Annotated in this window: 59 protein-coding genes, 2 tRNA genes and 1 pseudogene (1 of these 62 running past the window's edge); 31 read left to right on the forward strand and 31 right to left on the reverse strand. The window is 38.7% G+C overall.

Features of this window, described 5'->3' with window-relative positions; all coding sequences use genetic code 11:
- The 5 genes from rnr to OB69_RS04465 all read left to right on the forward strand — a co-directional run.
- Positions 1–270 carry the 3' end of a ribonuclease R gene (gene rnr, locus OB69_RS04445; RefSeq protein WP_053222498.1) on the forward strand. The gene continues 1,929 nt to the left of window position 1, outside the view, so 270 of the gene's 2,199 nt are visible here — the last part of the coding sequence; its start codon lies beyond the left edge, outside the window; it ends in the stop codon at positions 268–270.
- Positions 230–1,204 (forward strand): polyprenyl synthetase family protein, encoded by a 975-nt coding sequence (locus OB69_RS04450; protein WP_053222499.1) that lies wholly within the window; start codon positions 230–232, stop codon positions 1,202–1,204. The genes rnr and OB69_RS04450 overlap by 41 nt, the downstream gene beginning before the upstream one ends.
- Positions 1,205–1,810 carry a rhomboid family intramembrane serine protease gene (locus OB69_RS04455; protein ID WP_053222500.1) on the forward strand — a complete coding sequence of 202 codons (606 nt, stop codon included), beginning with the start codon at positions 1,205–1,207 and terminating at the stop codon, positions 1,808–1,810. It abuts the gene before it with no gap.
- 262 nt (positions 1,811–2,072) lie between these two features.
- Entirely contained in the window at positions 2,073–2,726 is a 654-nt protein-coding gene (locus OB69_RS04460; protein WP_157608489.1) for an energy transducer TonB, read from the forward strand.
- 40 nt (positions 2,727–2,766) lie between these two features.
- The gene (locus OB69_RS04465; RefSeq protein ID WP_053222502.1) at positions 2,767–3,393 is read left to right on the forward strand and encodes a hypothetical protein; all 627 of its coding nucleotides are present in this window, start codon (positions 2,767–2,769) and stop codon (positions 3,391–3,393) included.
- Positions 3,394–3,472: 79 nt separating this feature from the next.
- Here OB69_RS04465 and OB69_RS04470 read toward each other — a convergent pair whose 3' ends face one another.
- From OB69_RS04470 to rplU, 4 genes are all read right to left on the reverse strand, one after another.
- Positions 3,473–4,897 carry an amidohydrolase family protein gene (locus OB69_RS04470; protein WP_053222503.1) on the reverse strand — a complete coding sequence of 475 codons (1,425 nt, stop codon included), beginning with the start codon at positions 4,895–4,897 and terminating at the stop codon, positions 3,473–3,475.
- Between the two features lie 89 nt (positions 4,898–4,986).
- The gene (locus OB69_RS04475) at positions 4,987–6,060 is read right to left on the reverse strand and encodes a helix-turn-helix domain-containing protein (protein WP_053222504.1); all 1,074 of its coding nucleotides are present in this window, start codon (positions 6,058–6,060) and stop codon (positions 4,987–4,989) included.
- 87 nt (positions 6,061–6,147) lie between these two features.
- Complete coding sequence (gene rpmA, locus OB69_RS04480) at positions 6,148–6,423, reverse strand: 50S ribosomal protein L27 (protein WP_053222505.1); 276 nt, start codon at positions 6,421–6,423, stop codon at positions 6,148–6,150.
- 9 nt (positions 6,424–6,432) lie between these two features.
- Positions 6,433–6,744 (reverse strand): 50S ribosomal protein L21, encoded by a 312-nt coding sequence (rplU, locus tag OB69_RS04485; RefSeq protein WP_053222506.1) that lies wholly within the window; start codon positions 6,742–6,744, stop codon positions 6,433–6,435.
- A 475-nt stretch (positions 6,745–7,219) separates the two neighbouring features.
- On the opposite strand from rplU, the gene OB69_RS04490 reads away from it, so the two are divergent.
- The 3 genes from OB69_RS04490 (at position 7,220) to OB69_RS04500 (ending at position 10,906) form a co-directional block, all read left to right on the forward strand.
- Positions 7,220–8,218 (forward strand): ribonucleotide-diphosphate reductase subunit beta, encoded by a 999-nt coding sequence (locus OB69_RS04490; protein ID WP_053222507.1) that lies wholly within the window; start codon positions 7,220–7,222, stop codon positions 8,216–8,218.
- 33 nt (positions 8,219–8,251) lie between these two features.
- Complete coding sequence (locus tag OB69_RS04495) at positions 8,252–10,621, forward strand: ribonucleoside-diphosphate reductase subunit alpha (RefSeq protein ID WP_053222508.1); 2,370 nt, start codon at positions 8,252–8,254, stop codon at positions 10,619–10,621.
- 81 nt (positions 10,622–10,702) lie between these two features.
- On the forward strand, positions 10,703–10,906 hold the full coding sequence (locus tag OB69_RS04500) for a hypothetical protein (RefSeq protein WP_053222509.1): 204 nt from the start codon (positions 10,703–10,705) through the stop codon (positions 10,904–10,906).
- Here the strand turns inward: OB69_RS04500 and OB69_RS04505 are convergent.
- The 5 genes from OB69_RS04505 to OB69_RS04525 all read right to left on the reverse strand — a co-directional run bounded on the left by OB69_RS04505 (position 10,903) and on the right by OB69_RS04525 (position 13,690).
- Positions 10,903–11,586 (reverse strand): NRDE family protein, encoded by a 684-nt coding sequence (locus tag OB69_RS04505; RefSeq protein WP_053222510.1) that lies wholly within the window; start codon positions 11,584–11,586, stop codon positions 10,903–10,905. The genes OB69_RS04500 and OB69_RS04505 overlap by 4 nt on opposite strands.
- On the reverse strand, positions 11,574–12,089 hold the full coding sequence (locus OB69_RS04510) for a DinB family protein (protein WP_053222511.1): 516 nt from the start codon (positions 12,087–12,089) through the stop codon (positions 11,574–11,576). The genes OB69_RS04505 and OB69_RS04510 overlap by 13 nt, the downstream gene beginning before the upstream one ends.
- A 111-nt stretch (positions 12,090–12,200) precedes the next feature.
- Entirely contained in the window at positions 12,201–12,668 is a 468-nt protein-coding gene (locus OB69_RS04515) for a YHS domain-containing (seleno)protein (protein ID WP_053222512.1), read from the reverse strand.
- 118 nt (positions 12,669–12,786) lie between these two features.
- Complete coding sequence (locus OB69_RS04520; protein WP_053222513.1) at positions 12,787–13,221, reverse strand: SusC/RagA family TonB-linked outer membrane protein; 435 nt, start codon at positions 13,219–13,221, stop codon at positions 12,787–12,789.
- 49 nt (positions 13,222–13,270) lie between these two features.
- Entirely contained in the window at positions 13,271–13,690 is a 420-nt protein-coding gene (locus tag OB69_RS04525; RefSeq protein WP_053222514.1) for a TonB-dependent receptor plug domain-containing protein, read from the reverse strand.
- Between the two features lie 189 nt (positions 13,691–13,879).
- Between OB69_RS04525 and OB69_RS04530 the strand changes: the two genes are divergently transcribed.
- The 4 genes from OB69_RS04530 to OB69_RS04545 all read left to right on the forward strand — a co-directional run bounded on the left by OB69_RS04530 (position 13,880) and on the right by OB69_RS04545 (position 18,503).
- Entirely contained in the window at positions 13,880–15,745 is a 1,866-nt protein-coding gene (locus OB69_RS04530; RefSeq protein ID WP_082338069.1) for a sigma 54-interacting transcriptional regulator, read from the forward strand.
- A gap of 387 nt (positions 15,746–16,132) precedes the next feature.
- Positions 16,133–17,197, forward strand: coding sequence for an ATP-grasp domain-containing protein (locus OB69_RS04535; protein WP_053222516.1), 1,065 nt, complete (start codon positions 16,133–16,135; stop codon positions 17,195–17,197).
- Positions 17,194–17,817 (forward strand): LysE family translocator, encoded by a 624-nt coding sequence (locus OB69_RS04540; protein WP_053222517.1) that lies wholly within the window; start codon positions 17,194–17,196, stop codon positions 17,815–17,817. Before OB69_RS04535 ends, OB69_RS04540 begins: the two co-directional genes overlap by 4 nt.
- Positions 17,818–17,822: 5 nt before the next feature.
- A complete protein-coding gene (locus OB69_RS04545; protein ID WP_053222518.1) occupies positions 17,823–18,503 on the forward strand; it encodes a Crp/Fnr family transcriptional regulator in 681 nt (226 codons plus the stop codon).
- Here the strand turns inward: OB69_RS04545 and OB69_RS18415 are convergent.
- From OB69_RS18415 to acs, 13 genes and pseudogenes are all read right to left on the reverse strand, one after another.
- A pseudogene (locus OB69_RS18415) lies at positions 18,455–18,646 on the reverse strand (DNA alkylation repair protein); the annotation flags it as partial. The gene OB69_RS04545 and the pseudogene OB69_RS18415 overlap by 49 nt on opposite strands.
- A 25-nt stretch (positions 18,647–18,671) precedes the next feature.
- Positions 18,672–19,367: a nucleotidyl transferase AbiEii/AbiGii toxin family protein gene (locus tag OB69_RS04550; RefSeq protein ID WP_053222519.1), complete on the reverse strand. Its 696-nt coding sequence runs from the start codon at positions 19,365–19,367 to the stop codon at positions 18,672–18,674.
- Positions 19,361–19,873, reverse strand: coding sequence for a hypothetical protein (locus OB69_RS04555; RefSeq protein ID WP_053222520.1), 513 nt, complete (start codon positions 19,871–19,873; stop codon positions 19,361–19,363). Before OB69_RS04555 ends, OB69_RS04550 begins: the two co-directional genes overlap by 7 nt.
- 280 nt (positions 19,874–20,153) lie before the next feature.
- On the reverse strand, positions 20,154–20,801 hold the full coding sequence (locus OB69_RS04560) for a class I SAM-dependent methyltransferase (protein WP_053222521.1): 648 nt from the start codon (positions 20,799–20,801) through the stop codon (positions 20,154–20,156).
- A gap of 12 nt (positions 20,802–20,813) precedes the next feature.
- Positions 20,814–21,854, reverse strand: a complete 1,041-nt coding sequence (locus OB69_RS04565; protein WP_185096862.1) for a hypothetical protein — start codon at positions 21,852–21,854, stop codon at positions 20,814–20,816.
- Positions 21,855–21,920: 66 nt separating this feature from the next.
- A complete protein-coding gene (locus OB69_RS04570; protein ID WP_185096863.1) occupies positions 21,921–23,252 on the reverse strand; it encodes a serine hydrolase domain-containing protein in 1,332 nt (443 codons plus the stop codon).
- Positions 23,253–23,256: 4 nt separating this feature from the next.
- A complete protein-coding gene (locus OB69_RS04575; RefSeq protein ID WP_053222524.1) occupies positions 23,257–24,201 on the reverse strand; it encodes a polysaccharide deacetylase family protein in 945 nt (314 codons plus the stop codon).
- Between the two features lie 5 nt (positions 24,202–24,206).
- On the reverse strand, positions 24,207–25,133 hold the full coding sequence (locus OB69_RS04580) for a PD40 domain-containing protein (protein ID WP_053222525.1): 927 nt from the start codon (positions 25,131–25,133) through the stop codon (positions 24,207–24,209).
- A 2-nt stretch (positions 25,134–25,135) separates the two neighbouring features.
- Complete coding sequence (locus tag OB69_RS04585) at positions 25,136–26,590, reverse strand: amidohydrolase family protein (protein WP_082338071.1); 1,455 nt, start codon at positions 26,588–26,590, stop codon at positions 25,136–25,138.
- A 90-nt stretch (positions 26,591–26,680) separates the two neighbouring features.
- Entirely contained in the window at positions 26,681–27,445 is a 765-nt protein-coding gene (locus OB69_RS04590) for a helix-turn-helix domain-containing protein (protein ID WP_053222526.1), read from the reverse strand.
- 151 nt (positions 27,446–27,596) lie between these two features.
- Positions 27,597–28,487 carry a cation diffusion facilitator family transporter gene (locus OB69_RS04595; protein WP_053222527.1) on the reverse strand — a complete coding sequence of 297 codons (891 nt, stop codon included), beginning with the start codon at positions 28,485–28,487 and terminating at the stop codon, positions 27,597–27,599.
- Positions 28,488–28,553: 66 nt separating this feature from the next.
- Entirely contained in the window at positions 28,554–29,774 is a 1,221-nt protein-coding gene (locus OB69_RS04600; protein ID WP_053222528.1) for a DUF4221 family protein, read from the reverse strand.
- A 112-nt stretch (positions 29,775–29,886) separates the two neighbouring features.
- Complete coding sequence (gene acs, locus OB69_RS04605) at positions 29,887–31,785, reverse strand: acetate--CoA ligase (protein ID WP_053222529.1); 1,899 nt, start codon at positions 31,783–31,785, stop codon at positions 29,887–29,889.
- A 104-nt stretch (positions 31,786–31,889) separates the two neighbouring features.
- On the opposite strand from acs, the gene OB69_RS04610 reads away from it, so the two are divergent.
- Entirely contained in the window at positions 31,890–32,366 is a 477-nt protein-coding gene (locus OB69_RS04610; RefSeq protein ID WP_053222530.1) for a YdeI/OmpD-associated family protein, read from the forward strand.
- 1 nt (position 32,367) lies between these two features.
- Here the strand turns inward: OB69_RS04610 and OB69_RS04615 are convergent, their stop codons facing one another.
- Both OB69_RS04615 and OB69_RS04620 read right to left on the reverse strand, forming a co-directional pair.
- Complete coding sequence (locus tag OB69_RS04615) at positions 32,368–33,114, reverse strand: ZIP family metal transporter (RefSeq protein WP_071426713.1); 747 nt, start codon at positions 33,112–33,114, stop codon at positions 32,368–32,370.
- A gap of 86 nt (positions 33,115–33,200) precedes the next feature.
- On the reverse strand, positions 33,201–34,226 hold the full coding sequence (locus tag OB69_RS04620; RefSeq protein WP_053222532.1) for an FAD:protein FMN transferase: 1,026 nt from the start codon (positions 34,224–34,226) through the stop codon (positions 33,201–33,203).
- Positions 34,227–34,339: 113 nt separating this feature from the next.
- Here OB69_RS04620 and ruvB point away from each other — a divergent pair, with 113 nt between their 5' ends.
- Complete coding sequence (gene ruvB, locus OB69_RS04625; protein ID WP_053222533.1) at positions 34,340–35,374, forward strand: Holliday junction branch migration DNA helicase RuvB; 1,035 nt, start codon at positions 34,340–34,342, stop codon at positions 35,372–35,374.
- Between the two features lie 223 nt (positions 35,375–35,597).
- Entirely contained in the window at positions 35,598–36,527 is a 930-nt protein-coding gene (gene queG / locus OB69_RS04630) for a tRNA epoxyqueuosine(34) reductase QueG (RefSeq protein WP_053222534.1), read from the forward strand.
- 41 nt (positions 36,528–36,568) lie between these two features.
- Here queG and OB69_RS04635 read toward each other — a convergent pair whose 3' ends face one another.
- Complete coding sequence (locus OB69_RS04635) at positions 36,569–36,757, reverse strand: hypothetical protein (protein ID WP_053222535.1); 189 nt, start codon at positions 36,755–36,757, stop codon at positions 36,569–36,571.
- Between the two features lie 143 nt (positions 36,758–36,900).
- Between OB69_RS04635 and OB69_RS04640 the strand changes: the two genes are divergently transcribed.
- From OB69_RS04640 to pfkA, 5 genes are all read left to right on the forward strand, one after another.
- Positions 36,901–38,349, forward strand: coding sequence for a BatD family protein (locus tag OB69_RS04640; protein ID WP_053222536.1), 1,449 nt, complete (start codon positions 36,901–36,903; stop codon positions 38,347–38,349).
- Entirely contained in the window at positions 38,350–39,426 is a 1,077-nt protein-coding gene (gene aroC, locus OB69_RS04645; protein ID WP_053222537.1) for a chorismate synthase, read from the forward strand.
- A gap of 17 nt (positions 39,427–39,443) precedes the next feature.
- Entirely contained in the window at positions 39,444–40,841 is a 1,398-nt protein-coding gene (locus OB69_RS04650; RefSeq protein ID WP_053222538.1) for a dicarboxylate/amino acid:cation symporter, read from the forward strand.
- A 48-nt stretch (positions 40,842–40,889) separates the two neighbouring features.
- Positions 40,890–41,459, forward strand: coding sequence for a NifU family protein (locus OB69_RS04655; protein WP_053222539.1), 570 nt, complete (start codon positions 40,890–40,892; stop codon positions 41,457–41,459).
- 99 nt (positions 41,460–41,558) lie between these two features.
- Complete coding sequence (pfkA, locus tag OB69_RS04660; protein WP_053222566.1) at positions 41,559–42,542, forward strand: 6-phosphofructokinase; 984 nt, start codon at positions 41,559–41,561, stop codon at positions 42,540–42,542.
- Positions 42,543–42,675: 133 nt separating this feature from the next.
- On the opposite strand, the gene OB69_RS04665 is transcribed toward pfkA, so the two are convergent.
- The 5 genes from OB69_RS04665 to mltG all read right to left on the reverse strand — a co-directional run bounded on the left by OB69_RS04665 (position 42,676) and on the right by mltG (position 45,296).
- A tRNA-Glu gene (locus OB69_RS04665) sits at positions 42,676–42,747 on the reverse strand.
- Positions 42,748–42,757: 10 nt separating this feature from the next.
- Positions 42,758–42,842 (reverse strand) — tRNA-Ser (locus tag OB69_RS04670).
- 69 nt (positions 42,843–42,911) lie between these two features.
- Complete coding sequence (locus tag OB69_RS04675; protein WP_053222540.1) at positions 42,912–43,859, reverse strand: YihY/virulence factor BrkB family protein; 948 nt, start codon at positions 43,857–43,859, stop codon at positions 42,912–42,914.
- Positions 43,849–44,262 carry an acyl-CoA thioesterase gene (locus OB69_RS04680; RefSeq protein ID WP_053222541.1) on the reverse strand — a complete coding sequence of 138 codons (414 nt, stop codon included), beginning with the start codon at positions 44,260–44,262 and terminating at the stop codon, positions 43,849–43,851. The genes OB69_RS04675 and OB69_RS04680 overlap by 11 nt, the downstream gene beginning before the upstream one ends.
- Positions 44,262–45,296, reverse strand: a complete 1,035-nt coding sequence (gene mltG, locus OB69_RS04685) for an endolytic transglycosylase MltG (protein WP_053222542.1) — start codon at positions 45,294–45,296, stop codon at positions 44,262–44,264. The genes OB69_RS04680 and mltG overlap by 1 nt, the downstream gene beginning before the upstream one ends.
- A 54-nt stretch (positions 45,297–45,350) precedes the next feature.
- Between mltG and OB69_RS04690 the strand changes: the two genes are divergently transcribed.
- The 11 genes from OB69_RS04690 to OB69_RS04740 all read left to right on the forward strand — a co-directional run bounded on the left by OB69_RS04690 (position 45,351) and on the right by OB69_RS04740 (position 56,370).
- Positions 45,351–45,974, forward strand: coding sequence for an L-threonylcarbamoyladenylate synthase (locus OB69_RS04690; RefSeq protein ID WP_053222543.1), 624 nt, complete (start codon positions 45,351–45,353; stop codon positions 45,972–45,974).
- Positions 45,974–46,612 carry a WbqC family protein gene (locus tag OB69_RS04695; protein ID WP_053222544.1) on the forward strand — a complete coding sequence of 213 codons (639 nt, stop codon included), beginning with the start codon at positions 45,974–45,976 and terminating at the stop codon, positions 46,610–46,612. The genes OB69_RS04690 and OB69_RS04695 overlap by 1 nt, the downstream gene beginning before the upstream one ends.
- Before the next feature lie 93 nt (positions 46,613–46,705).
- Positions 46,706–49,264 carry an ATP-dependent Clp protease ATP-binding subunit gene (locus OB69_RS04700; protein WP_053222545.1) on the forward strand — a complete coding sequence of 853 codons (2,559 nt, stop codon included), beginning with the start codon at positions 46,706–46,708 and terminating at the stop codon, positions 49,262–49,264.
- Between the two features lie 538 nt (positions 49,265–49,802).
- On the forward strand, positions 49,803–51,329 hold the full coding sequence (locus OB69_RS04705; protein WP_053222546.1) for a carbon-nitrogen hydrolase family protein: 1,527 nt from the start codon (positions 49,803–49,805) through the stop codon (positions 51,327–51,329).
- A gap of 3 nt (positions 51,330–51,332) precedes the next feature.
- Positions 51,333–52,280 carry a succinylglutamate desuccinylase/aspartoacylase family protein gene (locus OB69_RS04710; protein ID WP_053222547.1) on the forward strand — a complete coding sequence of 316 codons (948 nt, stop codon included), beginning with the start codon at positions 51,333–51,335 and terminating at the stop codon, positions 52,278–52,280.
- Between the two features lie 15 nt (positions 52,281–52,295).
- A complete protein-coding gene (gene mgtE, locus OB69_RS04715) occupies positions 52,296–53,651 on the forward strand; it encodes a magnesium transporter (protein ID WP_053222548.1) in 1,356 nt (451 codons plus the stop codon).
- A gap of 204 nt (positions 53,652–53,855) precedes the next feature.
- Positions 53,856–54,149: a hypothetical protein gene (locus OB69_RS04720; protein WP_053222549.1), complete on the forward strand. Its 294-nt coding sequence runs from the start codon at positions 53,856–53,858 to the stop codon at positions 54,147–54,149.
- Positions 54,109–54,972 carry a glycosyl hydrolase 108 family protein gene (locus OB69_RS18420; protein ID WP_053222550.1) on the forward strand — a complete coding sequence of 288 codons (864 nt, stop codon included), beginning with the start codon at positions 54,109–54,111 and terminating at the stop codon, positions 54,970–54,972. The genes OB69_RS04720 and OB69_RS18420 overlap by 41 nt, the downstream gene beginning before the upstream one ends.
- A 20-nt stretch (positions 54,973–54,992) precedes the next feature.
- Complete coding sequence (locus OB69_RS18425; RefSeq protein ID WP_245620779.1) at positions 54,993–55,211, forward strand: putative peptidoglycan-binding domain-containing protein; 219 nt, start codon at positions 54,993–54,995, stop codon at positions 55,209–55,211.
- 4 nt (positions 55,212–55,215) lie between these two features.
- A complete protein-coding gene (locus OB69_RS04735; RefSeq protein WP_053222552.1) occupies positions 55,216–55,668 on the forward strand; it encodes a hypothetical protein in 453 nt (150 codons plus the stop codon).
- Positions 55,669–55,806: 138 nt separating this feature from the next.
- Positions 55,807–56,370: a thioredoxin family protein gene (locus OB69_RS04740; RefSeq protein WP_053222553.1), complete on the forward strand. Its 564-nt coding sequence runs from the start codon at positions 55,807–55,809 to the stop codon at positions 56,368–56,370.
- Positions 56,371–56,437: 67 nt separating this feature from the next.
- On the opposite strand, the gene OB69_RS04745 is transcribed toward OB69_RS04740, so the two are convergent.
- On the reverse strand, positions 56,438–57,415 hold the full coding sequence (locus tag OB69_RS04745) for a YpdA family putative bacillithiol disulfide reductase (RefSeq protein WP_053222554.1): 978 nt from the start codon (positions 57,413–57,415) through the stop codon (positions 56,438–56,440).
- Positions 57,416–57,671 lie beyond the last annotated feature (256 nt).

The raw sequence follows: 57,671 nt of genomic DNA on the forward strand, positions 1-57,671 counted from the left end.
GTTAGTGGTGTTACAGAATGGGGTATTTTTGTGGAAATCACCGAAACCAAATGTGAGGGCATGGTAAGAATGTCTGACCTCACAGATGATTTTTATGAGTTTGATGAACAAAACTATCGTGTGATTGGTAAACGAAACAAGAGAATCATTACCCTTGGCGATAATGTAGATGTTAGAGTAAAAGCTACCGACATTGACAGAAGAACCATCGATTTAACATTTGCAGAGGATGACCGAAAATCACCTAGAGCTGGTTCAGCTCATAAATAAAAGACTAGAAGAACGGAATTATGGTAGCGAGCCAAAGGAGCTTTATGATCCTATAAGATATATTATGTCTTTAGGTGGAAAGCGAATGCGCCCTTTGCTCGTGCTTTTGGCTTATAAGCTTTTCAAAGACGATCCCGAAACGGTTGTGGACCAAGCCTTGGCTGTGGAGGTGTTTCATAATTTCACTCTAGTGCATGACGATATTATGGACAATGCCCCTTTGCGAAGGGGTAAAGCCACAGTGCATGAAAAGTGGGATGCAAATACCGCCATTCTTTCAGGTGATGTAATGATGGTAAAAGCTTACGACATGCTTTTGGATGCTCCGGCCAACCTTAAACAAATAGTACACGATTTTAACGCTTGTGCTGCTGGAGTTTGTGAAGGACAGCAACTGGATATGAATTTCGAAACGTTAGCTACAGTAGATGAGTCGGCTTATATCAATATGATTAGGCTAAAAACCGCAGTGCTTTTAGGTTTTAGCTTGAAGCTAGGCGCCATGCTTGCTCAAAGCTCAAAGGAAGACGCTGAGTTGTTGTATGACTTTGGAGTGAGTATTGGCATTGGTTTTCAATTGAAGGACGACTTGCTGGATGTATATGGTGATCAGGCCAAGTTTGGGAAGCAGGTAGGAGGAGATATTATTTCTAATAAAAAGACTTTCCTTTTGCTAAAGGCACTTGAATTGGCCAATGAAGATCAAAAAAAGCAACTCGATTATTGGTTGGGGCTAGAAAAGTTTGATGCTGTGGCTAAGGTGGAAGCGGTGCGTACTATTTATGACGCCATTGGCATTGAAGCTTTAACCAAAGCCAAAATGAACGAATACTTCGATCATGGTTTTTCAGATTTGGAACAACTTGATATTGAAGAAGAAAAACGAGCTTCGCTGAAGAGGTTTGCAGAATACTTAATTGATAGAGAACACTAAATGCAGGTTACCTACATATTGATGGCCGTAATTGGCTTGGTCACGTATTTTGCTTGGGAGCGACCGGAATTGCATAGGCGTTTAATGCTTAATCCGTACACTGTTGTTCATGAGAAGAAGTATTATCAGCTCATTACCTCAGGTTTCGTACATAACAATGGCATTCATTTACTTTTAAACCTATTTACGCTTTACTTTTTCGGACTGGCAATAGAACAAATATTCTATACCTACTTTGGAGAGTTAGGCCTTGTGCTGTATATCCTTCTTTTTATTACAGCTGTTATTGTAGCAAATATCCCCACAACGATAAAACATAAAAATAACTACAACTATAATTCACTTGGGGCATCTGGTGGGGTTTCGGCCTTGGTAATGGCCTTTATTCTGTTTGACCCGATTAGAGACCTGTGTCTCTATGCCATCATCTGTTTGCCAGGCTATATTCTAGGCGGACTCTTTATTGTTTACTCCATTATTATGAGTAAGCGAAATACAGACAATATTAACCATGATGCTCATCTTTTTGGTGCCATCTATGGCGTTATCTTCACATTACTCCTTCGCCCTTCTACCTTTTCATATTTTATAGAGGCTATTTTTTAAATCAATTAAGTAGGAATAGAGATATTTTTTTGTGTTTTAGCTATGAATAAATTTATCTTTATAGCTAAGTATGATTTTTAATTCTATTTCCATGAAATTTATTTGGCTGTGCTCCCTCTTTCTGTTGTGTGCTTTTATAAATACAAATGCTAATGCAGACATAATCACATCTGATTTTTATTCTTCATCGGCAAAGAGCTATAGCTCTGATTCCTTAATCTTTAGATATGGAAAGGAAGCCTATTTGAAAAAAATTAGAGTTATGAATTACCCGAGAGAGGCGATTATGTCAGAGAAACAAGGCACCATGATCTTTAAGATTACTATAACCCCTGAAGGGAATATGAAGGCCATGCTCCTCACAGATTTGGGAAAAGAGATTAACGAGGCGGTGACGGTTCTGATTGGAAGTTTAGGTGATCAGTTTCTGGTTCAACCTGAGGAGTATTCTATTTACCAGACAATTTTCTTTAGTCTACATCACGATTATCAAGAGGCCTTCGAAAGTTCTGTAGAGGGTTATAAAACGAGTTATGAAGGTTTGTGGATGCAGCCTACTAAGATTGGTGTTTTCATGAAAATTCGAACGGCTGTGTTTGCTGGCTCTAAGGCAAGGCCTATTGGGACATTAAATAAAACCACTACTACAAGAAGCGTTGGAAATACTAATTTGCCCAAAATTGAAAAGGAGGGCTATCAACTTAAAAACTACAATTCAAAGCTTAAACAGTACGAAAAGTATGTGGCAAAAGGAAAGACAAAGCAGGCATACAACGCAGTTTCAGAATTGATTCTTTATAATCCTTTTGATATAAAGCTAATCCAGGCGAGAAGAAGAATGGAAAAAGAACTGGGAGTGGATACTTACAAGGCTTTTGATATTCCTTTGGCTGTAGCCTTGTCTAGCGAAAACTAGGATATTTTTCTATTAAGGTAATGTAGTTTCAAACTTAGTTATGTCAAAAATTAGGCTCATATTTCTATTACTCGTCACTTCTATATGTTGTTATGCTCAGAAAGAAAGCACTTCTGTAAGACCTATCTTGAGAAATGAAGCTTTTGCATTGAGGTATGGGGAAGATAAGGACAGTTGGCCACTCTGGGCAAGAGATTCGGTAGACTTGAGCAATGGAATGGACTTGAACTCCCTTAGCATGAATGCTTTAACCTGTGATGGGGCTAAGATTGAATTTGATGAGACTTTAGACTTTGAAAGTATGGAGTCTGCGTATGCAGTTAAAAAAGTAATACAAAATGGCTTTTCCTTTGCTTATGTGAATGACCAATGGCTTTTCGACTCAAGTATTATGAAAATTGATAGAACAGCACCAATTCAGTGCCGCATAGAATCAAAGGGAATAGCATTGAATGAGTTATCTACGATTAGAGAAAAATTCCCTAAGTCATACGATTGGAGAGACGGGATTCCCAATATGTTACTGAGTGTTATCTCAGAAGAATACTGGAATGACATTGTTTTGGTCATCTTTAGCATAGCCAAGTCTGATGATACCCTCCAGCTATTCTATTACAAAGAAAAGCTATTCTTTATGTATAAAGGGATTTCTACCTCGGATAAATAAATAGGCTTTGTCTATGGGGGGCTTAGATTTAACAGAAAAAGCCAATCCTTTTGAAATTGAGCTTTGGTATTTTGAGAGCTTATTTGAAGAGTATATACTCCATAAATCGGCCAATCGTAGAAAACCAACTTGATTTGTCTTTGCCTATTTCTTCAAGTTCTTTTAATCTTTCTGAGTCATACCAACTAGAATTGTGAAATACTCCAGAAATTCTGCGCAAGTTTCGGGCATCTTCTAAAGGGTTTTGATCCACTAAAATAAAGTCGGCACGCTTGCCTATTTCAATAGTTCCAACTTTATCGTCAATATCGAGTGCCTTTGCCACGTTGATAGTGCCTGCTTTCATAATTTCGTAATCTTTAATCCCCACCTTTTTCCAAAGTTCAATCTCGGAATGAAGAATATACCCAGCAACCGTTAGGTTAGGCCCTAAATCTGTGCCGAGCAGTAATGGAACGTTGTTTTGATGAAGAATGGATAGAATTTCAGAGAGAGCTGTATTTTTGGAAGCGGAATATTTCTTTCCTTTTTCATCCATATTTAAGTAGCCCTCTAGCTGTTTATTTCCAATAAAACGAGTTAGAGGGTTAATGTACTCTTGCGGAATACTATCTAAGAATTCTCTATCTTCATTCATCGTACGGTATAGGTAATTGTAAATAATTAGTGTAGGCGTAACATAAATTTCCCTTTCAGATAAAATCTTAGCAATGCTATCGGTCTTTTTAGTCGAATATTTGTAGTTCATCATGCCTTGAAATATTTCTTCCGCATGTTCTATTGAAACTATATCCGAATTGGCTAAGGTTTCTAGATTAACTGCCCTAGGTGGGTGACCTGCAACTTTTATAGACTGGAGTTTTGCTTCGTCCATGATAGCTTTAAATACCTCTTCAGTAAGCCCATCATAGATTTTGACAAAATCATAACCTTTAGATTTAGTGAGTTTTACAGCTTTTCTTCCCTCATTAGAATTTTTTAATACTTTGTGAAATGGCCCACTATCGCTGCCCATATTAAGTGTTGGGCCAGCGGTGTAAATTGATGCGCCTGGAAATAAGTTATTATTTACTTCGCTCCTCCATCGCAAGTGCATAGGAAAACCCATCATGTTTCGCACAGTAGTTACACCTTGCGAAAGGTTCAGGGCTAAATCAGATCGATCAAAAATATGGGCATGTGCGTCTATTAAACCTGGTGCAAGGTATTTAAGCTGACCGTCAACCATTTTAATATTTTGTGAGGTTTCAAATTCGTCATAAATGCCTGTAATAATTCCGTTTTCAACCAATACAGTCTTGTCAGTAAGTACATGATTACTGTCCATAGGGATGATATTGACATGGGTAAATGCCACTTTAGATTCGTTTGGAACGATTGGGCCTGGTGAATCTAATTCCAGCCTGCCCACGAGTATGGCTGCTGTTACGTAGACAACAATGGCGAGTACAAGGAAGAGAAAAGCCTTCCCTATGATTTTAAGAATGCGTAAAATGAGTTTCATACTTATGACCTTTAAATATGCTTCAAAGATAGTCTCAGCTAATACTCAAGTAGTCCAGATTCCTGTTTTCGGACTGATTTTATTAAAATTTATTGTTGAAGTGTTTTTTTGAATTCGCTTGGGGTCATTCCAGTTTTTATTTTGAAGGCAGTATAAAAACTGGATTTGGAATTAAAACCCACTGCATAGAGTATTTCCAGCACTGTAGTTTTATCATCATTATTTTTCAAAAGAGAAATCGCCTCTTGAATTCTGTAGGAATTGACGAAGTCAGAAAAATTTTGGTTAAAATAACGGTTAATCACTTCGGAAATCGTTCGATTATTCATGTTCATCGATGTGGCAAGTTTTTGAATGTTGAGGTCAGAGTCTCTATATGGTTGGTTGGAGTTAAAATAACTTTGGATCAATTCGGCCAGAGAGTCGATTTCCTTCTGAGCGAGTTTGGAAGAAGTGTAACTCGATGCCGCATCGTTGACCAATGCTTCATCTTCAACTGAAACACCCTGAAAGAGTTCAGGTTGCCTTAACCCATGAAAGACCAAGCTTGTCACAAAAAAGAGTAATGATGTGATAAGAAAGCCGTAAAATAGATTCTCCATCACCAAATTATTAACAACAATCAGATTATGTATGGTATCAACCAGTGTGATAAAAATAAGGCCATATAGAAAGCGTTGCATCCATAATAGTGCAATGCTATCGAAGCGGGATTGCGTGTTTTTTATGATAAGGTGAAAGTGCTTAATGAGCCTAAACGAAAGAACCAAGTAGGTAGAAAAGCTGATCAAAATAGAGATTCCAGAGAGTTGAATTGGAATGATAGTGAAGTATGTAGCGCTAAGAGTGATTAACCATGGAAGTAAATGAAGAGCATTTCGAAGCGATAATTGAAAATCTTTATAAACTAGGCTTTTGATGTAAAGAAAAATGAGGGGGCCATACAAAAAGCCATAGGAATTGGTCAAATCAGGAATTGGCCACGACAAATTGAGATCAAAAATAAAATTACTGATCATATGAACAGCAAGTACAAATAGAAAAATAGCTAAGAGACTGTTGCTAATGTATTTGCCCCTTCTTTGACTTAGCAAGAAAGTCATAAATACTAGGCTCTGAAAAACCAGTAATAACTGAAGAATATTGATGATAGACAGTTGCATACTTTGAGTACTGAAAAGTAGCGTTTAAACAGAAAAAGCCCAATCCTTTTGAGATTGAGCTTTCTTATATTTTAAGAAATTTATTGATTAAGCTTCAGCAGCTTCTCCTGAAAAAGGAACAACAGAAACGTATGATCTGTCTTTTTTACTTTTTCTGAATTCAACCACACCATCAGACAAAGCGAATAGGGTATGGTCTTTACCAATGCCTACGTTTGTGCCTGGGTGATGTTTAGTTCCTCTTTGTCTTACAATGATGTTACCAGCAATAGCGGCTTGTCCACCGTATATTTTAACACCTAGTCGTTTACTTTCCGATTCACGACCGTTTTTCGAACTACCTGCTCCTTTCTTATGTGCCATGGTAAGTTGTTATTTAGATATTGTTTCGATTAAGACTTTGGTGAAGTTCTGGCGATGGCCATTTTTCTTCTTGTAACCTTTTCTTCTTTTCTTCTTGAAGACGATTACCTTATCACCTTTAACGTGTCCGATAATTTTACCGGAAACTTTTGCACCACTAACGGTAGGTGCGCCTACCTCGACTGTGCCATTATTGTCTAACAATAAGACTTTGTCGAACTCTACGGAAGCGCCTTCTTCGCCTGCCATTAATGGGGCATAAACGAATTGGTCTTGTGTTACTTTGAACTGCTTTCCTGCTATGTCTACAATTGCGTACATTATTTTGAATCTTTTCAAAAACGGACTGCAAAGATAACAGTTTGATTTCTAAAACCAAACCAAATGTTCGGCATAAATGCAAGAGATTTAACAATATTAAATTTTCATTTTTTTTGATCTTCAATTACGTTGAATACAAGTGTAAGTTATTAATGATGATGGTGGTGCTAATTGTTTGATAATTAGAAATATATTCGATCATATTGAAGGTGCTACATATGAAAAATGATCAAAAAAATCACGTTGATTTTTACGCAGTTTTGTGTAATATTTGTTTCAGGTTACGACCCCAAAACAACAACCTATCTTTCTGCTAAAGTCTCATTCCCAAGAATGCCAGACACTTATAGTAGAAGTACCTTATATTGTATAGGAATACTATCCCAAGGTGATGCCTCAAGGATAAAAATTTGCGTCAGGCAAAACTTGATGCAGCGTAATCTTTTTATTTAAAAAATAAAACCGATATCGAGAGATGAGTGAGCGAAGAGCAATAACAGAAGAACCATTATTGAAAGAGAACAAGGACAGGTTTGTGCTTTTTCCAATCAAGCATGATGACATCTGGGGTTACTACAAAAAAGCAGAAGCCAGTATGTGGACTGCTGAGGAAATAGATTTGCATCAAGATTTAACCGATTGGGAAAATAAGTTAAATGATGACGAGCGCTATTTTATTAAGCACGTGCTTGCGTTTTTTGCAGCTTCTGATGGTATCGTAAATGAAAACTTGGCAGAGAACTTTATTAATGAGGTTCAATATACTGAAGCAAAGTTCTTCTACGGTTTTCAGATCATGATGGAGAATATCCATTCTGAAACCTATTCGCTTTTAATAGATACTTATATAAAGAACCCTAAAGAGGCGGATGAGCTTTTTCATGCCATCGAGAACTTCGATGCGATTAAGAAAAAAGCAGAGTGGGCCCTGAAATGGATTGAGTCTCCTTCTTTTGGTGAAAGGCTGATTGCTTTTGCGGCAGTAGAAGGTATTTTCTTCTCTGGTAGCTTCTGTTCATTGTTTTGGTTAAGAAAAAGAGGCCTAATGCCTGGACTTACCTTTTCGAATGAACTGATTTCTCGTGATGAAGGTTTGCATTGTGATTTTGCAGTACACCTTCACAATCAGCACTTGATTAACAAGGTGCCGAAAGAAAGAATTAAAGAAATTATAGTTGATGCTTTAGATATAGAAAGAGAATTTATTACTGAATCTCTTCCCGTGCGTCTGATTGGAATGAACTCCGATTTGATGACGCAATACTTAGAGTTTGTTGCAGATCGACTGTTGATGGAATTGGAATGCGAAAAAGTATACAACTCCACCAATCCTTTTGATTTCATGGAAATGATTTCACTTCAAGGTAAAACCAATTTCTTCGAAAGAAGAGTAGGTGAATACCAAAAAGCTGGCGTGATGAAGGAAGGAGATGACGCGGATGCTCACAAGTTTAGTATGGATGAAGATTTTTAGTTTATATTTATAGACACCCCCAAAACCCCAAATATGTTAGTAGTAAAAAGAGATGGCAGACACGAGTCGGTAAAGTTCGATAAGATCACTGCCAGGATAGACAAACTATCCTACGGATTAGATCCCGCTTTCGTTGAGCCTGTGGAAGTAGCCAAGAAAGTAATTGAAGGATTGTATGATGGAGTAAGCACGCTAGACTTGGATAACCTAGCAGCAGAAATTGCGGCTACCATGACCGTGAAACACCCTGATTACGCAAAACTTGCAGCAAGAATTGCCATTAGCAACTTGCATAAAACTACCAGTAAGTCGTTTTCAAACACTATGAAAAGGCTCTACACTTATGTAGACCCTAAAACAGGTGAAAACGCTCCATTGATATCGAAAGAAACTTACGGAATAGTGAAGGCCAACGCTGCCACACTAGATTCCAACATTATCTACGATAGAGATTTTAGCTACGATTACTTCGGTTATAAAACCTTAGAGCGTTCGTACTTAATGAAAATCGATGGTAAAATCGTTGAACGTCCACAACACATGCTCATGAGAGTAGCTGTGGGTATTCACGGAGAAGACATTGAAAAGGCAATCGAAACCTACAATCTGCTTTCAGAAAAATGGTTTACACATGCCACTCCTACTTTATTTAATGCAGGTACGCCAAAACCACAGCTTTCATCTTGCTTTCTACTAACAATGAAAGATGACAGTATTGATGGTATTTACGATACCCTAAAGCAAACTGCTAAAATTTCGCAGTCGGCTGGTGGTATTGGGCTTAGCATTCATAATGTGAGAGCAAAAGGTTCATATATCAAAGGAACAGGTGGGGTTTCCAATGGTATCGTTCCTATGTTAAGAAATTTTGACATGACGGCTCGTTATGTAGATCAAGGCGGTGGGAAAAGAAAGGGGTCTTTTGCCATTTATATGGAACCTTGGCATGCCGATATCTTCGATTTCCTTGACTTGAAAAAGAACCACGGAAAAGAAGAATTAAGAGCAAGAGATTTGTTTTATGCACTTTGGATTTCTGACCTCTTTATGAAAAGAGTTGAGAATAACGAAGAATGGACACTTTTCTGCCCTAACGAAGCGCCAGGTTTGGCCGATTGTTATGGTGAAGAGTTTGAAAGATTGTATGAAAAATACGAGCGCGAAGGCAAAGGTCGTAAGACAGTAAAAGCGCAAGATCTTTGGTTCGAAATACTAGAATCTCAAATCGAGACGGGTACACCTTATATGTTGTATAAGGATTCGGCCAACAAAAAATCAAACCAGAAAAACTTAGGTACAATTAAGTCATCCAACTTATGTACTGAAATTATAGAATACACTGCTCCTGACGAAGTAGCGGTTTGTAACCTTGCCTCTTTGGCATTGCCAAAGTTTGTGAACGAAGAAACCGGTAAGTACGATTTCCAAGCTTTGTATGATGTTACCTATGTAGCAACTAAAAACTTAAACAAGGTAATTGATGTGAATTATTACCCTGTTGAAGAAGCTAAGAATTCAAACATGCGCCACCGACCAATTGGTTTGGGTGTACAAGGCTTGGCCGATGCATTCATTTTAATGAGAATGCCATTTGATTCTCCTGAAGCGCGTAAGTTAAACAAGGACATTTTCGAAACCATTTATTTTGCAGCCATGACGGCTTCAAAGGATTTGGCGAAAGTAGAAGGTCCTTACCAAACGTTTAAAGGTTCGCCAGTATCTAAAGGTATCTTCCAATACGATATGTGGGGCGTTACGCCAGATTCAGGACTTTGGGATTGGGATAACTTGAAAAAAGAAGTGAAGAAGCATGGTGTAAGAAACTCCTTGCTAGTGGCGCCAATGCCTACTGCTTCAACTTCTCAGATTTTAGGAAACAACGAGTGTTTTGAACCTTATACTTCAAACATTTATACAAGAAGAACTTTGTCAGGTGAATTCATTATTGTGAACAAACACTTAATGAAAGACTTGATCGAGCTAGGCTTGTGGAATGACAACATGAAGAATAAGTTAATTGCAGCCAAAGGTTCAGTTCAGGCCATTCCTGAAATTCCTCAGCACATCAAAGACCTTTATAAAACTGTTTGGGAAATTTCTCAGAAGAGTATTATTGAAATGTCTGCCGATAGAGGTGCCTACATCTGTCAGTCTCAGAGTTTGAACATTCACATTCAGGATCCGAATTTCGGAAAAATGACTTCTATGCACTTCTACGCTTGGAAGAAAGGTTTGAAAACAGGAATGTACTACTTGAGATCGAGAGCAGCAGCCGATGCTATTCAGTTTACAGTAGACAAGGCCGCAGCCAGTACACCAACGGCAGCACAGCTAGAACAAAAAGCAGCCGACATGGCTTGCTCGCTAGATAATCCAGATGCTTGCGAAGCTTGCGGTAGCTAATTAGAATTTAATATTTGATAAAGAGCCCTTACAGCAATGTGAGGGCTTTTTTTGTATCTTTAAAAGACTAATGGATTGTAAATGAAAGTCTTAGGTTACTTTTTGATGTTGCTGGGTATTTTTGCTGGGGTGCTTGTATTTTTTGTTTCTGGAGCTATTGAAATAGAACTGTTCGATGGGCTATGGAATTTACCCATTAAGGTATTTACCCTAATTCTTTCGGTGACCTTGCTTTTCTTTGGAATAAGAATTTTGAGAAGAAAAAGCAGGAGGCTAGAAGTTTAGCCTAGCAAATCTTCATACACCATGTTGTAATCAGAGTTCTTTTCAATAGAAGTAACGCTCACTGTTTGTACTTTGCCCTCACGGTTCATTACGAAGTCATTCCATTCATCGCCTTTGCCGCCAGTTTTATGGAAATCGATAATCTCTTTTTGAACAAATGTATTGTGCGTTTCGAGCCAAAGTTTGAACCAATGTCTTCTTTCATCCCTAACTGCTTCAGGGTAAAGTGTGCTCGAGCTCCAAATGTGAGGTTGAGTTGCATCTAATGGCTTTACATGCAAGTCATTTTCGTCCCAAACCAATTCAGTAGCGCTTAAATTTCCGTTCTCTTCAATTAAGATTAAAGTAAAGGGTTCTATTCCTTTGAAGTTGTATTGATCTACAAAGTGTTGAACATTACTGTATTTGAAAAAATCGAGCAGCATAATGCCGCGGCTAAGTTTGTAAGGCGGTTTGTGATGGTGCTTTTCAAACGCTCCGTTCAATAAACATAAGGTAAATTGCTTCTTGTCCGTAGCTATCCAAGTTCCTCCTGCAAGCGGATCTTTAGGAAAGAATATTTCTTTACCATGGACTTCATAAGCTTGTGGCGCATGGGCAGCCCGCTTAGGGGTTTCGTCCCGGTTAGAAGTTAAAATGTATGATGAAGCTCCTTTAGGAAGGAAGGTTACTGTGCACATTCAGAATCTCTCTGATATTTTATAGTAGAATAAGCTACCCCAAAACTTTCAGGGATTTTGACCTCAGAAAAGGCGTTCAGCAATGCAATTTTAATGATGGCCATATGGTGTACAGCATGTTCAATATTGTATTGCAATTCTCTAAATAAAGTGGTGTTGATTGTTACGGGTTCATTACCATCAAGAGAATAGTTGGCGTACATTGTTACAGGCTGATCTTCTGAAATGGCCATGATTTCTTGCCCTAAGCTATTCATTTTTTCAATGGCTAAAACACGATTTTCTTCTAATACTTTATCATGCGAGCGCTTATCGTAATCTACTTTTCCAGATATGTGCCCCACCATCATTAGGTCATAAAACTCAATGATATGTCTGATGTGTTTCCCAATAGAATTCTTAGATAGAATATTCAAAGGAGACCTAAACTCATTATCCTTAAGTTGATTTGAGATGGTAATGAGCTGGTTGAGTATTTCAACCGAAATTTGCTGTAACTGCATTTAAAGTGTGTTAAAATTTAGGCCACTAATAGGCAAAGTTACCAAAATATTCAATTATGTACATCTGCCTAAGTCTAAAGAAATTAAGCCTGCGTTTAAAAAGCAAGAAGATTAATTTTTAGAAATAATTTTTTCCCATTCGCTTTCTGCTTTTCTAAAAAGGTTTGCTTCGTCTTTATTCCAATCCTTTAATGTGTTATTGAACCTAAAGTTATAGAAAAGGAAAAGTCGGTTATTCTTTATTTTAAATGTTTCTGGGTCAATTTTAACCTTATCGCCAAAAGCCATAGCGTATGCACAATAGCCTCCATAGGCAGGCTCATATTTTGATGGATCGTTATCAAACAACGTTTTGTGTTTGATATTGGCGAAATAGTAAGTTGCCCCGTTGTGGGTTGATGATAGGCTTTTATTGCCTTCTAGTGCTTTATTTTCTGTAAAGTAGGCCACAGGGTCGTAGCCCTGTATGGCCAAGCCCTTTTCTAAATTATAATTTCCTGAATTAGTAGTCTGAGCATTCAGTCTGTTGATGAAACAAAAACTGACCAGTAGTAGCAAGGCGAAGTTTAATTTTTTCATTCATTTTTATTTTGTCTGTCAGGTAACGCTAGCTACTGTTCAGTAGTTGCTACATCCACTTACGTAATTAGCTAAAGTGTTAGATCGCAGACATTTTCAATTCGTAAGAAATTGAGAATTAATTATTCTTGTCTGGCTCTTTTTCTTTAGTGGTGATCAGCACTACACCGCCTGTTCCGCGTTCACCCCATCTCATCACTGCTTCAGGGCCATTAAGTACGCGAATAGATAAAATATCTTTAGGAGTAACTAAGGATGAAACTGCTCCATAGTCTTTGCTATGATCGATACCATTTACCACATACAATACACTCCCTGGGTTAGACATAAAGTTGGTGTTGGCGTACCTTCCTGCTATAAGATTAACGGTATATATACCGCCCTGACCTGTTACTTTTAGTGTGCCTAAACTTTGAAGGGCGTCTCCTAAGGTTTGATAAATGGAGTAGTCTTTTTTGGGAGCTCGGGTGCGCGAGTTTTGCATATTTTGAGCACAAGATGAACTCAATAGAAGGATTGAAAAAATGGCTACTGATTTAATTAAATGCTTCATTGTAAGTGTTTTAGCTGATTGTGACGGGCGGTAATCAATAAAAGCCAAATTATGGTGCGTTATTGGTCGATGTCTTTATTTCAACAACGCCTCCAGTACCTCTTTCTCCCCACCGCATAACGGCTTCTGGGCCATTCAAAACGCGTATGGATATGATGTCTTTTGGAATCACCAACGATGAAGCATTGCCGTAGTCTTTCCCTTGGTCAACTCCATTAATTACATATAATACGCTTCCAGGATCTGCGCCAAAATTGGAGTTGGCAAACTTTCCAGCTACGAGTGTTACAGTAAATGCCCCACCTTGTCCAGATACCCTTAATGTGCCGACACTTCGCAATGCATCGCCAAGGGTTTGGTAGATAGAATAGTCCTTTTGCTTTTTACTGTTTGACCCAGAACTACTCGCGCATGCTCCTAGAGAGAGAGATAAGATAATGATTAAGAAGGGTTTAATAAGAGGCTTCATAGTTAGTAAAGGTTGATTTTGTTCAACTAAATATACAAGAATGGAAAGGAAATCCCTTACTTAATTTTAATTCGTAGTTGAACAAAATTCTCAAGAGATGCTTTTTTGCGTTGTAAATCCAATCATGACTATCTCCTTTAAAATTCAGATTAGCAATAAATTGACGATATTTCGTGAAAAATTGCTTCTATGGCACAACGAAAATATAACCTAGAGGATCTTACTCGACTATCATACTTTACCCTAGAGCGAGCTTTGGCTTCTATTTTTTGGATGGATAGTGAAGGTAGAATTGTGTATGCCAACGATACTGCCTGTAAGAATTATGGCTACACAAAAGAGGAGTTTCTTAAAATGCTCATTTATGAGGTAAACAGAAACTACACAGAAAGTAGCTATAAAGAGATGTGGAAGCGTTTTCCTGCTGAAACTAGATTTACCATGGAATCTACACATTTCACTAAAAGCGGAGAGGAAATTCCGGTAGAGATATTTTTAAACTATGCCGAATTTGAAGGTGAGGCCTATAACATCAGTTTTGTTCTTGACATTAGCGAACGAAAACGAAAGGAAAAGCTATTAAAATCCATTACTCAAAATACAACTGCAGCTATTGGTGAAGACTATTTTAAACTATTGGTAGAGAATATTACCGATGCCTTAGGGGTAACCATGTCAATTGTAACGGAATGTACTAGCGAAGAAAAAACCCGCTTGCGTACTTTGGCTTACTACGAAAATGGGCAGCTACAAGAAAACATTGAATATGATGTGGCAGGAACGCCTTGCGAAATTATTCTTAAGACAATGAAACCTTACCATCAGAGTAATAGTGTAGGTAATGATTTTTATAAAGATGAAGGTGTAGAAGGCTATATCGGTTTTCCTATTGTGTCTAGAATGGGGGAGTGCATAGGCAATTTGGCTTTGTTTAGTGACCATGAACTTCATATTTCTGAAGAAGAAATTCAGATCTTAAATACCTTGGCCGAAAGGGCAAGTTTAGAGATTGAGCGAAATGCGGCAAAAGCTAAACTGATTAAGGCCTTAAATGAAGTTGAAGACTTGAAAGATCGACTCGAGGCAGAAAACTCATACCTACAGCAAGAGATTAAAACTGAGCATAACTTTGAAGAAATTATAAGTCAGAGTTTAAAATTCAAGCAAATTTTGACTCAAGTAGAGCAAGTAGCTAAAACAGACGCTACAGTCTTGGTTTTGGGCGAGTCGGGGACAGGCAAAGAGCTGCTTTCTCGAGCAGTACACAACATTAGTAACCGAAAGAATAGGCCATTGGTAAAGATCAATTGTGCCTCACTTCCTTCCAACCTAATTGAAAGTGAACTTTTTGGACACGAAAAAGGAGCTTTTACTGGAGCATTTACGCGCAAGTCGGGTAGGTTTGAATTGGCCGATGGTGGCACTATTTTTTTAGATGAAATTGGGGAGTTGCCTATTGAGCTTCAGGCCAAGCTGTTGCGCGTATTACAAGAAGGGGAGTTCGAAAGGCTTGGTGGCACCAAAACAATTAAAGTGAATGTTCGAATTATAGCTGCTACCAACCGCGAGCTGGAAAAGGAAGTGGCAGAAGGAAGATTTAGGGCCGATCTCTATTATAGATTGAATGTATTTCCAATTTACAGCATTCCGTTACGAGAACGTAAAGAAGATATTCCTTTATTGGTCAGTCATTTTGTAGATAAGTATGGTGCAATATTGGGTAAGAGAATATTAAATATTCCGAAAGGTGTAATTAAGGCGCTGCAAACGTATCATTGGCCCGGTAATATTCGCGAATTGGAAAATGTAATAGAAAGAGCAGTAATTATTAGTGGTGAGCAAAAGCTAGAGCTGGCAGGTTGGATGCCCAATAAAACTACTGAGCAATCAGAAACAGAATTATTAACCTTGGAAGACTTTGAAAGAAAATACATTCTCAAAGTTTTGAACGAAGTGATGTGGCGTGTGAGCGGAGAGAAAGGAGCCGCAAAAATATTAGGAATGAAGCCAACTACATTAGAGTCGAGAATGAAAAAACTCGGGATAAAAAGGTAGTTTAGGTGAAATTTGTTTTTCACGAAATATCGTAATTATTTTTCTGATTGCTATCTGCTGAAGGGAGTTTAGCTCATAACTTTCTGACTAATTGATGTTTGCCGAATAAGTCACTCAAATTACATTCTTGAAATATGATTCCGCTTATTTCATGATATTCACTTTATATCGGGAATATTTATCAGTGTTTTTAACATGGTATTTTTGAAAAAACGTAGTCAATTAATTGTATATCAATTAATTAAATAGATAAGTTATTGCTTGGCACATTCATTGTCTTAATGCAGACAATTCTGCAGACGGCAGAATGACAAGTATGGCTTAGTAATTAAAGTAGGGCTAAAAGTGTCTAAGGTTTTAATCGGTTGTTTATCTTTCAACCCGCAAATGAAGAAGAAGAAATTACCCCTGTTTATTGTTAAGTGGTTGAGCTATGAGTATTGGCCCTTTTGGTTGTTTTTTATGCCATTAGTGCCATGGTGGATTTACCTTGCTATCAGAGCTCGGTCGTTCACTTACTTTACGGCTGCCAATCCAGGCATTGAACACGGAGGTGTTTTTGGCGAATCTAAAATTGATATTCTTAAGAAAATTGATCCAAAATATTTACCTAAAACCCTTTTCTTCAAGAAGCTAACCCCTTGTGAAATCGTAACTCAGGAGTTGAAAAACATCCAATTGGAGTTTCCTATTATCGTGAAACCCAATGTGGGTGAGCGGGGTAACGAGGTGGAGAAAGTTGAAAATGTAGCGGCATTGGATCGGTACATCAAAAGGTCGAAAGAAGATTTTATTATTCAGGAATTTGTGAGTTATGATATCGAGTTGGGCGTTTTGTACTATCGTTTTCCCGACAGTGATAAAACCGGAATTACCTCGGTTGTAACCAAAGAGTTTTTGACGGTAACGGGTGATGGCAAATCCACTATTCGTGAATTAATGGAATACGATGACCGTGCACGACTTCAGCTAGAAAGCATGACGAAAAGACTAGGTTCAGCGCTGAATGAAGTCCTTCCTGAAGGTGAAAGGAGAAACTTAGAGCCAATAGGAAATCATTGCCGAGGCACCAAGTTCTTAAGCGGAATGCATTTGTTGAACGACCATTTGGTAAAAGTGTTTGACGATGTAGCTTCTGGAATTGACGGTTTCTATTTTGGTCGGTTTGATTTAAAAGTGAAGTCGGTGGAAGACCTATATCAGGGTGAAAACATCAAAATTTTAGAACTCAACGGAGTAACTTCTGAACCAGCGCACATTTACGACCCGTCTTATTCATTGTTAAGGGCTTATAAAGAAACGGCTGAGAATATGATGATGATGTACCGAGTGAGCAAGGCCAATATAAAACAAGGAGTAAAAGTGACTCCAGTTTTTGAAATGGCACGTTTGATCAAAACGCACTTTGGTCGTGAGAAAAATGAAACTATAAACCAAAGCATGACTACATGATTTGGCACATATTTCAAGCTTTAATTTTAGCAACAGCAATTAGTTTCGCAGGGTCGATTCAATTGGGACCGGTTAATTTCGGTACCATCAGAACAGCCCTTCGGTACAATAAAAAATCAGCCATACTTTTCGGTTTTGGGGGAAGTTTACCCGAACTATTCTATAGCGCTTTGGCCTTGGGTAGTTCAAATTTACTCAGTCGTTACGAATATCTTGATGACTACCTCAAATACCTGACAATCGGTGTTTTATTCATTTTTGGAATATATCTGATATTTCAAAAGCCCACTGAGGCAAGTGAAAAGGACAGTCCAGATAAAGGCAACCACGTATGGCGCGGTATGGGTTTCGGAATTCTAAATCCTCAATTATATCCTTTTTGGCTCTTCATTATTACAAACCTCAGAAGCAATAACCTGCTTACGGATGAGCGCTGGCCTGTGCAAGCGGTATTCGTAATAGGTACTGCTGCAGGGGCTTTTCTGCTACAATATTTGGTGGCGGTAGTTACCTCTAAAAAGAGGGAGTTTGTATACATGAAATTAACGAAGAACTACAACAAAGTACTCGGGGCGGTAATCCTCGCAGTGGCAGTTTTTCAACTGGTAGTAAACCTGTAAGAGCAATGCAAAGAGAAATTAAGTACTGGTATTTGAGAAATTACGACCTTTTCTCAAACCTCACAAAAGAACAAATCAATGACCTTTCGGGCATTTCTAAATTCGTGAGAATGAAGAAAGGCCACACCATTTATTTTGCCAGCGATCAAGTAAAACGCGTTTACTTTCTCATTAACGGCAAAATAAAAATCAGCGAAATGGATCAGTCGGGCAATGAAATGATCAAGGACATTTTGCTTACGGGTGACCTGTTTGGAGAAATCTCTTTCAATATGCTTACGCTCAGCCATGAGTATGCTGAAATACTTTCTAGCGAAGTAATTCTCTGCACTTTCACCATGGACGAGTTTGAAGAACTGATGCAAAAACACCCAATGCTTTGCTTAAACTTTACTAAAAAAATAGGGGACAAGCTGCGCAAGCTAGAGCACCGCCATGCCAATTTGGTGTTTAAAGATGTAAAAGAAAGGCTCAAAGACTTCCTTAAAATGTGGGCGATTAACGAAGGAAAGGACACTCCTGAAGGTGTGTTGATCAAGAATTACTTAACTCATAATGAAATCGCCAGTTTGATCAGCTCTTCCCGCCAAACCGTAACCACCATTATCAACGAACTTAAAGAAGAAGGCGCATTGTCTTACTCCCGCAGCCAAATTGTTATTCCGAATATTGCGGTGTTGAGTTGAGTGAGGGTGATAAGATTAACAGCCGTAACGCTTCTTTTTTTACTCAATGGACTGAGTTCTGTTTTGTCCACAAAGTCAATTACCCATTTAGGGTTGGTTCTGCTGTATTCTCTTAATATCCAGCCTATGGCTTTATTGATAAAGAATTTCTTCGAGCAAGTAAGTTAGCTAAAGAGCAGCCACTGTCTTTTGGAGTTTATCTAAAATCAAGGCTAATCTTGTAGTTTGATCTTCATAAAACAGGTTACCGATTATGGCCTCATGCAATTCTCTACTATCGAGAATTTGCTGAAATGATGTTTTTAGATATTCTTGAACCTCTTTTTGACTCTTCTGAATGACGGTTGTTATTTGACTGGTATGATTTAGCAGGTAGGTAATGTCTTCGAAATCATGACTGGTTCTAGGGTCTTTGCCTCCTCGATCATAAAACGCATCAAATTTACTGGCCAAAAAATGGGGGAGCGGCATCAGGTAAACGGATACGTCATCAATAGTTACTTCGAATTTTTGCTCAAAACCAGACTTGAACCATCGATTGGCAGGAGCCCAGCCTATGGCTTGTGTAGACATTACATCGATTAAAATATCCTGATACCTAAACCTACAGACCACTTGGTCTTGGTGCGATTGATGAAAACCTTTGGCAATAAGCTTTTCTCGAAGTTCTTCCAAAGCTACCAAACTTGTGATTTGGAGACTTATGTCAATGTCTTTAGTAGGCCTTACATCATCTGCTGAAGGGTCGTCAATATATAGGCTTACTACTGCTCCACCAACATAGACAACATCGCTATTTAGTTTACCAAGTGCTTTGGCAATAGTATAGGTGGCCTTCCGGTTGATGAGCGTGTTTTTTAGCATATGCGTTTTTTAAATTCCTCCATGGCTATTTTCTTTTCTCTAGCACGGCCAACGCGCATGGCGTCTGACAGAGCCATTAAAGCATAGAATTTATTATCTTTTAAGCAGGCCTGTGGTAATTTGGGGTGGAGCGGTTCTATGGCCTGGCCGCGAACTTCTCCTTCTGCATATGGCCACACATAAGGTTGATCACTCATGATTTTATCGCTCAATGGAGGAGCTGAGTGGGCGGTGGGCAACCCTCTTACCAAAGCTCCTGGTTGTTGAGGATAGACATAGCGGAGGCCGTGCTCTAGAAAATCGAGTATGGCCAGCCGCATTAACGTTTTCTTGTCGGGTGAAATAAGGCCAGCAATAACCGAACGATTTAGGCTCTCGCTTACTTCGCTGGCGCTAATGCCCAATTCGGCAGACAAGTCTTTCATAAGCCAAGACTCTTTTTGTTTAGCTGCAATTTTAAGTAGAATCGCAATATCATGGGGGCGCATGCCGCTGTGCTGCTTCATAAACTTCAGTGCTTTATGAGTCTAAGGTAGTAATAATTTGCAATTCGCGATTCGCGAATTGCAAATTATTACAAAGTGTTGACATTGTTTTTCTATCATTATGATAAAGAGTATATCTCAATAGAGATGTATGCGATCGAAGGAGTCTCAATATAATGAGGGTCAACAACTACCATTATGCTTTTCTTTCCCTTCTATCCAAAACTGACATAGTAGGTATGGACATTTCAAATAGACTCAAACTTGTTATTAATCCAACAAAGCTCGGTGGTTTAATTTGTTATTGCCCGAGTGGTATTTTTTTACAAACAATAAAATATTCATTTGAAGTTTTAGGTAGCAAATGATGATCTATGATTTCAAAGTTCTCTTCTGGGAACAGCATCTTTAGGTCTTGTAGTTTTAAAGGGTTGATTTTTGGTGTTAGTCCTAATTTATTTAGAACAGAAAACAGGCCATTCATAAATGGTTTTTCAGCCATGCATGGTGTAACCGAAACTATAAGACCTTCTGGCTTTAACAATTCATGCATTCTTGAAATTACTTGCTCTACAGACTCGAGTAAGTGAAGTACATGGAAGCATAAGATGACATCGTATGAAGCTGGCTTGAGGTAATTATCAAAAATGGTTACCTGCTTGTATTGAACGTTTGTTATTTGCTGCTTTTGAGCTTTTGTTTTAGCCAAATCGACCATCTTCTGAGAGAAATCAATGGCGTCAATCTGCTTAACTAATGGAGATATTTCATTAGCTATAAGACCAGTTCCACAACCAAAATCTAAGACCAGATACTCAGGTTTTAAATATTGGGCTAATTGATTTATAGTCTCCTGATATTTTTCCTTGTCCTTTTTTTCCTCTCTGTCATATGAGCTGGCCGCTCGGTCCCAGAATTTTACTGCTTTGCTTAAAGTGTTATTTTTCATCAACAAAGTAATTTATTTGAAACAGGTAATGACATCTTGCTCGAAGTATGGGACTTGATTTACCCAAAACATGTAACTCACTTTCAAAAAGTCTTTTGCAAAAGCATGTAAAAGAGGTACAATATTACTTCTTCCGTCATCTCCTTTATCTTGCTCTTCATTATAATCTAAGTCTGCGCCTGTTTTGCCAATGTAGTTTCCATCTTGAATTGCAATACCAAGGGGTACGGTGAATGCACCTTCGTGCATTTGGGCGAGTGCATGATTGAGTTGCCCTTTTCTGGTTACCATTAAGTCTGGTCCACCAAGTCCCACTCCAATTTCTTCTCCGTATTGATAAATATTTTTTAAGTAGCCTTTATCATCAAAAGGAAGCCATTCTCCGGGAATGAAATTAGCGTAAACCATAGTTGTGGAAGTTGGAAAAGCTTTTTTCAAGGCTAACATATTCTCTTTAATTCCTTGAACATAGGCTTCTTCTGAAAAATCAGAGTCGCTTTTAGTAACTCCAATGGCTGTTTCTTGGAGGTTGATCCCTTCAATTTCACCATCGAATTCTTTGCCAAGTGCAGTTAGCAATAGGGCGTATCGCTCCCTTACATTTACATTCCAGCGCTTGGCTACCCATCCTTCCGGTTCTCCATTTTCATCATGTTGTAAAATGGCGCCACCTTTATATTCTTTGGTGGTTAAGTATGAAGGGACAGCTTTATATTTGGGGTCAAATGTCACATCTTGTAATTGTATAAAAAGCTTTTTACCAAATTGTTTTAAGTAGCGGACGTCCTCTTCAATAGCCGTAAAATCGTATTCATTTTTATTTGCTTCTAGATCTTTCCAAGCATACATAATCTGTGCACCTGTAAAAGAAGAATGTTGAAGTAATGGATGACCTTTTAGTGCTCCTCTGTCTCTTGCAAAGTATACAAAGTGTTTAATGCCATCTTCAGGGATAGGACATTTGGCATTCAGGTATTTTTTATAAGCATCAGTGTATCTTTCTGAAGGGTTCTGCCAACCTTGAGCCTGAGAAAAGAACGGCAGAGATAACATTAAGTAAAGAATTGACAGGGATTTAATATTGTATAAAGTCATATTTAACGAATCAGGATTTGTTTATCAATTAGCTTTTGTCAGCGTGCTTACTTTACCTCCTTGCTTCAATATCATTTGTCCCTTTTCAGGAATGAATTTAATCTGAATTCCTGCTGGGTCGTATTTAAACTCTCCTTTCGCGGTAGCTTGTAAGTTCATTTTTGAATCCCCGGCCGCTTCTATTTCTAGCTGCTTGCCACGTTTTGTTACCGTTAGTTCTACTGGAAATGTTTCGCTTGAATACACACCCACATATTGGTTTAGCTCTGAATGTTTTGGATTGTAGGTTCTAAAATCGGGTATGTTAAAGTACTGATTAAAGAGGGCGTTAACTATGGTTACGGAGATCAGGTTGAGGTTATAGTCCATTGCATTGGCAGTGATGGCAAAAGCATATTTGCTGTCTTCAAAATATCTTAAAGCAGTCTGAAAACCATCTATTTCTCCATTATGGCCATAACTGACTTTATTGTAGTAAAGTGTTTTGAATAGCCCCATTCCAAAGCCGTCTTGAATGGTCTTCATTGCCTCCATACTTTGTTTGGATAGTATATTATTATTGAATAATGCATGAGCAAATAAAACCAAGTCAGTAGGGGTGGATACAATACCTCCAGCTCCCAAGCCAATCGAACTATGTGTTTCGGCCGTTTTTGTCCATTTGTTATCTAATGTATAAGCGTGGCTTTCATTATTATTTACATTAATAGGAGTGCCAAAAGATGTATTCACCAAATTGAGTGGTTCAGTGATATGCTCTTTCAGTATATTGGAATAGGAGTTTTGATAAATTTCTTCCAAAATATAAGTTAGAAGAATATAATTTGAATTGCTGTAGGCCGCCTTGGTATTTGGTACAAAATCACTACCTCCTTGCGCGATGAGTGCTACCATTTCTGTCTTCGTTTTTGAATTGGTGTGGTAACTCAAAAATTCATCTTTATCATCTGTGTAATTATGAATACCACTTCTATGGTTCAGTAGGTTTGAAATCGTGATTTGCTCAGAATTTTCAATACTTGGAAAATAGTTGTCTATGGTTTCGTTCAGTGATACTTTGCCCTCCTCTATGGCTTTAAAAATTAAGATGGCAGTGAATAGTTTTGAAACCGAACCAATTCGGTACTTTGTGTTGTTATTTGGTTCTTTTTTAGTCTCTAATTCAGCAAAACCTACCTGTTTAGTGTGAATTATTTGTCCCTCTTTTAACAGAGCTACACTTCCCATAAATTTATTATTGGCAGCTAGCGTATCGAAATACTCACTGAGCCTGGTGGTATCTATTCCTTGGGTCCTTCCTGTTTGGACTAAAATGACAAAGGTCAGAAATGAATAAAAAAATCGTCTTAGCATCATTCTCCTATTTTTTAGTAAGTTCATCGTAAGTACTTTGTATTTCAGACAAATCGGGCTCTTGCTGCATCCACTTTACTCGCTCTTTTTGTGTAGGCATCCACCTGTAAAGCCAGCTAATTCCCCATTTTTTGTAGTACGTGTCTTCTTGTTGATAGATAGGGTCGGTTAGCGATTCTTCTAAGCTTATAATCTCGTAATTTTCGTTATTCAGCCTTTCGATAATTTTAGACAAATAGTCTGCATTAATGGCGTTGTCATGGCATAAATAGATATGCTTTACTGGGTAGTTGTAAATTTGACTTGCCAGAGAGTCGAAGAAAGTGACAAGCTCAATGGTTTTGTTTACATAGGCTTCTCCTACCTCGTGGGCTTTGCTTGTTTGACCATTATTCAAATAATACTGATACACCGTGTCGAACATCCAATCGGAGCTTTCAACGGTAAAGGGTGTAATTATATATCCCTTTTTGCTTAATGCAGCTTTTACTTTTGTATGCTGAAGTGAATCCAAGCCCAAGTCGTTGAAGGGAAACCTGAAATACTTTAGGTTCTTTTTATGTTTTGATGCATAGGCTTTTGTCAGTCTTTCTCCTTTTTCAACATCTCCCATGAAGTTATCTAGCCCAACATCTGAATACCTAGGATGGCTGAAGGTGTGATTTCCAATAAGTGCGTTTTTGTTCTTAATCCAGACTTCTAAAAGTTGTTCGTTTCTTTGGGTAAAATCTGTTTTAGATATTTTGTCTTCGTTAATGAAGACGGTAAAAGGAATATCTAAAGAATCTAACCTATTCATCAATATAGATTTGAATCCGTCTTGTTCAAATTTTGAGGTATTAGGTACATCATCAATTGTAATAGAAATTGACTTCCCTTGACCAAAGGATAACTGATGAGTAATAAGGGTTAAAAGAGCAATGGTTAAGTTTTTAAGTTTACTAAGTTTCATGTTGTTTAATGATTGTTTTGAGCTGGTTTAAAAGTTTGAATTATTTTACTGTCGACCCAGTAAATGTCTTGATTGCTAGTAAAAAAAAGGTACTTGCCATCTTTACTAACGAAAGGGCATAATTCGTGATTTGGTGTATTTATGAGTTCTCCCATATTTTGGGCTTTTGACCATGAGCCCTCCTTATTCTTAAAGCTTATATATAAATCACCTTGGCCGAAACCTTCTTTTCTTACGGCACAAAAAATCAGATATTCTTCATTCGGATCCACAAAAACATCAGCTTCATAAGCATTGGTATTTATAGTGTTGTCAAGTAGTTTGCTAGGCTGAAAAGCGCCATTTTTATTTCTGGAAACATAAATATTAAAATCCTGCTGCCTTTCTTCTGAGGCTGCTCTGTTTGAAGCAAAGTAAATATCTCCAGTAACAGTGAATGAAATATAATACTCATTCTTATTTGAGTTTATAGAAGGACCTGCATTTACCATTTCTAAGCTCCATTCTGATTTGTCTCTTTCTATATACCATATATCATAATCTTCTTTAACATCATGCCTGTCTATTGATCGTTGTGAAATAAAGTATAATCTCTTTTCATCTGGAGATAAAAATGGGTCGTTGACACTATATACTGGGTGTGAAAGTAATGTCCTTGGCCTACTCCAAGTATTGCCTTCTAACTTGGTAAATCGAATTTCAGATTTACCATTTACGTCTACCCCATAGTAAAATTCAGTGGCTTGTTGGTTGAAAACCGACCCAAATTCTGATTCTTCTTGGGTAGAAATAAGGTTAGGAGCAAATATTTCGGGGCTTGTTGTAGGTGGTGCTTGTCCTAGGTATTTTAGCTTGTTATCTACTTCCTGTGAATAAATAAGGTTGGTGAAGAATAAACAGAGAATGAATATGGTACTGATTGGCGTTTTCATGTTTAGTCAATTCCAAATTTACCGTTCATTTCGCTTAGAATTTTCTCTGAGTTATAACCTATACCGTTTTTAAAAACTGTCTCTACTCTTTCAATCACACCATCATTGGTTTTTAAATCTCCGTTGAGAATGACGAAATCAGCCCTTTTACCAGGTTGTATTAAACCAATGTCGCTACGCCCTAATGCCTTAGCCCCATTGCTTGTCATTACCTGAATAGCTTCTTCTGTCGTAAACCCAGCTTCTATCAATAACTGATAATTTCTTTGATCACCCAAACCAGGCAAAACGTGTCTTCCGGCATCTACACCGCTGCACAAAAGGCCGCCCATTTTAAAGTATTGATATTCAAAAGCCATAATTCTTTTGAGTCTATTTTCTCTGGTCAAATTTTTAGTTTCTTGATCAAAACCCTTTCTACGTTCTCTATATTGACTTTGTAGATAGGGGGACATTATTTTTAGTGATCTTTCATCAGCAAAGGCTCTATTGGGTACGCTGGCTTCGTAAATGGCTAAGGTTGAAGTTAAAAATACTTGATTATCAATCATTAACTGGTGTAGTTCTTTAACTTTTGGGCTGTCAATAATGAGTTCATCGAGGTATTCTGTGCTTCCATTACAAATCCCATACGATTTATTGGATCTAAAATCACTAGTGCTGTTTAGCCCATGTTCTATACCATCAATTCCCAACTTTGTAGCTTCTTCAAATGTAATCGAACACAAGTGACCTCTTACTTTGGCCTTGTTTTTATGAGCTTCGTCAATAATGATTCTCAGGTCGTTCGGGTTGGTATTTCTATACACCTTAAACCATTCTACACCTTGGTTTATCCAGTATTGCATGGTATCGCGTAGGTGTTGTTCATTTCTAGGAATTATCATGTTAGGGTTACCGCCAGTGCCAGTGATGAAGGGAGCACTAGGGATAATCTCTGGGCCCATAAGTTCTCCTTGAGTGATTTTCTTTGCAAGAATAATTTCATGCTCTGGAGATGCTGCTCCGCAAGTTTGAATAGTTGTAACTCCAGAAGCCAAATAGAGTTTTGAAGCCTCATGTCCTACATTTGGAAATTGTGGGATATGTAAGTGGTTGTGCATGCCTACAATTCCGGGAATAATCGTTTTATCTGTTACATCTATTACCAAGGCATTTTGTGGTACTTCAACGTTATTTCCAAATTCTTGAAACAGTCCGTTTTTGATGATAAGCGTTTGATTTTTTCTTATTGAGCGTCCTGTGCCATCTATAACAGTGGCATTTGTTAAAGCAATTACCTCAACATTATATTCTATATAGGGTTGGGCTACCTGTAGAGAGTCTGGATTTTTATTGGTGCTGCGTTGAAAAAATGTACTGTAGGGAGTTTGTGGTATTGCATGGGTATAGATTAGACTTGCGATTACTAATTTAAAAACGCGAAGAGACAGATTGACTTTGATTTTGTTAATCATTGATGGTTAAGTAGGCTAGTTATTGTCAATGTTTTTTCAAGATCAAAAGTATTTAATATGAAGAAGCTAGTATTGTAAAAATTGGACATTTTAACTGCCTAGCTTATAAAAATCACTAGGATTAAAACCAGTAAAGGCCTTAAAATCATGAATAAAATGTGCTTGATCGTAATAGCCATTGGTATAAGCCGCCTCCTCTAACACGGATTGACTATTTGATTTTCTTATGATGGATTCAAATCGAATTATTCTTGAATACATTTTGGGATTAAATCCCGAGAACTCCTTGAATCGTCTTTCAAATTGTTTTTGTGAGATACAAAAATCACTGGCTAGCTTCGATATTTTTGTGTTTCCATTACACTTTTTAATTTCTTGTATTGCGTTGGTGATAAGCTTGTCTTTATACCAGTGTTTTTCTATTAGCGATTTAAAGAAGCGTGTTATAACACTTATTCGTTCTTTTGTGGAGGTAGCCAAAGCTACCTTTTCAGTAAGTATTGCTCCTTCTGAACCTAAGAATGTATTTAAGCTGATAAATTGGTTATTTAGTTCTGAGGCTGAAATATTAAATAGATTTGGAATAGCATAAGAGTAGATTGATACACCAATAAGATGGTAAAAACCATTTACTGGAAATTGATTAGGGGTGTTGGTGTGGCCTTGTACAACTGAAAAAAGTAATTTGGAGCGGGGGGCATCACTCTCAAATGCAAAGGTAATTTCAGTTAAACTATTTGCGATAATGTAGTAGCTCGAATTGGGGCTTTGATATTCTGGATTCCATGTACCTACCCAAAAGTGACTTATAATATCTTTTAACTCTCCATCAGGAGATAGAACTTGATATTGCATCTTTGTTTTTTATCTCTGGTATTTAATCACATAAAGCTGGTAATACCACCAACTTAAGGCTAAACGAATTGAAATTGAGAGATATTTCGTATAGCAAAAAAACTATTTGAATCACTGACTAAACGATATAGGTTATAATGATGGATTTATTTCAACACCCCCCACAATGTTCATCTTTCCCTTCAAATTCAAAAGTAGCGTGGTCGATGTGTTCTTCTTTAAGCAAGGATTTGGCCTTTGATTTTATATTGGCCATTTCATCCATAGAAATTTCCTTTTCAATGACAAGGTGTGCAGAAAGCACATTGTATTCTCCGTCCATCGACCAAACATGGCAATCGTGTACACCCGTAATTTCGGAAATCGAGAGTAAGGTCTTGTGAATTTGCTCAATGTCCACTTCATTGGGTTTGGCCTGAAGAATAATGAGTGTGCTCTTTCTAAGGTTTCGAAATGCATTGTAAATAATGTACACCGCAATTAATAGCGATAGAATTGGGTCGATAATGGGCAAATCCCAAAACATCATCACTAAACTGCCGATGAGCACAGCCACCCAACCCAAAACATCTTCTAATAAGTGCAGAGAAATAACTTCCTCATTGATAGAAGAGCCTTTTCTAAGTTTTAGCACGGCTGCTCCATTAACGATGATTCCAAAAATAGCGAGGAACATCATGCCTTTAGCATCTACAGTTTCAGGGGCGAATAATGCAGGAATGGCTTGACTAAGAATAATACCCGACCCCACCAACAGCACTATAGAGTTGATAATGGCGCCCAACAGTGAAAAACGCTTGTAACCGTAAGAGAATTTCTTGTCGCGCCCTTTTAGTGAAAGCTTTTGGAAGTACCATGAAAGTCCAATGCTGAGGCTATCGCCTAAATCGTGAAGGGCATCGGAAAGAATGGCCAAACTGCCAGTATAGATTCCACCAACAATTTCGATTAGGGTGAAAAACAGGTTTAAGAAGAAGGCAACGCGTAAGTTGCCTGTTCCATGATGATGGTGGTGATGTCCGTGATGATGATCGTGCCCCATGCCCAAAAGTACAAGACAAAACCGTGCAACAGGGCTTCAAGAAGACTTTGGTTTGTGAGACCATATTTATTGGGTCACTTTGAAAAACCTAAACTGAACCTGATCTTCGTTTTGTTGGTCTTTCACTCTAAAGAAAATGCCTTCGTTGCTGACAAATAGACTATTCTCGAAATATAAGGGCAAGTCAATTTCACCCACAGGAAGGTCGTAGTAATTCAGTGCTTCTGTTTCTGTGTCCATTACTATTAGAGTCGCACCTAATGGGTTGGGAATGGGTTTTTCTTCCCCTTCAAGAAATTTTGGTTTTGTGCCATGATGCAGCACTCTATAAATAAATCGGCCATCGGGAGATAACAGCATACTTTTATAATGAGGTGGTTGCTTAGGGTTCTCGAAAGCCCTTGAGCCATTATCATAGCGTTCTATAATTTGTAGGGTTGAGTAATCAGAATAGTTGGCTATTTTTATTGTTGGAACTCCAGCATAAATAGCTTTGGCCAGCTTGCCTTCTTTGAAAAGAAAGAGGCTATCGGAAATGGAATTGCTACTATAGAGGTAGTTTTCATTGCTAGTGAAAAACCTATTAATGGAATAAGCACTTTCACGTCTTTCGTTTGCTTCTTCTTGCACTTTCTGAATCTCTCCAAAGTTGTTGATTATCTCTTCTGTTTGAACAAACTCCTCGATGATGGAGTCCTTCTCAAAATTGAAAATTGCATATTCATGATTTTTACTATCTCTACGCATTTGGGAAATCACCATTTCTATGTGGCCGTTCTTGAAGCGTGAATCTGGGTGAAAACGGTAGAATTTTGAGTCAGAAGTAATCAGTGGCATTCCATTGTGGAGTTTGGCACCCTTGCTCTTCTTTGTAAGTACTTCTCCTTTACTGTTGATGAGATGGATGCCCATTGACCCGTCAACAAAAATTGAATCTATGGTATGTATGAAGAATTTGCTAGCATTTTTTACTGCGTTAGGACCATCTTTTTCCATACTAATCTTTTTGAAAAGATCATTAGTCTGATAATCGTATAGGTAAATAGAGTGGGTAATTCGGTCGTAAAAAGTAATGTATTCCTTGTTATTAACGGTGGACAATTTGAGGGCTGTTAGAACTTCAAAATTGACCCCGTCTTCAAGAGCTAAGGTTTTAATTCCACCATCAGAAATAGTCAAGGTTTGAGTTGTGCTGCTTTCATTGGTGACCTCCCTTTGTTGCTGGCAAGAAAATAGTGTAAGAAAACAGGTAGATAAAAGTAGTATCGTATGACTTGATCTATTCATTTCATTTATTTGAACTATTAATTTAGTTAAAATAAACTTAGACACAACCGTTCCGTGAAATTCTTAACCAAGGATTTCACTCTTAACTAATTCACTGATCCCTGATTTCTGTTTAGTGACTCGCTCCTTCCTTAATTGCTTCCACCACTTCTGGGTTAAGCAGGGTTGAAATATCGCCTAAATTGTCACCGTCTCCAGAGGCTATCTTTCTCAGGATTCTACGCATAATTTTACCTGAACGGGTTTTAGGCAAGCCTGGCACAATCTGTACTTTGTCTGGTCTGGCAATTGGCCCAATGATTTTATTAACCGTTTCTTTAATTTCCTTGGTCAGACCTTCTTGAGTTCGGCCTTCCATATCGCAAATAACAAAAGCGTAAATGCCTTGGCCTTTAATATCGTGCGGATAACCCACTACTGCCGACTCAATCACTTTCGGATGTTCATTAATGGCGTTTTCAACTTCGGCTGTGCCCATTCTGTGTCCAGAAACGTTGATCACATCGTCCACTCGCCCTAGAATTCTGTAGTAACCGTCTTCATCTCTTTTCACGCCATCGCCAGTAAAGTAATGGTTAGGGAAAGTAGAAAAGTAGGTTTGTTTGCAACGGTCGTGGTCGCCATAAGTGGTGCGCAGCATAGAAGGCCAAGGGAACTTGATACAAAGATTTCCTTCAACTGAATTGCCTTTTAGTTCATTCCCCTCATTATCTAAAATTACCAATTGAACGCCTGGCAATGGTAAAGTGGCATAAGCAGGTTTGGTTGGGGTAATTCCTGCTAAAGGTGAAACCATAATTCCACCCGTTTCGGTTTGCCACCAAGTGTCTACGATTGGGCATTTTCCTTTTCCAACATGGTCGTGATACCAGTGCCAAGCTTCTTCATTGATCGGTTCACCTACGCTACCCAATACTTTTAATGAATCTAGTTTATAAGGTTCAATTGGTTCGGTGCCATAGGCTTGCAAAGCCCTGATGGCCGTTGGTGCGGTATAAAACTGATTGACCTGATGTTTGTCGCAAATGGCCCAGAATCGACCAGCATCAGGAAAAGTAGGTACGCCTTCAAACATAATGGAAGTGGCGCCCGCCAGTAACGGTCCGTATACAATATAAGAGTGGCCTGTGATCCAACCTACATCAGCTGTACACCAATACACATCGCCTTGGTTGTATTGAAAAACATTTTGAAAGGAATAGGCGGTGTAAATCATATAGCCACCACAAGTGTGTACTACACCTTTGGGCTGGCCTGTTGAGCCTGAAGTATAGAGGATGAAGAGCATGTCTTCTGAATCCATTTCCTCAGCTTTGTTTTCGGAAGAAACACCTTCAATGGCATCGTGCCACCAAATGTCGAGGCCTGAAGTCATTTGAATGTCTTGACCAGTTCTTTTTAATACGATTGTGCTTTCAACGGAGTCGCAATTCTTTAGTGCTTCGTCTACCACTTCCTTAACGGGAATCTGTTTGTTGCCTCTGAAATTACCGTCCGCTGTAATTACCATTTTAGCTTTGCAGTCATTAATGCGGTCACTTAGTGCATTGGCCGAAAAGCCCGCAAATACAATAGAATGTATGGCACCTATTCGAGCACAAGCTAGCATGGCGATGGCTGCTTCAGGCACCATGGGCATATAAATAATTACACGGTCGCCTTTACCAACTCCTTTGGCTTTAATGGCATTAGCAAACTGACAAACTTTGGCGTGGAGTTCTTTATAGGTGAGGGTGATATGCTCTTCTTCGGGGTCATTCGGTTCCCAAATAATTGCCGCTTGGTCGCCTCGGGTGTACAGGTGGCGATCTAAAATATTTTCGGTGATATTCAGTTTTCCGTTAACGAACCACTTTACATCTGGTGTTTCAAAATTCCAGTCCACAACCTTATCCCATTTTTTCCTCCAGTGGAAGGAATCGGCAATTCTAGACCAAAAAGACTCTGGATCTTGAACACTCTTTTGGTATTCGTACATATAACCGCTTAGGCTGTGGATTCTGTCGCTCATATTTTCTGGTTTTACAGCCCATTTTAATCATTTATGCGCTTAACTGAAAGAGGTTTTGTAGATCAGTTGTGTAATTGTAGATTTGTTAAGAGCCATTAATCATTATGAGTGAAAAAAATTACAAGTTCGAAGCTGTTATCCAAAATGGAGGAGAAAAATGGCCAAATGCAGCTTGTGTTACGCTTCCGTTTAATGTAGAGGAAGAGTTTGGAACTAAGGGTCAGGTGAAAGTAAATGCTACTTTTGATGGGGTACCATACCGCGGCTCTATAGCCAATATGGGAACTGGCCATATTTTAATTTTAAGAAATGATGTTAGGGCTGCGATTGGAAAAAGTCATGGAGACACAGTAATTGTAACAGTTCAGAAGGATACAGAAGAAAGGTTGGTAGAAGTGCCTGATGTATTAAAGGCAGAGTTTAAGATTCACCCTAAAGCCGAAGTTTTTTACAACTCGCTCTCGTACACCAACCGCAAAGAATATGCCCGATGGATTGACACGGCCAAACGTGAAGAGACTAAAGCCAAGCGTTTAGAAAAAACGATTGAAATGCTCTTGACTGGGGTGAAGCATCCGTAATTTAAATCATCAACTGCGCCAAAACCGCAGCAGCCGCACCCAATAAAGAAACCGAAAATTTCTTCCAATTAAGTTTGTGGTGCGGGTCACTTTCAATAAAAATAGTAGTGGAAATTTGAAGAAAACTACCCGCAACTACAGCAAAGAAAATGATCAAGTATTTTTCGGGCAATAGATTGGAATGACTAAAATACTCTGAAGTAATTAAGCCCAAAGGAGAGCTGATAGCAAAGATGAACAATAGGCCAAATGCCTTGTACTTGTTTTTAAGTTGAGCTACCAATAATGCCATAAGCGCCAATGAGGCAGGTATTTTGTGCATTACAATGCCTAGCAATATTTTAGGGGAACTACCATGACTATATACCGAATCAGGGCTGTGGTTAGAGTGCAACGAATCCGTTAGAATAGAACCTTCCAAAAATGAATGCAGTACTAGTGCAATCAGCAAATAGGTTACAGGAACTCGCGTATGAATATGGGTGTGACCATGTTCTACTCCGTTAGAAAAATTTTCTAATATTTTCTGAATAAAGAATCCGATAAGGATATAAAGCCCAAGGTTAAATGGGTCTTCTCCGCTCATAAATATATCTGGAATCAGATGTATTACTGTAACAGAGAATAAATATGCGCCAGCAAAAACAAGAAAGTAGCGGATTTTGGTTTCGCTGAAAGTTGCATTACCTAAAATGAAAAGGCCCGGTACAAGGGCGCAAAGCAATAAAATTGTGACGTTTATTAGCAAATTTGAAAATCGTTAATGCAACAGCATTGCAAATATGATAAAGAAAATCGAATTTTCATTTAAATAGTTCCCGATTGGTTATAGTCTTATTGTTGGTTTATGGTTTTTCCTTTTAGGCCAGGTGAAATGTAAGTTTGAGTATTTCCATCTTGGTCGGAGTATATAAAGTAGGCTTCCAAGTTCGAGTTACTTTCTATCATTTCTTTTGCTTTCTCTAAACCCATGGCCATTGAGGCGGTAGCATATGCATCGGCATACATACAAGTGGGAGCAACTACAGTAGCGCTTAGAAGAGTAATCATTTTCGGGTAGCCAGTTTTCGGATCAATGGTGTGGGCTACTTTTTTTCCATCTACTATTTTGTAATTACGGTAGTTACCAGAAGTCGCCATTCCGTGATCTTCCAATTGAATGGCATCGAAAACACCGCCAACGCGATTTTCATCTGGTACTTCAATGCCAATGGTCCAAGTTTCGCCAGAATCGTTTTTGCCTTTGGCGCGTACTTCGCCACCAATTTCAACCATAAAGTTTTGAATGTTCTGTGCCTTTAAGTACTCCGCTACTACATCAATTGCTTGACCTTTTGCAATAGCCGAAAAGTTAAGTTTCAGTTCAGGAATGGTTTTGATTACTTCTTCGTTAGTGAAACTTACTTTTTCAAAACCTACATATTTCAAAACTGAATCTACTTGACCGCTGTCAAGCGAAACGCTTTTCCCATCACCAAATCCCCAAGCGTCAACCAATGGGCCAACCGTTGGATCGAAATAACCTCCAGATGCTTTATACACTTCCTTACTAGCAATAAGTACTTCTGAAAAGTAAGGGAAATTAAAGGTCGCCTTTCCTTCTTTATTGAAGATTGAAATTTCTGAATCGGGGATGTAAGTAGAAAGCGACTGGTTGAAGTCGGCCAAAAGTGAATCAATTTCCTTTTTGAAATTCCTGAGGTCTTTGTCAATATACTTAATGTTGTAAGCAATAACGCCCATTGTGGTGCCTTGAACCAACACCATTTTTGGTTTTTGGCTCTCACGGTATTTCCAAACTGCAAAAATTGCAATTACTAACACGAGTAGGTATATTCTAGACCTTTGATTCTTGTCCATTATCTCAAAATTTGAGCAAAGATAATGAGTGCTTTTCCTCGAAGTAAGGTTAAAGAGTAAAAGATTGATTAAGTGAAAAAAACTAACTGCTATCTTAGCAAAAAGATTGGTGAATGCGCGAAGACTATTTAAATGCTGAAGATGACCATCTCAACCCCGAAGAAAAGGATATTGAGAGAGCACTGAGGCCGCTGAGTTTTGAAGACTTTACGGGGCAACACAAAATTGTTGAGAACTTAAAAATATTTGTTCTGGCAGCGAAAGGGCGTTCAGAACCTTTGGATCATGTGCTATTACATGGCCCTCCGGGGTTGGGTAAAACCACCCTATCACACATTATTGCCAATGAACTCAAATCCGATTTAAAGATTACTTCTGGGCCAGTGCTCGATAAGCCTAGCGATTTGGCTGGTTTACTGACCAATTTAGAACATGGCGATGTGCTTTTTATCGATGAAATCCACAGACTGAACCCTATTGTGGAGGAGTATCTGTATTCCGCTATGGAAGATTACCGCATCGATATTATGCTTGATTCTGGGCCAAATGCGCGTTCAGTCCAAATTTCATTAGAGCCATTTACATTAATCGGAGCCACTACAAGGTCGGGTTTATTGACTTCGCCATTGCGTGCGCGTTTTGGTATAAATGCCAGATTGGAATACTACGATGCGAAATTATTAACCACCATTGTACAGCGTTCCTCGGATATTCTCAATACACCAATTGACGATGATGCAGCCTACGAAATTGCCCGAAGAAGTAGAGGAACCCCACGTATTGCCAACAACCTTTTGCGCAGAACAAGAGATTTTGCTCAAATCAAGGGAACAGGAACGATTACCAAAGCCATAAGTGAAATGGCATTAAACGCTTTAGACGTTGATTCGCATGGTTTGGACGAAATGGATAATCGTATTTTGCTCACAATTATCGAGAAATTCAAAGGCGGGCCAGTGGGGATTTCAACCATTGCTACGGCAGTAGGTGAAGAGGCCGAAACTATAGAAGAAGTTTATGAGCCTTTCTTAATTCAAGAGGGTTACCTTAAGCGAACCTCCCGCGGTCGCGAAGCAACAGACTTGGCTTATAAACATTTGAACCTTAAACCCCTTGGCGGACAAACAGGTAATTTGTTTGATGCTTAGTTAAGCTTTATGCTGTCTTAACAACACATCCCAAGCCCCTCTCGAGAGGGGAATGGTTTTGAGGTATAGCAGATATTTCAGTCCTAAAGCGGAATGCTTTTTATGTGTAAAGGCTGAGTTATTAACTGAAAAATTATTCCCTCCTAGAGGAGGGTAGGGAGGTGAGAGGTGACTGAACACTAAAAACAGAAGCTCATTTTAAGAAATTTAGGATTTAAACTACTTGCAAAACATTAACACAAATACCACCATCGTCAAACAAACGGCTCAAAAACTAGGCTTTGATTTCTGTGGTATTTCCAAAGCAGAGTTTTTGGCCGATGAAGCCCCACGCTTAGAAGCTTGGCTTAAAAAAGGTAATCATGGTGAAATGTGCTATATGGAAAACCATTTCGATAAGCGTTTAGACCCTAGTAAGCTGGTGCCGGGAGCTAAATCTGTGGTTTCACTACTCTATAATTATTATCCAGAAAAGGATTTGGCCGAACAACATCCCGATCACTTAAAACTCGCTAAATACGCCTATGGTGATGATTATCATTTTGTGATTAAAGATCGACTGAAAACCTTTATGTCAACTTTAAAGGAAGAAATTGGTGAAGTGGAGGGACGCGTGTTTGTAGACTCGGCTCCAGTAATGGAACGCCAATGGGCAGCTAAAAGTGGTTTAGGTTGGTTAGGAAAAAACACTTTGCTTATTAATAAAGGGCAAGGCAGCTACTTCTTTTTAGCTGAATTGATTATTGATTTAGAACTTGAGCCTGACGGCCCTATCAAAGATTATTGTGGAACCTGCACTAGATGTATAGACGCTTGCCCTACAGATGCAATTACCCCTTATGAAGTAGACGCAAACAAATGTATTTCTTACTTAACCATTGAGCTGAAAGATCAGATTCCCGATAGCTTTCAAGGTAAAATGGATAATTGGGTTTTCGGCTGCGACATCTGCCAAGAGGTCTGTCCGTGGAATAGGTTCTCAAAACCCCATTCAGAACCTGCCTTTCATCCTAAAAATGAGCTGTTAGAATTATTTAACAATAATTGGCAAGATTTAACAGAGGAGGTTTTTAGGTCGGTTTTTAAAGGTTCGGCAGTGAAAAGAACCAAACTTGAGGGTCTAAAAAGGAATATAAAAATGGCAAAAAAATAGCCCATTGCTAAGGTTGCAATGGGCGGTGTTATTCAATAATTTTATCTAGCGAGTAAAAACTGTTCTTCGAGAACATTTCCGTATAAGTGCCCAAATTTCGTATAGCACCACCGTTTTAATTCTTCTAATTCATCTCCGATTACGGAATGAATAGCCTTTCTCAACTCTTTTTCAAACAGCTTCTTATCGAAGCTCACCTTCGCGAGGATAGTTTTGAAATATTCCAACATGTCAAGAGCGTTTAATTGGTTATGAATCTAATGTGCCTGCCGCACGTAGTTACGAACGAAGCGATGAAGATTTAGTTACCCCAAAAATTTAAATTATCTTTAAATCCTCTTCGTTTGAGGAGAAGCGAATATAATAAATAGACATGAGAATTACCAGTTCAAAATTCATTCTTGTCGCCTGTCTCATATGTTTTGGCTTGGTGGCAAAGGCGCAATCAACTACTATTGAATTAGGGCCTGATGAAGTGGGCCTCAATCAGCTTTTTACAATTAAAGTAACGGTGTTGAATGGAAAGTTGAAATCGTATACAGACTTCCCGAATATTGATGGTTTTGCCAAAAGAGGAACTTCTTCTAGTAGCAGTACGAGCATAATTAACGGGCAAGTGAGCTCTTCGCAGAGTATTATTCAACGTTATCTTCCTTTAGAAGAGGGTACTTACCAGTTAGAAGACTTTTCACTTGAGGTAAACGGAGAAACGGTGTCTTCTAAAGGAAAGAAAATTAAAATTACACCACCAGTGGAAACAAGAAGAAATACGGGCAGAACGCCATATGGCCATAGTCCGTTTGACAATTTGTTTGGAGAAGACAAAGATCCTGAGTTTGTGGATATAAAGGAAGATGCCTTTTTGGCCCTTACCACAGATAAAGACGAAGTATATTTAGGAGAAGGCTTTACCGCTACATTTGCTTTTTATGTTGCCGATGATAACAGAGCTCCTTTACAATTTAGTGATCCCGGTACTCAATTATCTGAAGTGTTGAAAACCCTACGCCCTACAAATAGCTGGGAAGAAAACTTTAATATTGAAAATATTGCTCCTGAGAAAGTGAATGTTGGTGGCAAGGGTTATACAAAATATAAAATCTATCGGGCCACATATTATCCGCTTAACCTCGATCCAATAGTTTTCCCTTCCGTGCCTTTCGAAATGATAAAGTATCAGGTAGCCAAGTCACCATCTTTCTTCGGAAGAGACAGGAAAGAAGACTTCAAAACCTTTTATTCTAAAGAAAAGACCGTGAAGGTAAAGCCTCTGCCTCCACATCCGCTTAAAGAGTCAGTAGCTGTAGGAGAGTTCTTCTTGGATGAAAAAATGAACAAAAGAACGCTAGAAACGGGTGGTAGCTTTGAATATACCTTCGGCATTTATGGAGAAGGAAATATTTCGGGAATTACTGCACCAAAAATCCCTAGCAATAAGGCCATTGAATTTTATCCTCCAGATGTGAGCCAAGATATAAGTCGTAACAATAGTAGAGTAACGGGCTCAAAAAAGTTTACCTATTATGGCTTGCCAAATGAACCAGGCGAGTACAATATGGGAGATTATTTTAGTTGGGTATACTTCAACCCAAAAACAGCGAAATACGATACGCTTAAATCTGAAGTGAAGTTTGAAGTGACGGGTGAAAGCAAAAAGAACATTTCAATTTCTTCAGTCGATTTAGGCTCGTTTTACGACTCAATCGAAGATAAATCGAATAAATTAGAGAGTATGACTGAAGATAAAACCATGCAAATACTGGCTAATATTTTAATATTGGCTATGTTCGCGGGCGCTGGTTTTATCTACTTTAAAAAATAAATGGGAAACAGTTTCGGTAATCTTTTCAGAATCCATACTTACGGTGAATCGCACGGAAAGGCTTTGGGTGTAATCATTGATGGCTGCCCAGCGGGTTTGCTTATTGATGAAGCGTTTATTCAATCAGAATTAGATAGGAGAAAACCTGGTCAGTCTAAAATTACAACCCAAAGAAAAGAAGCAGACGAGTTTGAAATCGTTTCAGGTGTTTTCGAAGGGAAGTCTACAGGAACACCTATTAGTATTATGATCCGAAATCAAGATCAGAAGAGTAAAGATTACTCGCACATTGCGGATAAGTTTCGGCCTTCACATGCCGACTATACTTTTCAAACAAAGTATGGTATTAGGGATTATAGAGGCGGAGGAAGAAGCTCTGCGAGAGAGACGGTTGCACGTGTTGCGGCCGGAGCTGTTGCTAAACTTTTTCTCAAGCACCACAGCATTTCATTCTATGCATATGTGTCTCAAGTAGGCCACTTAAAACTCGATAAAGATTATACTCAACTCGACCTCACAAAAATCGAAGACAATATTCTTCGTTGCCCCGATCCGGAAATGGCCGATAAAATGATTGAGTTAATTGACCAAACACGTAAAAACCGCGATACCATTGGTGGAATTGTTACAGGAGTGATTCAAGGGGTTCCGGCCGGTTTGGGCGAGCCAGTTTTTGATAAACTTCATGCCGAAATAGGCAAGGCCATGCTATCTATAAATGCGGTGAAGGGCTTTGAATATGGAAGTGGTTTTGAAGGAGTAAAACTCAATGGTTCGGAACATAATGATGAGTTCTATATGGACAATAACTTAGTGAAAACCAGAACAAATTACTCTGGTGGTATACAAGGAGGCATATCGAACGGACAGGATATTTACTTCAATGTAGCTTTCAAACCGGTGGCTACCATCATGACCGACCAAGAGAGTATTAATGAGGCGGGTGACAGGGTTACGGTTGAAGGTAAAGGCCGTCACGATCCTTGTGTAGTATCGCGTGCAGTACCTATTGTTGAAGCAATGGCTGCTTTGGTAATTGCTGATTATTTGCTAATTAGCGAGACTAATCGAATTTAGACTATCTCCCAATATATATGAAAAAGCTTCCTCTTCATGTCAAAATAATGATCGGGCTCTTGGCCGGTGTTATCTGGGCATTTATATCAAGTGCATTAGGTTGGAATGATTTCACCACTAATTGGATTGATCCTTTCGGACAAATCTTTATTAGAATGTTGAAGTATATCGCTGTGCCATTGGTGTTATTCTCAATCATTGGCGGTATTTCCGGACTAAAGGACTTGTCTAAGTTGGGTCGAATGGGTGGGAAAACTTTATCATTCTATTTGGTGACGACTATTTTTGCTGTAGGTATTGGTTTAATTCTAGTAAATGTTATCAGACCAGGTGATTTTATTGATGAAGAACAAAGAATTAAAAACCGTTTACAATACGAAGAATGGGTTTCTGCTACGGATGGAGTAGAAATTTTAGATGGGAAACACTACTTAGATGATCCTAAGTATAATGGGCTTGATTTCCGCAAGGAAATGACCGAAGCCGAAAAGAAACTGGTAGAAGAAAAGAAAGCAACGGCTGAAGAAAAGAAGGATGAAGGACCGCTTTCGTTCTTAGTCGATATGGTTCCTGAAAACATTATTTTATCCCTTTCTAATGATAAATTGATGCTTCAAGTGATTTTCTTTGCCATCTTCTTTGGAGTTTGTTTGGCGCTAGTGCCAGACGAAAAAGGGGCAGGCTTAAAGAACTTTGTTGACGCCACAAATGAGGTATTCCTTAAAATGGTAGACCTCATCATGAAGTCAGCACCATTCTTTGTTTTTGCATTATTGGCTGGTGTTATTTCCAAAATGGCCGATACACCAGGAGAGGTTCTGCAAATATTTAAAGGCCTAGCCTCATACTCTGTAACATTGGTCATTGGGCTTCTTTTCTTGATTTTTGTTTTTTATCCTCTAATTGTCAAGGGTTTTGTTAAAAGCCTGACTTATAAAAAGTTCTTTCAAAAAATTAGTCCAGCTCAGTTTTTAGCTTTCTCTACCAGTTCTAGTGCTGCTACTTTGCCAGTAACAATGGAGTGCGTTGAAGATAATCTAGGGGTGTCTAAAAACGTTTCAAGTTTCGTGTTGCCTATTGGTGCAACAGTGAATATGGATGGTACTAGTTTGTACCAAGCCGTAGCTGTTGTGTTTATGGCGCAAATGCACATGGTGGATTTATCTGTAACACAACAGCTTACCATTGTTCTTACTGCAACTTTGGCGTCAATTGGTTCGGCAGCAGTGCCAAGTGCAGGTATTGTAATGATGGTTGTGGTACTTCAATCGGTAGGCTTGAATCCTGCTTGGATCGCTATCATTTTCCCTGTAGATAGGCCTTTGGATATGCTTAGAACAGTAGTGAATGTAACTGGTGATGCCACCGTAGCCACTTTGGTAGCCAAATCTGAAGACGAATTAAAGGAAGACTGAGAAACTTTTCGAGTACCTTTGTAGTTCAAAAGGACTAGACAGTTAGATATGAAAGCGGTAAATATATACATGGAGGCTAACCCCAACCCAAATTCAATGAAATTTGTGGTGAATTTTATGCTTCTGCAAGAAGGCGTTAGTTTTGACTATCCAAATATGGAGTCTGCAAAGGATTCTCCATTGGCTCAAGAACTATTTAAAATTCCTTCAGTAGAAAGAGTTTTCTACATGAGTAACTTTATTACAGTAACTAAATCTGAATCGGTAGAGTGGCCAGAAATTCAGAACGAAATTAAAAATGTAATTAAGCCTTACTTAGAAAATGACAAGCCTTTAATTCTTCAGGAATTAGATAAAGATCCATTGTTTGATGAGAACGACTCTGAAGTTGTAAAACAAATAAAAGGTATTCTTGACGAATACATTCGCCCTGCGGTTGAACAAGATGGTGGAGCTATTGGCTTTGCTTCTTTTAATGATGGAGTGGTGAAGGTAAACCTTCAGGGTTCTTGCAGCGGATGTCCAGCCTCAGCGGTTACCTTAAAATCTGGTATTGAAAACTTGCTGAAGAGAATGCTTCCAAATGATGTGAAAGAAGTCGTAGCAGAAGGCGTTTAAAAGAATTAAACATATTGAAGTTATATTTAAGGTGATTCGAAAGGATCACCTTTTTGTTTGAGTATCACTTAGATTTTGAAACTCTATTTAATGAATAATATGAAAGCGAACATCAAGAAAATAGCAGTGTTAACCTCCGGAGGAGATGCCCCAGGAATGAATGCAGCTGTCAGGGCAGTGGTTAGGTCTAGCGTCTATTATAACCTCGATGTTTATGGAGTATATAAAGGCTATGATGGCCTTATCAATGGAGATATAGAACAGCTTCAAGTTCGGTCAGTCTCTAATATTCTTAGCCGTGGCGGTACATTTCTACTTTCCGCTAGAAGTGATGAGTTCAGAACTAAAGAAGGGAGGGCTAAGGCCTATGATAATTTCAAAGCAAATGATCTAGATGCGTTAGTGGTGATTGGTGGTGACGGTTCATTTACTGGTGCTGATGTTTTTAGCCAAGAATATGATGTTCCCGTTTTAGGAATTCCTGGTACTATTGACAATGACTTAGCAGGAACAGATTTTACTATTGGATATGATACTGCCTGTAACACAGCTACTGAAGCTATTGATAAAATAAGAGACACTGCCTCTTCTCACGAAAGACTTTTCTTTGTAGAAGTCATGGGCAGAGACGCTGGCTTTATAGCCGTAAACTCGGGGATAAGCGGTGGTGCTGTTGCAATGCTATTGCCAGAACACAATTGGGGAATCGATGATTTGATCAGAAGACTCCAAAGAGGGGCGTCTAGCGAAAAGGCCTCTAACATTGTCATCGTAGCCGAGGGTTGTAAACTTGGTTCTGCTTATGACATAGCTGCCAAAGTAAAAGCTCAGTTAGATTACTTTGATATTCGTGTAACAGTTTTAGGGCATTTACAGCGAGGTGGTTCGCCTACAACCTCCGATAGAGTTCTTGCTAGCAGGTTAGGTGTTGCGGCTGTTGAGGGCTTGTTAAATGGGCAATCCAATGTTATGGTAGGGGTGGTTAATAGTAACGTGGTTTATACACCCATCAGTGAGGCGGTTAAAACCATTAAGAAAATTGATGCTGAGGAATTTAGGATCGCTAAAATTCTTTCGATCTAGTTAATGTTACTCGTTATAAATTCTTTCGCTCGAAGAATTTAGAATTGGGCCAGCTTGCTGGCAAACTACCTCCTAAATATTCTACATAAGGCAATTAAACAAAAAAGCCCAGCAAATGCTGAGCTTTTTGAAGTAGTCCGTAGGGGAATCGAACCCCTGTTGCTGAGATGAAAACCCAGTGTCCTAACCCCTAGACGAACGGACCCTTAATAGTGCAGAGGAGGAGGGATTCGAACCCCCGGTACCTCGCGGTACAACGGTTTTCAAGACCGCCGCATTCGACCACTCTGCCACTCCTCTGTGTGTGATCTCCCGTTTGGGACTGCAAAGATAGTGGTAATTTTATTTTTGCAAATAGCCAAGGCAAAATTATTTATCATTTGCTTCACGAATTTCCATTTTGGCCTTGTCGATAGCCGCATTCATTTCAAATCCTACTAGTAAAATGAGGGAAATTATGAATAGCCAAAGCATTAACACCAACAATGCCCCAATCGAGCCATAAAGCTTATTGTAATTGCCAAAATTGTTAACGTAATAAGAGAAACCAAATGAAGAAACAATAATTGCCAAAGTTGAAAATACTGACCCTATGCTCAGGAAATGCCATTTTTCGTGGATTGCCGGAGCCCAATAGTATATGGAAGATATTGCGATTTGAAATATAAGGTAGAGAAATACAAACCTCAAAATAAAGACTAAATCTACAGAAATATTGTCATTGATGATGGCTCTGATTTCCGAATCAAGGATCATTTGTTGGCCTACAATAAGCAGTGCAATCGAAATGATAAAAGATAGCGCAAGAATGAAAATTAATATAGTAGCAATGAATCTAATGGAGAAAAAGCCCCTAGTTTCATTGGTTTTATAACAAGCATTAAAGGCACTCATTAGTGAGGTCATACCATTGGTAGACAAAATTAATGTAAGAATAAAACCGACTGAAAGTAGTCCGCCACGCTGTTTACTGATAATGTCGTGGATCGTGGTTTCTGCTGCGTTGTATAAATTCGAAGGTAATATGTCTTTCAAAAATCCTATGATCTCATCGTTGGTGAGTTCAGGGAAGAAGTTTTGAATGTAGGGCGTTAAGGTAAATAGAAATATAATTGCCGGAAAAATGGCCATTGTGAAACTAAATGCTACCCCGTTGGCGCGATCTAGAATTTCATCATTTGACATTTTTCTGATAAAGATCAGAATGGCGTCATAAAGACCAATTTTGTCTTTCCCTAGCTTTATTTTCTGAAGAAAGGCTACCAGTTTAAGGTAATACTTGTTTTCAAATACAAATTTTAGAATTCTATTTTTCATCAAAATAGGGTTCTAATACTTGAACTAATTCTTTTGGTGCCTTGGTAAGTTTATTGGATTCCATATTCACGAAAACCAACGTAGTCATGCCTTCATTAATAAGGTAATTTTGTTCGTTTCTTATTTCGTAATTGAAGCGCATTCTTACTTTCGGTATTTCTGGTATGGTCACTTTAATAGTAAGCAGCTGGTCATATTTAGCTGGGCTATGATATTTGCTGTAGTTTTCATGTACAGGCATCATAATTCCCGCTTTTTCCAATTCACCATAACTGAACCCAATTTGTTTCAACGCTTCTACTCTTGCTACTTCGTAATACATAGCATAGTTACCGTAATAGACATAAGCCATTTGGTCTGTTTCGGCATATCTTACCCTAATTTGGGTGGAAGCAGTATACATTATCTGAATATTCTTCTTTCGTTCAGTGCTTTTTGGAACAAGGCTGCATTCTTATTATGCTGAACCAATGTTTTGGCGAACCTGTGATACCCAGAAAAATCTTCTTTGGCACACATATAAATATAATCATGCTTTTCGTAATTCAATACAGCATCTATAGAAGATATGGTGGGTAAGTTAATTGGCCCAGGAGGTAAACCTCTATTTAAATAAGTATTGTATGGGCTTTGAACTCTTTTGTGCTCATTCAACACCCTTTGGATTGTAAAGTCACCCAAGGCATAAACTAAAGTGGGGTCGGCCTGAAGCGCAATATTTCTTTCAAGTCGGTTGAGGTAAAGCCCTGCAATAGTTGGGCGCTCGTCATTTTTTATACTTTCGGCCTGAACAATAGAAGCTAAAACGGATACCTGAACAGGCGTTAAGTCTAATGTTTTTGCTTTTGCCAATCTGTCTGCCGTCCAAAATTTCTTATGTTCTTCGGCCATTTTTGAGAATAATTCCTCAGGCTTAATTGTCCAGTATACCTCATAGGTATTGGGCAAAAACAAGGTCATTACATTTTCTGTATTTACTCCATATTTTTCCAAGAAGGCATCATCATTTAAGAGTGCTTCAAATTCAGCTGGTTGAATACCAGTATTGTCAGTGATTTTTTCAGCCAGTTCATGTTTCAACCTAACATTATTGAAAGTAATTCTAACAGGCATTTGATCGCCTGCTCTGAGCATTCTTACCGCTTCAAGGTTCGACATACCAGATTTCAAGTAATAAACCCCAGGTTTTACCAAGTCTTGGTAACCCATGGTTTTTGACACAAAACTGAATGATATAGGGTCATTGATGATGTTGGCATCGTAAAATTTGTTTCGTACTTCATCAAATCCTTCACCATATTCAATTGTAATAGAAGTATCGGCTTGCTCAATAAGAATATTGGCCCCGTAAAACATTTGGTAGAAATAAAAACTAAAGGAGGTGAGGAGTACCGAAAACACCACCATTGCTAACAGGAAAATCTTTCTTTTCTTCATTGGGTTACAAAAATAGGGTTTTTGTCATAACTTCGATTCGTTAAATGAAGACTAATGCAAGCCGAATTAATAAGACTTTATCCTGAGAACCCTGAGCAGGAGAAAATCGATTACATAGTATCGGTTTTGAGAGATGGGGGAGTAATTATTTATCCAACCGATACGGTTTATGGTATTGGTTGTGATTTTTCGAATACCAAAGCAGTAGAGCGGGTTTGTAAAATCAAAAACGTAAAACCCCAGAACCTTTCATTTATTTGTTACGATTTAAGTGAGATTTCTGAATACGTAAAACAGCTTAGCACTCCAGTGTTTAAAATGATGAAGAAGGTGCTTCCAGGGCCTTATACCTTTATTTTAAACTCTAACAGTAGTGTGCCGAAAATTTTGAATGCTAAGAAGAAAACGGTAGGGATTAGAGTGCCGAACAATAGTATTCCGCGCCTTTTGGTAAAAGAACTAGGGCGGCCAATCATTACTTCTTCTATTCAGGGTGAAGACGATGTGATTGAATACTCAACTGATCCGAGTTTGATTTTCGAGAAGTACGAAAACCTTGTAGATATTGTAATTGATGGGGGTTATGGAGGTAATGTGCCTTCAACCGTTATTGATTGCTCTAACGACCAATTCGAGATTATTAGAGAAGGTTTGGGAGAGACTGAAGGATTGTTTTGATGCAGAACATTCTCATAGAACTTCATTATTTACCCTCTATCGCTTACTTTTCTGCGCTTTATAAAGCAGATGAGATATACATCGCAAGCCAAGGGAGGTTTGAAAAAAGAACTTATTTAAATCGAAGTACAATTTTAACCTCGAATGGCCCGCTTGACTTATCGGTGCCTGTGTTTGGTGCGAATAAGAGAATTCCAATTCAGGAAGTTAAAATCGACTATCACCAAAAATGGGTGAACAATCATTGGCGTGCCATTCAGTCTGCCTATGGTAAATCGCCTTTCTTTGATTTCTATTCAGAAGAAATAAAAAAGATACTGTATTCTAGCCCAAGTCATTTATTTGCCCTTAACAAGTCATTACTGACAATGTGTCTCAAGTTTCTGCAAATTGACAAACCTGTGATTTGGCAAGAAAACATTGAAGAAATTACTAAACCCGATTTAACGGATATGAGGGGGGATATTCACCCTAGAAAGCCAATCTCGGAACTGCTTTGGTTTGACCCAAAACCTTATCAACAGATATTTGGCAGTAACTTTGTTTCAAACCTTAACATCTTAGATCTTTTGTTTTGTACAGGCCCAGAAGCCTTAGAGGTTTTAAAGCGGTCAGTTGTTAGTTCATTGAACAAATAATCTTTTGATTACGTTTTGTGTTAGATCGTAAATAGAAAATACTATATTGATCTATCCTATAATAATTAGAACAAGCCATTCAGAAAGGAATAAATGGAAGCTAAATTTTCGAATAGAGTAAAAGAAGTCATTTCGCTGAGCCGTGAGGAGGCGCTTCGTTTGGGTCACGATTATATTGGCACGGAGCACCTTTTGCTAGGAATGATCAGAGAAGGAGAAGGCATCGCGGTGGGTATCTTGAAAAAACTTGGTACTTCGCTAGAAGAATTGCGAGAATCAGTGGAACGTGCAACCAAAGGTACGGCCAATCATAATGTCAAGAATTTGGCAAATATTCCGCTTACCCGTCAATCAGAAAAAGTACTTAAAATCACTTATTTAGAAGCAAAAATCTTTAAGAGCCAATTGATTGGTACTGAGCATTTGTTGCTTTCTATTTTAAGAGACGAAGACAATATTGCCACTCAGATTTTAGAAAAATTTGATGTGAACTACGAGGTTGTAAAGGAAATGCTGGAATACCAGACAGACAATGAAACACCATTGGCATCATCTGACACAGATGATTCTGATGACGATTCTTCAAAAATGTTTGGAGGCGGATCGGGAGCTTCTTCCGATAAGCCAGGCCAAAAAGGTACTGAAAAATCGCGCACGCCTGTGCTTGATAACTTTGGTCGCGACCTGACCAAATATGCGGAAGAAGATAAGCTCGACCCGATTGTGGGGAGAGAGAAAGAAATTGAGCGTGTAGCTCAAATCTTAAGTAGAAGAAAAAAGAACAATCCGATTCTTATTGGAGAGCCAGGCGTGGGTAAATCTGCTATTGCCGAAGGTTTGGCTTTAAGAATTATTCAGAAGAAAGTGTCGAGAATACTGTTCAATAAAAGAGTAGTAACGCTTGATTTGGCATCTCTTGTAGCTGGTACTAAATACAGAGGCCAGTTTGAAGAGCGAATGAAAGCTGTAATGAACGAGCTTGAAAAGTCGCCTGAAGTGATCCTGTTTATTGATGAGCTGCATACCATTGTTGGCGCAGGTGGGGCATCGGGTTCGCTAGATGCTTCTAACATGTTTAAGCCAGCCTTAGCTCGTGGCGAAATTCAATGCATTGGAGCGACAACTTTGGATGAGTATCGTCAGTATATCGAGAAAGATGGTGCTTTAGCGAGACGTTTTCAACAAGTAATGGTGGATCCAACTACAGTTGAGGAAACCGCTATGATTCTTGAAAATATCAAAGAAAAGTATGAAGAACACCACCATGTAAATTATACTCCAGAGGCAATTAAGGCCTGTGTAGCGCTTTCTGATCGTTATATTTCTGATCGTTTTCTGCCAGATAAGGCCATAGACGTTTTAGATGAAGCGGGTGCAAGAGTACACATCAACAATATCCATGTACCAGATGATATTGTTAGTTTAGAGGCTGCCATTGAGGATATTAAGAAAGAAAAAAATCGAGTAGTTAAAAGTCAGAAATACGAAGAGGCTGCTCAATTAAGAGATAAAGAAAAGAAACTCATTGATCAGCTTGATAGAGCGAAGGCCAAATGGGAAGATGAAAGTAAAGCGAAGCGCTATACAGTTGATGAAGAAAATGTAGCCGAAGTTATCGCTATGATGACGGGTATTCCTACAAAACGAATTGCACAAAAAGAGCAATCAAAACTGGTAGGAATGGGCGAACAACTTAAGAAACGCGTAATTGGTCAGGATGAGGCAATTGCTAAATTGACCAAAGCGATTCAGCGTACCAGAGTTGGCCTAAAAGACCCAGGAAAGCCAATAGGAACCTTTGTTTTCTTAGGCCCTACTGGTGTTGGTAAAACAGAATTGGCCAAGGAGCTTTCAACCTATTTATTCGACAAAGAGGATTCTTTGGTAAGAATAGACATGAGTGAGTACATGGAGAAATTCTCGGTATCTCGCTTGGTAGGAGCGCCTCCGGGCTATGTGGGTTACGAAGAGGGTGGTCAGCTTACTGAGAAAGTAAGAAGAAAGCCTTACTCTGTGGTGTTGCTCGATGAAATCGAAAAAGCACACCCAGACGTTTTCAATATTCTATTACAAGTATTGGATGACGGTATTCTTACAGATGGCTTAGGTCGAAGAGTAGATTTCAGAAATACCATCATTATTATGACTTCCAATATTGGAGTACGTGACTTGAAAGATTTCGGAACTGGAATTGGTTTTAGCACTCAGTCGAGAAAGGAAAACGAGGACGCTGTAATGAAAGATACCATTCAGCGTGCTTTGAAAAAGACTTTCAGCCCTGAGTTTTTAAACCGTTTGGATGATGTGATCATTTTCAATTCTTTGGGAAGAGAAGACATTCACAAAATCATCGACATCACACTCAGCAAACTATTCAAACGTGTCGAAGAAATGGGTTACAAAATTGAGTTGACCGAAAAAGCTAAGGATTTCTTGGCCGATAAAGGTTTTGATCCTCAGTTTGGTGCCAGACCTTTGAACAGAGCAATTCAGAAATATTTGGAAGACCAAATTGCTGAAGAAATTCTGAAAGGAAGCGTAAATGAAGGCGATACTCTTGTTGCCGACTACAGTGGAGAAGGTGAGGCTTTAACGTTAAAAACAAAGAAGAAAAAAGCGAGTAAAAAGAAAGAAGAAGGGCCTAAAGAATAAATAGGTGTACTTCGCTAAACATATTAAAACCCTAGCCATTGGCTGGGGTTTTCTTTTTACACCCAATTGAAAAAAGAAAAGGAGCCCCGTATGAACTCCTTATCAACCAAAACATATTTGTATCAAATCAATTTTACGAAGGGATTTGAAAACTTCAATTCTGTAACGAACTCTAAATGTTATAGCGTATTTAAAAAGTTCGATAATTTATCAACTATAACCTCTCCCTATTTGCCAAGGGCTTACACCTTCAGGTTCGTTTCCGCTTGGTTTTTTGCGGTAAACTTCGTGAAGATGATTCTGTCAAAAATTTGCTGTTGCTCTAGTGTACTTATTGCCCTAATCGAAGCATAATAACTTGCTTTGGCCTGCCATTAATGAAGGTTAAAAAATAAGCAGGTATAAGTGACTTTTGCCAAAAAGCCTGTCATAGATAAAATGATTCACCATAAGATTGAAGGGTTTTTTAAGTGAAAATATTCTTACTATCAATCATTTTTTATTTGAACATTGCAGGCATTTACTATCTTAATAAGATATGAGGGAAATACAGAAAATTGAACTGAGACAACTTGAAATTAGTGACTTCAAAAACTTAACAGAATCTATGAAAGCGGCCTACGAAAATTGGTCGGGAGGCTGGTGGGACGAACACCATATTCAGAAACTCATAGATATTTTTCCTGAAGGTCAGTTGGTGATTGTAGCCGATGATGAAATAGCAGGTTGCGCCTTGAGCTTAATCGTAGACTACGATAAATTTGGCGATAATCACACTTATGCAAAAATAACTGGTAACTACACTTTTTCTACTCACGACCCTAATGGCGATGTAATTTATGGTATCGAGGTATTTATAAAGCCTGACTTTAGAGGCTTGCGCTTGGGTCGAAGACTTTATGATGCCCGTAAGGAGCTTTGCGAAAACTTGAACCTAGAGGCGGTTGTTTTCGGTGGTCGAATTCCGAATTATCATAAATACTCAAATGAGCTCACCCCAAGGCAGTACATAGATAAAGTAAAGCTAAAGGAACTATATGATCCAACCCTGACCTTCCAGCTGAGCAATGATTTTCACGTAAACAAGGTGATTAAAGGCTACATGCCGGGTGATGACGAGTCGGAGGATTATGCAGTACTTTTAGAGTGGAACAATATCTATTATGTAGAGCAAGAGCCACAACTTAGTGATCAGAAGACAGTAGTTCGCTTAGGGCTAATTCAATGGCAAATGCGGCCGTACAATGGAATTGATGAGCTTTTCGAGCAGATTGAATTTTTTGTCGATGCCGTTTCGGGTTACAAAAGTGATTTCGCTTTATTTCCTGAATTCTTCAACGCCCCATTAATGGCCAAGTACAATCACCTTTCTGAGGCTGAAGCCATTCGTAAGCTAGCAGAGTTTACCGATGAAATTAGAGAGCGTTTCTCCAAATTGGCGATTAGCTATAATGTAAACATCATTACAGGCAGTATGCCTAAAATGGATGGTCCTAAACTTTATAATGTTGGCTTTTTATGCCGAAGAGATGGTACTTTTGAAGAGTATACAAAAATGCATGTGACTCCAGATGAAGCCAAGTATTGGGGCTTAACGGGCGGAGATAACATTAAAGTTTATGAAACTGATTGTGGCCCAATCGGTGTGTTGATTTGTTATGACGTGGAATTTCCTGAGCTGCCAAGAATTTTGGCCAATGATGGCATGAACATACTTTTCGTTCCGTTCCTGACTGATACCCAAAACGGATACTCCCGTGTACGCTATTGCGCTAGAGCAAGGGCAATTGAAAACGAATGTTACGTGGCCATTGCGGGTTCGGTAGGTAACCTTCCTAAGGTTGAAAACATGGATATTCAGTTTGCACAGTCTGTGGTTTTTACCCCTTGCGATTTTGCTTTCCCAACCACAGGAATTAAAGCCGAGGCCACGCCAAATACAGAAATGATTTTAGTAGCCGATGTAGATTTGGACTTGCTCTGGACGCTACATAACAAGGGTGCAGTTCGTAACTTGAAAGACAGAAGAACGGATGTTTATGATATTCAACTGAAAAAGAAATAAGTATTGAAAACACCATTAGTAATCGGAGGCAAGCAAATATTGCCAGGTCAGGAGACTAAAATCAATATTAATATTGCGCGGCTCCCATCACATTCACCAATTGATTTACACATTACTGTGGCCAGGTCGGAAATTGACGGGCCTACTTTGCTCCTCAGTGGAGGCATGCACGGTGATGAAATTAACGGTACCGAAATTGTCCGCAGAATTATTGAAAAAGACCAGCACATACCACGAGTGGGAACGGTGATCTGTATTCCCATCATTAATATGTTTGGCTTTATTCACTTTAGCCGCTATGTGCCCGATGGCAAAGATGTGAACCGGTCATTTCCGGGAAATAAAAATGGCTCTTTGGCCGCTAGGGTAGCCCATTATCTCACTACAGATATAATTCCTAAAATAGATATGGGTTTAGACTTCCATACGGGAGGGGCCGACCGCACGAACTATCCACAAATACGGTGCGCACTGAAGGAACCTAAAAATCAAAAGATTGCTGAAATTTTTCAACCCTCATTTATTTTAAACAGTCCGTTTAGACCTAAATCTATGCGCCAAACTGCGGCTAAAATGGGCAAGCAAATATTGGTGTATGAAGGAGGCGAATCAGCTCGATTTGATGAATTTGCAATTCAACAAGGCATAAACGGAGCTTTAAGGGTAATGAAACATTTAGGTATGCGCGAACGCGCACCAGAAGCACCACATGTCACCAAAACTATCAATAACTCATCGTGGATTAGGGCGAAAACCTCAGGTGTTTTCTTAACAATGGTTCCGTATGGTTCCGAAGTAGAGAAAAACCAGCTTATCGGTCATATCAGTGACCCTTTTGGGGGTTCGAAAATCAAAATTAAAAGCCCTGTTTCAGGTTATGTGATAGGTTTGAATAACAATCCAATCGTTCACCAAGGAGATGCCCTAATGCACATAGGGGTAAGAAAGTAAAAGAGAAAAATCAGCATGGAGAAGGAAGTGAAATCGTGGGAGCAACTGGCTGAATTAATTGCTTCTTCCGATCAAGAGGGTATTCATGATTACATGGATGAAAATAAGTCGGAAGACATTATTCATGCTTTTAGCCATTTGAATAGAACCGAGCAGAATGATTTGCTGGGGTTAATGAGTGCCGAAGATGGCGCAAGCTTACTGGAGCGAATTCCACAATCTCAAGCAGTTCAACTGATCGAAGATGTTGAAACTGAAACAGCGGCTTCTATTCTAAACCAACTCTATTCCGATGAGCAAGTAGATATTATTTCTGAACTGGATGACGATGATGCACACGCCATTTTGGAGGAAATGTATCCGAAGGAAGCGGAGAACATACGTAGGCTAATCCATTACGATTCGGACAGTGCTGGAGGTGTAATGATTACAGAATATTTGGCTTTTGAATGTACTGAGACCGTAGGTGAAATCACCACCAAGCTCCGCGATAATTCTGAAGAATACGAAGATTACAACGTTCAGTACATTTATGTGGTTGATAATGGTGTATTTGTTGGGGTGCTTCAAATGCGTGATTTGCTGCTTTCTAAAGCTTCGGTTCCGCTTTCAAAAATTGTGATTAAAAATGCGCTTACGGTAAAGGATACAGATCACCTCACCGAGCTCATCAGCTTTTTCGATAAATATGATTTTTACGGAGTACCTGTAGTCAACGAGGCGAATATATTGCTAGGTATAGTAATGCGTAAGCACGTGAGAGAAGCTGAAAATGATCGTTTTAATACGGAGTTATTGGAAACGCAAGGTATTGTGGGCGGGGAAGAACTGCGTACCATGCCCGTTTTGCTTCGTTCCCGTAGAAGACTTTCATGGCTGAGCGTGAATATACTTTTGAATATTGTTGCAGCTAGTGTAATCGCTTTTTACCAAGACACGCTACAGGAAGTAATTGCCTTGGCTGTTTTCCTTCCAGTAATTTCTGACATGAGTGGCTGTTCTGGTAACCAAGCCGTGGCGGTAAGTTTAAGAGAACTTTCGCTTGGGGTGGTAAAGCCTTATGAATTAATGCGAGTGCTTTGGCAAGAAGTGAAAGTGGGCTTGATTAACGGTGTCGTACTTGGCGCATTGATTGGTTTGGCGGCTTTCTTTTGGCAAGGTAATGCCTATTTAGGTCTAGTAGTGGGTGGTGCTTTGGCCATTAACACCGTTGTTGCCGTTGCTATTGGCGGTACAATTCCATTGTTTTTAAAGAAAATGAAAGTGGATCCAGCCTTGGCTTCAGGTCCAATTTTAACCACCGTTACCGATATGCTCGGCTTCTTCCTGGCCCTAACTTTCGCTGGTTTGGCACTTAGTCATTTGGTTTGATAGTATATGCTATTTAAGTTTTAATTAGCTATGTAGTTTCTATTTGGTTCATGTTTAATTTATTTCATTAAAATAAAATATTGATTATTGTTTTATTGAGATTTGTTTGTTTAATTCGGCTCAATATCAATGTAATTGATTAACTATAAGTAAAACCGAAAGCATGAAATCTAAATTTTTACACTTATAATACTGGCCGTATTTATGAGTAGTTGCACGGATCAAATGATCGAGCCTGAAATTATACCTACTCGGTCTATTAGAGATTTAACATATAAAGACGTGCCGAATGTCGTGAGTCAATTACAGGAGGGCTTAGGCTTAAGGGGTGGTAATGATAGGCTTAGTGTAAATGATGAAGGTAGAACCTATGGCGTGATTATTGACTGGAATCGTATTACTGAACTCATAGATACGGTTGGTAATATAAATTATACATTTGCCGTAGTGGATGAGGATGAAGATCCTTATACTTTTCATAATTTTAATTATCGGTAAAAATGAAGAAGGATATTGGAAGAGACCTTATCTACTTACTTATGTGATGGGTGAAGAGTTTAGACCGAAATATGATGCTACAGGATCAACGGAAGGGTTTACCGGCAGATTATTAAAACGGTACATTAGCCCTTCAACTTCAGATTCTAGAAGAGGGGGTGCTAACTATTATGATGATCCTTATACTTCAAATGACCCTTGCGATAGAGAAACTGAAGTTGTAAGCGTGGGTAGCGGAGGGGGAGACGATCCGTACACAGAGTTTGAAGCGCCCACGCCAGGCATGGGAAATACTTTTTGCTACACCTATTGGTATTATTTCGAGACAAGCACTATCTGTGGTAATGATGGTTACTTCACTGATTGTGAAATGGGGGTAAGAAGGCCTTTTTTGGTAACAGAGTGTATAGAATATGGAGGCTCTATGGCAGGAAGTGACCCATGCGACCAAGATAAGGAGGAGGTTGCAATAATAGATCCAGAGGCGAATGAACTAGATTGTAGTACCTTTGAGAATAGAGTTGAGAACATTCTAAAATCAGAGGGCGGTTTTGTGAATAATCCGGATGACAAGGGGGGGGCAACAAATCGTGGAATTGCTTGGAACACATGGAAGGAGAATGCACTGAAGATTCTGGGTAAAGAACCCACATTAGACAACTTAAAGAATCTAAGTGAAGCCGATGCAAAAAAGATATATAAAGCTAAATACTGGAGTAAAAGCGGGGGTGAGAATATCAATGATGGTGATACTAGATATTTTATGTTTGATTTTACGTCAATGCTGGTGGAAACGCAATTAAGATTTTACAAAAGACATTAAACGAACACTTTGGCAACAGTTTGACTATAGACGGTGGGATGGGGCCAAATACTTTAAATGCTATAAACGCGGCAAATCCAATGATGTTATATAATCAACTGAAAATGGATCGAATTTCTTATTACGAAAGAATAGCTGCTAAGGATAAATCTCAAGAACAGTTTTTGGATGGTTGGAAAGATAGAGTAAATAAATTTAAGGATAAAACTCTCCAAAACAAGAAGAATGTAAATTGTTGAAATTATGAAATCAAAAAATAATTTGTTGAAAGTGCTTATTGCCTTAGTGTTCCTAGTTTTAATAACGGGTGTTTTGATTAGTAAGTCTAATTCTGTGTTTAGCCGTGTACAGAATAATTATTCAGGACAATGGGAGTGGATAAAAAACGATGATACTAGTACGTTCAATTTAGAGTTGAATGAATTGAATACATTCGTTACAGGTACACATTGTATTTCAGCACTTAATGGAAATAAGTCAGACTGTGTTGGTATTATTGATGAGGATGAAATATCAATAAAAGGTTCAATAACGAACAATGTCTTAAAAGTCACTTTTAAAGGGAGTTTTGCGGATGGAGAGGGACAAGCAGAGATTCGTTTTATAAGTGCGGATAAGATTGAATGGAAAGTCACCAAAAAGATAGCAGGTGAAAACTATTTTCCGCAACAAGCTACTCTTGTAAAGAGACCATAGAACTTAAAAATGAGAGGTTTCTATTTCATGAAATAGAAACCTCTTTAGGATGTGCTAGCTGCTTGATTTAACTAGTTTTAAGTTTACCATAAGGCTTAAACTATTTACTTATAACTTATCACCAATAACTCCCCTGCCATGTCCCGCACACCATCCAACATGCTACCGCTAGGAACACTAGCTCATGATTTTAAATTACTGGATACTGTTTCTGGTCAAATGCTTTCATTGAATGAGCTGAAATCTGACAAAGCCACGGTGATTATGTTTATCTGTAATCACTGCCCTTTTGTGAAGCATGTGGACGAAGGAATTGTAGGCTTGGCAAAAGACTATCAAGCGAAAGGCGTGTCTTTTATAGCCATCAGCTCAAACGATGTTGAAAACTATCCACAAGATTCGCCTGAGTTAATGAAGGTGGAGGCCGAAAAAGTAGGCTATACTTTCCCTTATCTGTACGATGAAAGCCAAGAGGTGGCTAAAAGCTATCAAGCGGCTTGTACTCCAGATTTTTATGTCTTTGATGCCGAATTAAAATGCGTTTATCGTGGGCAATTAGATGATTCCCGACCAGGGAATAATAGTCAGCCTGTAACGGGCAAAGATTTACGCTCTGCCTTAGATTGCGTGCTGAATAACGAGAAAATTGATTTTGAACAACGACCAAGTTTGGGCTGTAATATCAAATGGAAAGTAGGGTAGAAGGTATCCATTAATCAACCCTCCAAGGGTTTCAAACCCTTGGAGGGTGTCTTTGTTATCACTGCGACTATGAACCTGGATTCTTAGCCTGAATAGCCTTAATAATCATTTCAGAATGCACCCGCGTGTTTTCAATAAACAGCGTACTCGTTTGCATTCCAGAATTGATTACTCCAGCCACATATACATTTGGCAAATTGGTTTCTAAAGTGTCTGCATTATGCACAGGGACTTTCAATTCATCTTCCGATATATCAATACCTAGTGCTTCGAATAAAGCATAATTGGGTTGGTAGCCAGTCATGGCCAAAACGAAATCGTTATCAATCGTTAATGGTCCGTCTGGCGTATTAATGTGAACTTCGTTTTCTGTAATTTCAGTAACAGTGGAATTGAAATAGGCTTTGATTGCACCTTCTTTAATTCGGTTGATAATATTCGGACGAATCCAGTACTTCACTTTAGGGTAAATTTCTGACTCACGAATGACCATCGTCACTTCTGCTCCTTTGTAATAGGTTTCTAAAGCCACATCGCAAGCCGAGTTGGCCGAACCAATCACCACTAATTTTTGATCTACGTAAGGATGAGGGTCGTCATAAAAATGCTTCACTTTCGGTAAGCTTTCTCCTGGAATATTCAAGAGCCGGGGCGTATCATAAAAACCAGTAGCCACGATTACATGGTTAGCGCTGTAGATGCCTTTGCTTGTCTCGATGTGATACACTTCGTTTTCAGAAGTCATGCGATCTACTTTTGTGTAGGGTTTTATGTTCAATTTCCAGCTTTCCTGAACCCTTCTAAAATATTCTAAGGCCTCTCTTCTTGTAGGTTTATCGGTATGCGAAATAAAGGGTACGCCACCAATTTCTAACAAATTGGAGGTGGAAAAGAAGGTCATATTGGTAGGGAAGTGGTAGATGGAATTCACCAAAGTTCCTTTTTCCAACACCACGTAATTTAAGTTGGCCTTTGTGGCTTCAATAGCACAATTAAGTCCGATGGGCCCGCCTCCTATAATTACTAAATCAAAATGGTTTTGCATGGTATTCAAACTGCTTCGGGAATAAGATGGTTCATGGAATCACACATAATACGCCCGCTAGTTACAGGGCTTTCTAATAACAAGACCAGTCACAACAGTTAACAATAGACGGATTCTTTCAGTCGAATATTTCTCTACCGAGAAATTCTCTTCTTCAGAAAGACGCCAAATTGGACCGTCACTCTGAGTGTCTTGCCGTTTTAGCAAGACCGAAAGAGTCTGTTCGATTGGGGTTTTACTTTGCTAACTGGAAGTT

The organism is Roseivirga seohaensis subsp. aquiponti (genome assembly GCF_001267955.1).
Lineage (GTDB): Bacteria > Bacteroidota > Bacteroidia > Cytophagales > Cyclobacteriaceae > Roseivirga > Roseivirga seohaensis.

Bases quoted from the DNA above. Each gene is read 5' to 3' on its own strand.
- OB69_RS04450 (WP_053222499.1), top strand. From the start codon at position 230: ATGACCGAAAATCACCTAGAGCTGGTTCAGCTCATAAATAAAAGACTA.
- OB69_RS04455 (WP_053222500.1), top strand. From the start codon at position 1,205: ATGCAGGTTACCTACATATTGATGGCCGTAATTGGCTTGGTCACGTAT.
- OB69_RS04460 (WP_157608489.1), top strand. From the start codon at position 2,073: ATGAATTACCCGAGAGAGGCGATTATGTCAGAGAAACAAGGCACCATG.
- OB69_RS04465 (WP_053222502.1), top strand. From the start codon at position 2,767: ATGTCAAAAATTAGGCTCATATTTCTATTACTCGTCACTTCTATATGT.
- OB69_RS04470 (WP_053222503.1), bottom strand. From the start codon at position 4,897: ATGAAACTCATTTTACGCATTCTTAAAATCATAGGGAAGGCTTTTCTC.
- OB69_RS04475 (WP_053222504.1), bottom strand. From the start codon at position 6,060: ATGCAACTGTCTATCATCAATATTCTTCAGTTATTACTGGTTTTTCAG.
- rpmA (WP_053222505.1), bottom strand. From the start codon at position 6,423: ATGGCACATAAGAAAGGAGCAGGTAGTTCGAAAAACGGTCGTGAATCG.
- rplU (WP_053222506.1), bottom strand. From the start codon at position 6,744: ATGTACGCAATTGTAGACATAGCAGGAAAGCAGTTCAAAGTAACACAA.
- OB69_RS04490 (WP_053222507.1), top strand. From the start codon at position 7,220: ATGAGTGAGCGAAGAGCAATAACAGAAGAACCATTATTGAAAGAGAAC.
- OB69_RS04495 (WP_053222508.1), top strand. From the start codon at position 8,252: ATGTTAGTAGTAAAAAGAGATGGCAGACACGAGTCGGTAAAGTTCGAT.
- OB69_RS04500 (WP_053222509.1), top strand. From the start codon at position 10,703: ATGAAAGTCTTAGGTTACTTTTTGATGTTGCTGGGTATTTTTGCTGGG.
- OB69_RS04505 (WP_053222510.1), bottom strand. From the start codon at position 11,586: ATGTGCACAGTAACCTTCCTTCCTAAAGGAGCTTCATCATACATTTTA.
- OB69_RS04510 (WP_053222511.1), bottom strand. From the start codon at position 12,089: ATGCAGTTACAGCAAATTTCGGTTGAAATACTCAACCAGCTCATTACC.
- OB69_RS04515 (WP_053222512.1), bottom strand. From the start codon at position 12,668: ATGAAAAAATTAAACTTCGCCTTGCTACTACTGGTCAGTTTTTGTTTC.
- OB69_RS04520 (WP_053222513.1), bottom strand. From the start codon at position 13,221: ATGAAGCATTTAATTAAATCAGTAGCCATTTTTTCAATCCTTCTATTG.
- OB69_RS04525 (WP_053222514.1), bottom strand. From the start codon at position 13,690: ATGAAGCCTCTTATTAAACCCTTCTTAATCATTATCTTATCTCTCTCT.
- OB69_RS04530 (WP_082338069.1), top strand. From the start codon at position 13,880: ATGGCACAACGAAAATATAACCTAGAGGATCTTACTCGACTATCATAC.
- OB69_RS04535 (WP_053222516.1), top strand. From the start codon at position 16,133: ATGAAGAAGAAGAAATTACCCCTGTTTATTGTTAAGTGGTTGAGCTAT.
- OB69_RS04540 (WP_053222517.1), top strand. From the start codon at position 17,194: ATGATTTGGCACATATTTCAAGCTTTAATTTTAGCAACAGCAATTAGT.
- OB69_RS04545 (WP_053222518.1), top strand. From the start codon at position 17,823: ATGCAAAGAGAAATTAAGTACTGGTATTTGAGAAATTACGACCTTTTC.
- OB69_RS04550 (WP_053222519.1), bottom strand. From the start codon at position 19,367: ATGCTAAAAAACACGCTCATCAACCGGAAGGCCACCTATACTATTGCC.
- OB69_RS04555 (WP_053222520.1), bottom strand. From the start codon at position 19,873: ATGAAGCAGCACAGCGGCATGCGCCCCCATGATATTGCGATTCTACTT.
- OB69_RS04560 (WP_053222521.1), bottom strand. From the start codon at position 20,801: ATGAAAAATAACACTTTAAGCAAAGCAGTAAAATTCTGGGACCGAGCG.
- OB69_RS04565 (WP_185096862.1), bottom strand. From the start codon at position 21,854: ATGTTATCTCTGCCGTTCTTTTCTCAGGCTCAAGGTTGGCAGAACCCT.
- OB69_RS04570 (WP_185096863.1), bottom strand. From the start codon at position 23,252: ATGATGCTAAGACGATTTTTTTATTCATTTCTGACCTTTGTCATTTTA.
- OB69_RS04575 (WP_053222524.1), bottom strand. From the start codon at position 24,201: ATGAAACTTAGTAAACTTAAAAACTTAACCATTGCTCTTTTAACCCTT.
- OB69_RS04580 (WP_053222525.1), bottom strand. From the start codon at position 25,133: ATGAAAACGCCAATCAGTACCATATTCATTCTCTGTTTATTCTTCACC.
- OB69_RS04585 (WP_082338071.1), bottom strand. From the start codon at position 26,590: ATGATTAACAAAATCAAAGTCAATCTGTCTCTTCGCGTTTTTAAATTA.
- OB69_RS04590 (WP_053222526.1), bottom strand. From the start codon at position 27,445: ATGCAATATCAAGTTCTATCTCCTGATGGAGAGTTAAAAGATATTATA.
- OB69_RS04595 (WP_053222527.1), bottom strand. From the start codon at position 28,487: ATGGGGCACGATCATCATCACGGACATCACCACCATCATCATGGAACA.
- OB69_RS04600 (WP_053222528.1), bottom strand. From the start codon at position 29,774: ATGAATAGATCAAGTCATACGATACTACTTTTATCTACCTGTTTTCTT.
- acs (WP_053222529.1), bottom strand. From the start codon at position 31,785: ATGAGCGACAGAATCCACAGCCTAAGCGGTTATATGTACGAATACCAA.
- OB69_RS04610 (WP_053222530.1), top strand. From the start codon at position 31,890: ATGAGTGAAAAAAATTACAAGTTCGAAGCTGTTATCCAAAATGGAGGA.
- OB69_RS04620 (WP_053222532.1), bottom strand. From the start codon at position 34,226: ATGGACAAGAATCAAAGGTCTAGAATATACCTACTCGTGTTAGTAATT.
- ruvB (WP_053222533.1), top strand. From the start codon at position 34,340: ATGCGCGAAGACTATTTAAATGCTGAAGATGACCATCTCAACCCCGAA.
- OB69_RS04635 (WP_053222535.1), bottom strand. From the start codon at position 36,757: ATGTTGGAATATTTCAAAACTATCCTCGCGAAGGTGAGCTTCGATAAG.
- OB69_RS04640 (WP_053222536.1), top strand. From the start codon at position 36,901: ATGAGAATTACCAGTTCAAAATTCATTCTTGTCGCCTGTCTCATATGT.
- aroC (WP_053222537.1), top strand. From the start codon at position 38,350: ATGGGAAACAGTTTCGGTAATCTTTTCAGAATCCATACTTACGGTGAA.
- OB69_RS04650 (WP_053222538.1), top strand. From the start codon at position 39,444: ATGAAAAAGCTTCCTCTTCATGTCAAAATAATGATCGGGCTCTTGGCC.
- OB69_RS04655 (WP_053222539.1), top strand. From the start codon at position 40,890: ATGAAAGCGGTAAATATATACATGGAGGCTAACCCCAACCCAAATTCA.
- pfkA (WP_053222566.1), top strand. From the start codon at position 41,559: ATGAAAGCGAACATCAAGAAAATAGCAGTGTTAACCTCCGGAGGAGAT.
- OB69_RS04675 (WP_053222540.1), bottom strand. From the start codon at position 43,859: ATGAAAAATAGAATTCTAAAATTTGTATTTGAAAACAAGTATTACCTT.
- OB69_RS04680 (WP_053222541.1), bottom strand. From the start codon at position 44,262: ATGTATACTGCTTCCACCCAAATTAGGGTAAGATATGCCGAAACAGAC.
- mltG (WP_053222542.1), bottom strand. From the start codon at position 45,296: ATGAAGAAAAGAAAGATTTTCCTGTTAGCAATGGTGGTGTTTTCGGTA.
- OB69_RS04690 (WP_053222543.1), top strand. From the start codon at position 45,351: ATGCAAGCCGAATTAATAAGACTTTATCCTGAGAACCCTGAGCAGGAG.
- OB69_RS04695 (WP_053222544.1), top strand. From the start codon at position 45,974: ATGCAGAACATTCTCATAGAACTTCATTATTTACCCTCTATCGCTTAC.
- OB69_RS04700 (WP_053222545.1), top strand. From the start codon at position 46,706: ATGGAAGCTAAATTTTCGAATAGAGTAAAAGAAGTCATTTCGCTGAGC.
- OB69_RS04705 (WP_053222546.1), top strand. From the start codon at position 49,803: ATGAGGGAAATACAGAAAATTGAACTGAGACAACTTGAAATTAGTGAC.
- mgtE (WP_053222548.1), top strand. From the start codon at position 52,296: ATGGAGAAGGAAGTGAAATCGTGGGAGCAACTGGCTGAATTAATTGCT.
- OB69_RS04720 (WP_053222549.1), top strand. From the start codon at position 53,856: ATGAGTAGTTGCACGGATCAAATGATCGAGCCTGAAATTATACCTACT.
- OB69_RS18420 (WP_053222550.1), top strand. From the start codon at position 54,109: ATGAAGATCCTTATACTTTTCATAATTTTAATTATCGGTAAAAATGAA.
- OB69_RS04735 (WP_053222552.1), top strand. From the start codon at position 55,216: ATGAAATCAAAAAATAATTTGTTGAAAGTGCTTATTGCCTTAGTGTTC.
- OB69_RS04740 (WP_053222553.1), top strand. From the start codon at position 55,807: ATGTCCCGCACACCATCCAACATGCTACCGCTAGGAACACTAGCTCAT.
- OB69_RS04745 (WP_053222554.1), bottom strand. From the start codon at position 57,415: ATGCAAAACCATTTTGATTTAGTAATTATAGGAGGCGGGCCCATCGGA.